Origin of the sequence: Gordonibacter pamelaeae (assembly GCF_003340385.1) — a bacterium.
Taxonomy (GTDB): Bacteria; Actinomycetota; Coriobacteriia; order Coriobacteriales; family Eggerthellaceae; genus Gordonibacter; species Gordonibacter pamelaeae.
On sequence record NZ_PPTS01000005.1, the window covers coordinates 170,138 to 226,921 of the forward strand.

General features: G+C 67.2%; 54 protein-coding genes (2 of these 54 only partly in view). 34 read left to right on the forward strand and 20 right to left on the reverse strand.

The genetic code is table 11. The annotated features are described in order from the left end of the window. Positions 1–165 carry the start of an N-acetyltransferase gene (locus C1877_RS09265; protein WP_015538981.1) on the reverse strand. 495 nt of this gene lie to the left of the window's left edge, so 165 of the gene's 660 nt are visible here — the first part of the coding sequence; it begins with the start codon at positions 163–165; its stop codon lies off the left edge, out of view. Positions 166–499: 334 nt separating this feature from the next. Here C1877_RS09265 and ptcA point away from each other — a divergent pair, with 334 nt between their 5' ends. The 3 genes from ptcA (at position 500) to aguA (ending at position 4,329) form a co-directional block, all read left to right on the forward strand. Further along, positions 500–1,531 (forward strand): putrescine carbamoyltransferase, encoded by a 1,032-nt coding sequence (ptcA, locus tag C1877_RS09270; protein ID WP_015538980.1) that lies wholly within the window; start codon positions 500–502, stop codon positions 1,529–1,531. Positions 1,532–1,657: 126 nt separating this feature from the next. After that, the gene (locus tag C1877_RS09275; protein ID WP_015538979.1) at positions 1,658–3,160 is read left to right on the forward strand and encodes an APC family permease; all 1,503 of its coding nucleotides are present in this window, start codon (positions 1,658–1,660) and stop codon (positions 3,158–3,160) included. 53 nt (positions 3,161–3,213) lie between these two features. Continuing rightward, the gene (aguA, locus tag C1877_RS09280; protein WP_015538978.1) at positions 3,214–4,329 is read left to right on the forward strand and encodes an agmatine deiminase; all 1,116 of its coding nucleotides are present in this window, start codon (positions 3,214–3,216) and stop codon (positions 4,327–4,329) included. 61 nt (positions 4,330–4,390) lie between these two features. Here the strand turns inward: aguA and C1877_RS09285 are convergent, their stop codons facing one another. Further along, complete coding sequence (locus tag C1877_RS09285; protein WP_244909842.1) at positions 4,391–5,152, reverse strand: C39 family peptidase; 762 nt, start codon at positions 5,150–5,152, stop codon at positions 4,391–4,393. 460 nt (positions 5,153–5,612) lie between these two features. On the opposite strand from C1877_RS09285, the gene C1877_RS09290 reads away from it, so the two are divergent. Then, positions 5,613–6,422 (forward strand): MerR family transcriptional regulator, encoded by an 810-nt coding sequence (locus tag C1877_RS09290; RefSeq protein WP_114569015.1) that lies wholly within the window; start codon positions 5,613–5,615, stop codon positions 6,420–6,422. 46 nt (positions 6,423–6,468) lie between these two features. Here C1877_RS09290 and C1877_RS09295 read toward each other — a convergent pair whose 3' ends face one another. The 6 genes from C1877_RS09295 to C1877_RS09320 all read right to left on the reverse strand — a co-directional run bounded on the left by C1877_RS09295 (position 6,469) and on the right by C1877_RS09320 (position 11,627). After that, positions 6,469–7,383 (reverse strand): GGDEF domain-containing protein, encoded by a 915-nt coding sequence (locus C1877_RS09295; protein ID WP_114569016.1) that lies wholly within the window; start codon positions 7,381–7,383, stop codon positions 6,469–6,471. A 75-nt stretch (positions 7,384–7,458) separates the two neighbouring features. Beyond that, positions 7,459–7,779, reverse strand: a complete 321-nt coding sequence (locus C1877_RS09300; protein ID WP_015538977.1) for a type II toxin-antitoxin system RelE/ParE family toxin — start codon at positions 7,777–7,779, stop codon at positions 7,459–7,461. Next, the gene (locus tag C1877_RS09305) at positions 7,766–8,074 is read right to left on the reverse strand and encodes a type II toxin-antitoxin system Phd/YefM family antitoxin (RefSeq protein ID WP_041238989.1); all 309 of its coding nucleotides are present in this window, start codon (positions 8,072–8,074) and stop codon (positions 7,766–7,768) included. Before C1877_RS09305 ends, C1877_RS09300 begins: the two co-directional genes overlap by 14 nt. A gap of 264 nt (positions 8,075–8,338) precedes the next feature. After that, complete coding sequence (locus tag C1877_RS09310) at positions 8,339–9,751, reverse strand: aldehyde dehydrogenase (RefSeq protein WP_114569017.1); 1,413 nt, start codon at positions 9,749–9,751, stop codon at positions 8,339–8,341. A 9-nt stretch (positions 9,752–9,760) separates the two neighbouring features. Further along, complete coding sequence (locus C1877_RS09315) at positions 9,761–10,948, reverse strand: iron-containing alcohol dehydrogenase (protein ID WP_041238987.1); 1,188 nt, start codon at positions 10,946–10,948, stop codon at positions 9,761–9,763. Positions 10,949–11,108: 160 nt separating this feature from the next. After that, complete coding sequence (locus C1877_RS09320) at positions 11,109–11,627, reverse strand: hypothetical protein (protein WP_041238985.1); 519 nt, start codon at positions 11,625–11,627, stop codon at positions 11,109–11,111. Between the two features lie 256 nt (positions 11,628–11,883). Between C1877_RS09320 and C1877_RS09325 the strand changes: the two genes are divergently transcribed. The 10 genes from C1877_RS09325 to C1877_RS09370 all read left to right on the forward strand — a co-directional run bounded on the left by C1877_RS09325 (position 11,884) and on the right by C1877_RS09370 (position 23,448). After that, positions 11,884–13,338, forward strand: a complete 1,455-nt coding sequence (locus C1877_RS09325) for a S1C family serine protease (RefSeq protein ID WP_015538974.1) — start codon at positions 11,884–11,886, stop codon at positions 13,336–13,338. A 142-nt stretch (positions 13,339–13,480) separates the two neighbouring features. Continuing rightward, on the forward strand, positions 13,481–14,260 hold the full coding sequence (gene pyrH, locus C1877_RS09330) for a UMP kinase (RefSeq protein ID WP_015538973.1): 780 nt from the start codon (positions 13,481–13,483) through the stop codon (positions 14,258–14,260). A gap of 76 nt (positions 14,261–14,336) precedes the next feature. Then, the gene (gene frr, locus C1877_RS09335; protein ID WP_041238983.1) at positions 14,337–14,894 is read left to right on the forward strand and encodes a ribosome recycling factor; all 558 of its coding nucleotides are present in this window, start codon (positions 14,337–14,339) and stop codon (positions 14,892–14,894) included. 220 nt (positions 14,895–15,114) lie between these two features. Next, complete coding sequence (locus C1877_RS09340; protein WP_114569018.1) at positions 15,115–15,894, forward strand: isoprenyl transferase; 780 nt, start codon at positions 15,115–15,117, stop codon at positions 15,892–15,894. 1 nt (position 15,895) lies between these two features. After that, the gene (locus C1877_RS09345) at positions 15,896–16,816 is read left to right on the forward strand and encodes a phosphatidate cytidylyltransferase (protein ID WP_015538971.1); all 921 of its coding nucleotides are present in this window, start codon (positions 15,896–15,898) and stop codon (positions 16,814–16,816) included. A gap of 42 nt (positions 16,817–16,858) precedes the next feature. Beyond that, entirely contained in the window at positions 16,859–18,139 is a 1,281-nt protein-coding gene (gene dxr, locus C1877_RS09350; RefSeq protein WP_114569019.1) for a 1-deoxy-D-xylulose-5-phosphate reductoisomerase, read from the forward strand. A 209-nt stretch (positions 18,140–18,348) separates the two neighbouring features. Then, entirely contained in the window at positions 18,349–19,455 is a 1,107-nt protein-coding gene (locus tag C1877_RS09355) for a site-2 protease family protein (protein ID WP_114569020.1), read from the forward strand. A 518-nt stretch (positions 19,456–19,973) separates the two neighbouring features. Further along, a complete protein-coding gene (gene ispG, locus C1877_RS09360) occupies positions 19,974–21,041 on the forward strand; it encodes a flavodoxin-dependent (E)-4-hydroxy-3-methylbut-2-enyl-diphosphate synthase (RefSeq protein ID WP_114569021.1) in 1,068 nt (355 codons plus the stop codon). Beyond that, positions 21,038–22,795, forward strand: a complete 1,758-nt coding sequence (locus tag C1877_RS09365) for a proline--tRNA ligase (RefSeq protein WP_015538969.1) — start codon at positions 21,038–21,040, stop codon at positions 22,793–22,795. Before ispG ends, C1877_RS09365 begins: the two co-directional genes overlap by 4 nt. After that, the gene (locus C1877_RS09370; RefSeq protein WP_015538968.1) at positions 22,795–23,448 is read left to right on the forward strand and encodes an HAD family hydrolase; all 654 of its coding nucleotides are present in this window, start codon (positions 22,795–22,797) and stop codon (positions 23,446–23,448) included. Before C1877_RS09365 ends, C1877_RS09370 begins: the two co-directional genes overlap by 1 nt. A gap of 76 nt (positions 23,449–23,524) precedes the next feature. Here the strand turns inward: C1877_RS09370 and C1877_RS09375 are convergent, their stop codons facing one another. Further along, positions 23,525–23,821: a helix-turn-helix transcriptional regulator gene (locus C1877_RS09375; RefSeq protein ID WP_015538967.1), complete on the reverse strand. Its 297-nt coding sequence runs from the start codon at positions 23,819–23,821 to the stop codon at positions 23,525–23,527. A 266-nt stretch (positions 23,822–24,087) separates the two neighbouring features. Here C1877_RS09375 and accB point away from each other — a divergent pair, with 266 nt between their 5' ends. The 7 genes from accB (at position 24,088) to C1877_RS09410 (ending at position 31,580) form a co-directional block, all read left to right on the forward strand. Beyond that, on the forward strand, positions 24,088–25,980 hold the full coding sequence (gene accB / locus C1877_RS09380) for an acetyl-CoA carboxylase biotin carboxyl carrier protein (RefSeq protein WP_041238974.1): 1,893 nt from the start codon (positions 24,088–24,090) through the stop codon (positions 25,978–25,980). Then, positions 25,980–27,332, forward strand: coding sequence for an acetyl-CoA carboxylase biotin carboxylase subunit (gene accC, locus C1877_RS09385; protein WP_015538965.1), 1,353 nt, complete (start codon positions 25,980–25,982; stop codon positions 27,330–27,332). Before accB ends, accC begins: the two co-directional genes overlap by 1 nt. Next, on the forward strand, positions 27,329–27,676 hold the full coding sequence (locus C1877_RS09390) for an Asp23/Gls24 family envelope stress response protein (protein WP_015538964.1): 348 nt from the start codon (positions 27,329–27,331) through the stop codon (positions 27,674–27,676). The genes accC and C1877_RS09390 overlap by 4 nt, the downstream gene beginning before the upstream one ends. Before the next feature lie 21 nt (positions 27,677–27,697). After that, positions 27,698–28,180, forward strand: coding sequence for a transcription antitermination factor NusB (gene nusB, locus C1877_RS09395; protein ID WP_114569022.1), 483 nt, complete (start codon positions 27,698–27,700; stop codon positions 28,178–28,180). A gap of 1 nt (position 28,181) precedes the next feature. After that, positions 28,182–28,484: an exodeoxyribonuclease VII small subunit gene (locus tag C1877_RS09400; RefSeq protein WP_114569023.1), complete on the forward strand. Its 303-nt coding sequence runs from the start codon at positions 28,182–28,184 to the stop codon at positions 28,482–28,484. A 14-nt stretch (positions 28,485–28,498) separates the two neighbouring features. Further along, entirely contained in the window at positions 28,499–30,373 is a 1,875-nt protein-coding gene (dxs, locus tag C1877_RS09405; RefSeq protein WP_114569024.1) for a 1-deoxy-D-xylulose-5-phosphate synthase, read from the forward strand. Between the two features lie 154 nt (positions 30,374–30,527). Further along, the gene (locus C1877_RS09410) at positions 30,528–31,580 is read left to right on the forward strand and encodes an inorganic phosphate transporter (protein ID WP_041238972.1); all 1,053 of its coding nucleotides are present in this window, start codon (positions 30,528–30,530) and stop codon (positions 31,578–31,580) included. Between the two features lie 90 nt (positions 31,581–31,670). Here C1877_RS09410 and C1877_RS09415 read toward each other — a convergent pair whose 3' ends face one another. Both C1877_RS09415 and C1877_RS09420 read right to left on the reverse strand, forming a co-directional pair. Beyond that, a complete protein-coding gene (locus C1877_RS09415) occupies positions 31,671–31,844 on the reverse strand; it encodes a YegP family protein (protein WP_114569025.1) in 174 nt (57 codons plus the stop codon). A 98-nt stretch (positions 31,845–31,942) separates the two neighbouring features. Then, on the reverse strand, positions 31,943–32,458 hold the full coding sequence (locus C1877_RS09420) for a GNAT family N-acetyltransferase (protein ID WP_114569026.1): 516 nt from the start codon (positions 32,456–32,458) through the stop codon (positions 31,943–31,945). Between the two features lie 265 nt (positions 32,459–32,723). Between C1877_RS09420 and C1877_RS09425 the strand changes: the two genes are divergently transcribed. The 5 genes from C1877_RS09425 (at position 32,724) to rpsA (ending at position 40,209) form a co-directional block, all read left to right on the forward strand. Further along, positions 32,724–33,998 (forward strand): ammonium transporter, encoded by a 1,275-nt coding sequence (locus C1877_RS09425; protein WP_015538960.1) that lies wholly within the window; start codon positions 32,724–32,726, stop codon positions 33,996–33,998. 184 nt (positions 33,999–34,182) lie between these two features. Beyond that, a complete protein-coding gene (locus C1877_RS09430) occupies positions 34,183–34,521 on the forward strand; it encodes a P-II family nitrogen regulator (protein ID WP_015538959.1) in 339 nt (112 codons plus the stop codon). A gap of 199 nt (positions 34,522–34,720) precedes the next feature. Next, the gene (locus C1877_RS09435; RefSeq protein WP_015538958.1) at positions 34,721–35,137 is read left to right on the forward strand and encodes a Fur family transcriptional regulator; all 417 of its coding nucleotides are present in this window, start codon (positions 34,721–34,723) and stop codon (positions 35,135–35,137) included. 137 nt (positions 35,138–35,274) lie between these two features. Beyond that, on the forward strand, positions 35,275–38,772 hold the full coding sequence (locus tag C1877_RS09440) for a bifunctional diguanylate cyclase/phosphodiesterase (protein ID WP_083808895.1): 3,498 nt from the start codon (positions 35,275–35,277) through the stop codon (positions 38,770–38,772). 213 nt (positions 38,773–38,985) lie between these two features. Next, on the forward strand, positions 38,986–40,209 hold the full coding sequence (gene rpsA, locus C1877_RS09445; RefSeq protein ID WP_114569027.1) for a 30S ribosomal protein S1: 1,224 nt from the start codon (positions 38,986–38,988) through the stop codon (positions 40,207–40,209). Positions 40,210–40,279: 70 nt separating this feature from the next. Here the strand turns inward: rpsA and C1877_RS09450 are convergent, their stop codons facing one another. Continuing rightward, on the reverse strand, positions 40,280–42,253 hold the full coding sequence (locus tag C1877_RS09450) for an acyltransferase family protein (RefSeq protein ID WP_114569028.1): 1,974 nt from the start codon (positions 42,251–42,253) through the stop codon (positions 40,280–40,282). A 199-nt stretch (positions 42,254–42,452) separates the two neighbouring features. Here C1877_RS09450 and mnmA point away from each other — a divergent pair, with 199 nt between their 5' ends. From mnmA to uvrB, 3 genes are all read left to right on the forward strand, one after another. Next, on the forward strand, positions 42,453–43,523 hold the full coding sequence (mnmA, locus tag C1877_RS09455) for a tRNA 2-thiouridine(34) synthase MnmA (RefSeq protein WP_114569029.1): 1,071 nt from the start codon (positions 42,453–42,455) through the stop codon (positions 43,521–43,523). Next, a complete protein-coding gene (coaE, locus tag C1877_RS09460) occupies positions 43,520–44,116 on the forward strand; it encodes a dephospho-CoA kinase (protein ID WP_015538957.1) in 597 nt (198 codons plus the stop codon). The genes mnmA and coaE overlap by 4 nt, the downstream gene beginning before the upstream one ends. A gap of 61 nt (positions 44,117–44,177) precedes the next feature. Continuing rightward, positions 44,178–46,346, forward strand: a complete 2,169-nt coding sequence (gene uvrB / locus C1877_RS09465; protein ID WP_015538956.1) for an excinuclease ABC subunit UvrB — start codon at positions 44,178–44,180, stop codon at positions 46,344–46,346. A 34-nt stretch (positions 46,347–46,380) separates the two neighbouring features. On the opposite strand, the gene C1877_RS09470 is transcribed toward uvrB, so the two are convergent. The 3 genes from C1877_RS09470 to C1877_RS09480 form a co-directional block, all read right to left on the reverse strand. Continuing rightward, positions 46,381–47,682, reverse strand: a complete 1,302-nt coding sequence (locus C1877_RS09470) for an MFS transporter (protein ID WP_114569030.1) — start codon at positions 47,680–47,682, stop codon at positions 46,381–46,383. A 354-nt stretch (positions 47,683–48,036) separates the two neighbouring features. Then, positions 48,037–48,846: a glycoside hydrolase family 25 protein gene (locus C1877_RS09475; protein WP_227155517.1), complete on the reverse strand. Its 810-nt coding sequence runs from the start codon at positions 48,844–48,846 to the stop codon at positions 48,037–48,039. 276 nt (positions 48,847–49,122) lie between these two features. Beyond that, complete coding sequence (locus C1877_RS09480) at positions 49,123–49,869, reverse strand: biosynthetic peptidoglycan transglycosylase (RefSeq protein WP_114569031.1); 747 nt, start codon at positions 49,867–49,869, stop codon at positions 49,123–49,125. 208 nt (positions 49,870–50,077) lie between these two features. Between C1877_RS09480 and C1877_RS09485 the strand changes: the two genes are divergently transcribed. Further along, the gene (locus tag C1877_RS09485; RefSeq protein ID WP_015538954.1) at positions 50,078–50,488 is read left to right on the forward strand and encodes an RrF2 family transcriptional regulator; all 411 of its coding nucleotides are present in this window, start codon (positions 50,078–50,080) and stop codon (positions 50,486–50,488) included. A 123-nt stretch (positions 50,489–50,611) separates the two neighbouring features. Here C1877_RS09485 and C1877_RS09490 read toward each other — a convergent pair whose 3' ends face one another. The 4 genes from C1877_RS09490 to C1877_RS09505 form a co-directional block, all read right to left on the reverse strand. Further along, positions 50,612–51,325, reverse strand: coding sequence for an ABC-2 transporter permease (locus tag C1877_RS09490; protein ID WP_015538953.1), 714 nt, complete (start codon positions 51,323–51,325; stop codon positions 50,612–50,614). Between the two features lie 95 nt (positions 51,326–51,420). Continuing rightward, entirely contained in the window at positions 51,421–52,122 is a 702-nt protein-coding gene (locus C1877_RS09495) for an ABC-2 transporter permease (protein ID WP_096227192.1), read from the reverse strand. Continuing rightward, positions 52,119–53,006: an ABC transporter ATP-binding protein gene (locus C1877_RS09500; protein WP_015538951.1), complete on the reverse strand. Its 888-nt coding sequence runs from the start codon at positions 53,004–53,006 to the stop codon at positions 52,119–52,121. Before C1877_RS09500 ends, C1877_RS09495 begins: the two co-directional genes overlap by 4 nt. Before the next feature lie 64 nt (positions 53,007–53,070). Further along, complete coding sequence (locus tag C1877_RS09505) at positions 53,071–53,442, reverse strand: GntR family transcriptional regulator (protein ID WP_041238960.1); 372 nt, start codon at positions 53,440–53,442, stop codon at positions 53,071–53,073. A 411-nt stretch (positions 53,443–53,853) separates the two neighbouring features. Between C1877_RS09505 and C1877_RS09510 the strand changes: the two genes are divergently transcribed. After that, positions 53,854–54,219, forward strand: coding sequence for an arsenate reductase family protein (locus tag C1877_RS09510; protein ID WP_114569032.1), 366 nt, complete (start codon positions 53,854–53,856; stop codon positions 54,217–54,219). Between the two features lie 318 nt (positions 54,220–54,537). Here the strand turns inward: C1877_RS09510 and dtd are convergent, their stop codons facing one another. Then, positions 54,538–54,984 (reverse strand): D-aminoacyl-tRNA deacylase, encoded by a 447-nt coding sequence (dtd, locus tag C1877_RS09515; RefSeq protein ID WP_041238956.1) that lies wholly within the window; start codon positions 54,982–54,984, stop codon positions 54,538–54,540. Positions 54,985–55,251: 267 nt separating this feature from the next. Between dtd and bilS the strand changes: the two genes are divergently transcribed. The 3 genes from bilS to nrfD form a co-directional block, all read left to right on the forward strand. Beyond that, positions 55,252–55,773 carry a flavodoxin family protein BilS gene (gene bilS, locus C1877_RS09520; protein ID WP_015538947.1) on the forward strand — a complete coding sequence of 174 codons (522 nt, stop codon included), beginning with the start codon at positions 55,252–55,254 and terminating at the stop codon, positions 55,771–55,773. 69 nt (positions 55,774–55,842) lie between these two features. Beyond that, on the forward strand, positions 55,843–56,103 hold the full coding sequence (locus tag C1877_RS09525) for a TfoX/Sxy family protein (protein ID WP_015538946.1): 261 nt from the start codon (positions 55,843–55,845) through the stop codon (positions 56,101–56,103). Between the two features lie 146 nt (positions 56,104–56,249). Beyond that, a protein-coding gene (gene nrfD, locus C1877_RS09530; RefSeq protein WP_157780544.1) for an NrfD/PsrC family molybdoenzyme membrane anchor subunit crosses the window boundary here: on the forward strand, positions 56,250–56,784 show its 5' portion. It continues 392 nt past the right edge of the window; 535 of the gene's 927 nt are visible here — the first part of the coding sequence; the start codon lies at positions 56,250–56,252; the stop codon falls past the right edge of the window.

Consider the following 56,784-nt stretch of genomic DNA (forward strand, 5'->3'; position numbering starts at 1 on the left):
GACGGCCTGCGTGATGGCCAGCTTGCGCCCTTCGGAGATGTTGGGAACGTCGAGCCAGGTGGCGTACCACATCTCCTCGCGAAAGCACGTGCCCACCATGGCTGCGAGGGCGTCCAGCTCGTCGGTTTGATCGGGGTGCACGGTGATGAGGCCGGGCAGGTTCATGGCGAGTTCCTTCGTCGTGGTTCGGTTTCGGTTCGCCGTCGATTCTCGCACGACTCTCCTCCTCTGTCGAGCCGTGTCTCTGGGCGGCTTCCCGCTGACGCCCAAGGCGCGGCCGTGCTGGCAATCCGGCCGTGCCGTTTCTTTCAGGCTGGGTCTGGCACGCTTGGTTTCAGCGACAAGCATGCAAGCCGGCTCGCCATCTGCGCAACGTCTGGTTGATTGCGCGGCAACGGCGGTGTTGCAAACGGGGGAGGCTCCCCGGAGGGCGGTGCGCCGTCCGGCAGAATCGTCCCTGTTCTCAATAGACCATTCGGCTTGAAGGAGGCCCGTCGCGATGACTGCCAAAGATTTTCTCGACACCAACGATTTCACCAAAGACCAGCTGCTCGACATGATCGAGCTTTCCCGCGTGCTCAAGCGCTGCGTGAAGGCCGGCTACTTCCCCGAGCTTTTGAGGCACAAGGCGCTCGGCATGATATTCCAGCAGGTGTCCACCCGCACGCGCCTGTCGTTCGAGGGCGCGATGGCCGACCTCGGCGGCGACGCGCAGTTCTACGCGCCCGGCACCATCCAGCTGGGCGGCCACGAGACCATCGAGGACTCCGCGCGCGTGATGGGGCGCCTCCTGGACGTCATCATGGCACGCGTCGATCGTCATGAGGATATCGTAGAGCTGGCGAAGTACGCGCAGGTGCCCGTGATAAACGGCATGTCCGACTACAACCACCCCACGCAGGAGATGGGCGACCTCCTCACCATGATCGAGCACCTGCCCGAGGGCAAGCGCATCGAGAACTGCAAGATGGTGTTCGTGGGTGACGCCACGCAGGTGTGCGTGTCCGAGATGTTCATCTGCTCGAAGATGGGCATGGACTTCGTGCAGTACGGCCCCGAGGGGCACCAGATCCGCGAGGACCTGCTGGCCATCGGCCGCAAGAACTGCGAGGAGTCCGGCGGCAGCGTCACCGTCACCGACAACCGCGAGGAAGCCATGCGCGATGCCGACTTCGTGTACACCGACGTGTGGTACGGCCTGTACGACAAGGAGCTGTCGAAGGACGAGCGCATGGCCATCTTCTATCCGACGTACCAGGTCACACCCGAGCTCATGGACATGGCCGCCCCGGATGCCAAGTTCATGCACTGCCTGCCCGCGTCCCGCGGCGAGGAGGTCACCGACGCGGTCATCGACGGCCCCCAGTCCATCTGCTGGGACGAGGCCGAGAACCGCAAGCACTCCATCCGCGGTCTGCTCGCGTGGTTCTGCCCGCAGGCCGAGGTTGACGAGCCCGAGGCCGATGACGCCCGCGAGCAGCTGAACTACCTGCTGGAGGGCTTAGGGAAGCAGGGGGTTCCGACGGCCTAACGGCCATCGAGACGGGTCGGCAAGCTGCGCCGCGAAGCAAGTTCCCGAAGAGGGCGGGCACCACGGCCGCCCTCGTAGGCTGACGAGCGCCAATCTGACCTCTGCGCTATCGAAAGAAGGAAACTTATGGCAAAGAACAAGAAATTCCGCCTTATCGACGCCATCCTGTCGGTCATCACGGTCGTGTTCGTGGCGGAGGCGGCGGCACCGGCCGCCGCTATCGGCAACTCGCAGTTCTTCTGGTGGATCTTCCTCATCATCGCGTTTTTGCTGCCGTACGGCCTGGTGGTGAGCGAGCTCGGCACCACCTACGACGACGAGGGCGGTTTGTACGACTGGGTGCGCCGCGCGTTCGGCGACAAGTGGGGCAGCCGCGTGAGCTGGTACTACTGGATCAACTTCCCGTTGTGGATGGCCTCGCTCGCGTTTTTGTTCCCCGAGACCATCGCCATGATCACGGGCATGGAGATAGGGCTGGTGCCGTCGCTCGTCATCGAGCTGGCGTTCATCTGGATCGTCGTGTTCCTAAGCTTCTCGAAGGTGTCGGACTCGGCGTGGATCCTCAACCTGGCGGCTGTGCTCAAGGTGGGCATCGCCGTGGTGGTGGGCGGTCTGGGCATCTGGTACGCCGTGAACTACGGCTTCGCGAACGACATGGCCCCGGCCACGTTCCTGCCGTCGCTCGATTCGAACAGCCTCACGTACCTGTCCATCATCCTGTTCAACTTCATGGGCTTCGAGGTCATCACCACCTACGTGGGCTCCATGGAGAACCCCAGCAAGCAAATTCCGAAGGCCATCATCGCCGGCGGCATCGCCATCGCGGCGCTGTACCTGTTCAGCTCGTTCGGCATCGCGGCGGCCATCCCGGCGCTCGACATCTCGCTGGACTCCGGCATCATGGACGCGGTGGGCATCATGGCCGGCGTGGGCAGCGTGCTGTTCATCGTGGTGGGCATCGTGTTCCTCATCACGCTGTTCGGCAACATGGTCAGCTGGTCGTTCGGCGTGAACTTCGTGGCCGAGCACGCCGCGCGCAAGCAGAACATGCCGCACGTGTTCGCGCACGAGAGCAAGAAGAACCAGATGCCCACCGGCGCCGCCATCGTCAACGGCATCGTGGCCAGCGTGCTCGTGCTGCTGTCGCCCGTGATGGAGCTGGCGGGCTTCGACGGCTTCTTCTGGATCTTCTTCTCCATGAACATCGTGTTCCTGCTGATCAGCTACATTCCCATGTTCCCGGCGTTTTTGAAGCTGCGCTCGGTCGACCCGACGGTGAACCGCGTGTTCAAGGTGCCGGGCGGGCGCGGCGTGCTGCTGGTGGTCACGTGGCTGCCCGTGGTGCTGCTCGTGTTGTCCATCATCGCCACCATCGTGCCGTTGAACGGCTCCGAGGCCGAGATGTCGAAGATCCCCATGCTCATCGGCGTGATAGCGTTCGTCATCCTGGGCGAGATCGTGCGCGTGTGGTCGGCCCGCGGGCGCGACGACCACTACGGCGGCATGGGCACGCACGGCGATCCGTTCGCCTACGATGTGGCGCACGGCTTCGAGGAGGAGCCCCCCTCCGAGGAGGTTGCCATGGAGGAGGAGATGCTCATCGGCCGCGAGCCGCGCGACCTGGTGTAGCGCTTCGTCCCTGCACCTGCTATGTTGTAACGACGTTCGAAAGGACCTGACCTATGGAAACCATTTACGAAGAGCAGTCAACCCCGAGGCAGGACGGCTACCGCATGCCCGGCGAGTTCGAGCCGCAGGAGCGCATCTGGATGCTCTGGCCGCACCGCCCCGACAACTGGCGTGACGGAGCGAAGCCTGCGCAGAAGGCGTTCGCGGAGGTGGCGCGCGCCATCGCACGCTTCGAGCCGGTCGTCATCGGCGCGAAGCCGGAGGACTACGAGGCCGCCCGCTTCGAGATGTCCGAGGACGAGAATGTCATGGTCATCGAGATGACCTCGGACGACTCGTGGATCCGCGACTGCGGCCCCACGTTCGTGAAGAACGACGACGGCGACGTGCGCGCGGTGCACTGGCACTTCAACGCCTGGGGCGGCCTGTACGACGGCCTGTACTTCCCCTGGGACCAGGACGCGCTCGTGGGCGTGAAGGTGGCCGACCTGGCGCGCGCCGTGCGCTACCGCCCCGACACGTTCGTGCTGGAGGGCGGTTCCATCCACGTGGACGGCGAGGGCACCGTCATCACCACCGAGATGTGCCTGCTGTCGCCGGGCCGCAACCCGGAGCTCTCGAAGGAGGACATCGAAGGCTACCTGCGCGAGTACCTGAACGTGGAAAAGGTCATCTGGATCAAGGACGGCATCGATCCCGACGAGACGAACGGCCACATCGACGACGTGGCGTGCTTCATCCGCCCCGGCGAGGTGGCCTGCATCTGGACCGATGACGAGGACAACCCGTTCTACGAGGCCGCCCACGCCGCCTACGACACGCTGTCGCAGGCCACCGACGCGAAGGGGCGCCAGCTGAAGGTGCACAAGCTCACCATGCCGAAGGTTCCCACCTACATGTCGCAGGAGGAGGTGGACGCCATCGACGTGGTGGAGGGCACGCTGCCGCGCACGACCGACGACTACGCCATCGCCTCGTACATGAACTTCCTCATCGTGAACGACGCCATCATCTTCCCGCAGTACGGCGACGAGTACGACGACCTGGCTTGCGAGCAGGTGCAGGCCATGTTCCCCGACCGCGAGATCGTGGGCGTCCCCACCCGCGAGATAGCCTACGGCGGCGGCAACATCCACTGCATCACCCAGCAGGAGCCCGCCCGCAGGTAGGTACCGCAGCCTGAAACGCCCGGCCGGCCCCGTCTGCCTCGTGCAGGCGGGGCCGGCGCCTTCAGCGCAGCACCACGGCCTGCGCGCCCAGGGCGTAGTAGCGGGCGGCGAACGTGGCCAGGGGGTAGGACACCTGGCCGGCCAGGGAGTCGCTGACCAGCACGGTGCCGGCGTCCAGGTCAAAGCCGCGCACCACCACGCAATGGCTGTTCGTGATCAGGTTGTACGTGCGGCCGCCTTCCTGGGCGGTGCGGTAGCACGCGCCGGGCTCGTCCAGGCCGATGGTGCACCATACGACGACGGGGTTGCCGGCAGCTGCTTGGGCGAGCACGTCGCGGAACGGCGCGCCCGTCAGGTCGGCCGCCTCGAGGTCGGACCCGTGGGCGGCCAGGTAGGCTGCCGCCGTGTCCGCGATGGCAGGGGCCATGCAGGAGTGCCCGTCGGGCGAGGTGGGGTCGCCCATGAAGGCGTGCACGAAGTCGTCGGCGCCCGTGGGCAGCCACTCCTGGGCTATCTCGGTCTTCTGCAGGTCGAACCCGCAGGCCAGAAGCGCGTTGGTGAGCGCTACCGACTCGCAGCCGGTGGGGAGCTCGGGGTACTGCTGCAGGGCCGGCACGTCGAGGGACGCGCTGCGCGGGAGCTCGGCGGCGACCTGCAGCTGGGCGGCCTCGGCAGCGGCCCGTGCCTCGAGGTCCACGTCGGCCGCCGCCGAAGGCGAGGCCGCGAGCGGCAGGGCGAGCGCAAGGGCCAGCACGAGTGCCGCAGCGCCGAAGCAGGCGAGGGCCGCCTTGCAACGTGCCAGGACGTTTCCCGCCCGCGCCACGCGGCTCCGCGCGAACAGTGGTCGCGCGCGGCGGGCGCCTTCAACGCTTGGGCGGCGCCGGTACGGTGTGGCGCCGGGGAGGGTGTTTTGGCGACGTGTCGGTAGGTACGGCATAGGGGCCCCTTCGCGCGGTTTCCTTTGGTGCCGAGGGTAGCGCCCGAACTTGAAAGCAAGCTGAAAGACGGGCGAACCTGCGTGCGCACTGGTGCGGCCCCGGTTTCCGAACGTTCGAGCCGCTATCAAGAACACGCGCGCCGCCGCCGAACTGTTTCGCCCGCCGCAAAACCTCCGCAATTCCACGTTCGTCCGAGCGGCGTGTCCTGAAGTGCGCTACCCTTGAGGCGCTTTCCGCAGGCGCCGGCCGCACCTTCGGTGCCACACCTTTGGAAAATTTCGAAAACACCCCTTGACCCTCCCCGTGCAGGAGGCTGTTGAATGCGATGAGAAGGAGGTGAGAACCATGTTCTACATAGGAGAGTTCTCGAAGATGGGCAAGACCACCGTCAAGACGCTGCACCACTACGACCGCATCGGGCTTCTGCGCCCGGCCGCCGTGGACGGCGCGACGGGCTACCGCCTGTACACCACGTCCCAGCTCGTCGACCTGCACCGCATCCAGGCGCTGCGGCAGGCGGGCCTGTCGGTGGACGAGGTGGCCGCTATCGAGGGCGGCGCCGACCCGCGCCCCATCCTCGCACGGCGTCGCGAGCTCATCGAACGGGAACTCGCCGCGCGCCAGGAACGCCTCGCGCGCATCGCATTCATGCTCTCAGACGAAGGAAAGGGGTTCTCCATGAACTACCAAGCCACCATCAAGGACCTGCCCAGCTGCATCGTGTACTCCAAGACCATGACCGTGCCCGACTTCTCCGCTTACAACGAGGTCATCCCGGCTATCGGCCGCGCCGTGAAGGCGGCGAACCCGAACCTCAAGTGCGCCGCGCCCGAGTACTGCTTCATCACCTACCTCGACGGCGAGTACAAGGAGCGCGACATCACCATCAAGTACAGCGAGGCCGTGGAGGAGTACGGCGTGGAGACCGACGGCATCGTGTTCGAGGAGGCGCCGGCCGTCACCGTCGCGTCCGTCATGCACCGCGGCCCCTACGCCGACCTGCCGCGCGCCTACGCGTTCGCGATGGACTGGATCGAGCAGAATGGTTACCGCGCGTCCGGCCTCGCCCGCGAGAGCTACATCGACGGCATCTGGAACTGCACCGACGAGTCCCAGTGGCTCACCGAGATCCAGGTCCCGGTGGAGAAGAGGTAGGGGTCGCAAGCTCCGGGCGCGCCGCCGCGCGCCCGGCATCGGCCGCTCAGCGCCGCGCCTGCTTGGCGGCGTACATCGCGCGGTCGGCCTCGGCGAAGAGGTCGCGCCACGAGCCGTGGCGGGCGTCCAGGCGCGCGGCGCCGTGGCTGACAGTCACCGAGAACGGCTCGGTGCCCTGGAACTTGCAGGCGGCTATGCCGGCCTCGAGCGCTTCGGTCAGCGTATCGGCCTTGTCTTTGGGCAAGCTGGGAAGCACGAGCATGAACTCGTCTCCGCCGATGCGGCTGGCCCAGCCGCCCCCGTGCTCGGCGCTTTCCAGCAAAAGCTGCGAGACGCGCGCCAGCACCTCGTCGCCTACAAGATGGCCATGTTCGTCGTTGACCTGCTTGAACCGGTCGATGTCGAGGATGCAGAGCGTGGTCGGCGAGGTGCCATCCCACTGCGCGACCAGCTTGCCCAGCTCGCGCTCCGCGTATTCCTTGCGCAGAAGGCCCGTGGACGGATGGCGCACGGTGAGCTCGTTGATCCGGTCCACCAGGTCGACGGCCGTTACGTTCCCATCTGTCTCTATGTCGGCGACCATCAGGTCGTCCGTGACGTTCTTGATGAACTCAAGCGCGAACTTGCGATCGCTCCCCCCGAACGGGATCGTAACGATGAGAAAGATGCTCCGCCCCAGCGTCTCCAGCTTGACCACCTGCCGGTTCTCGCGCACGGCGATGCGCGAGACGCAGTTGGTGCAGGGCCGACCATGGTTCCAACAGCGGTAGCATGTGTCGTCATGGGACAGGAATCGGCCGTCCCGATAGTCGTATACAAGGTACGTCTCGGTATCCACCAGCCGGTAGTGCTCGAAGAACGCGCCAGGGGACAGGCGCCCTTCGATAGAAGGGTCGATGTGTTGGATGGGGAAGATGGCGTCCTCCTCGCGACGTCTCTGAACGGAGCCGCCATTGTACACCCTCCGCCGACGCGCGTCAGCCCGTCTGCGGAGGGTTTCAAGCGCTATTTCATGAAGCTCATGAATGCGCAAGCGTCAGTCATCCAGGATCTCGAACCCGTAGCAGTCGGTGTCCTGCGTCATATGGAAGATGCGGCGCACGGTGAGCGTGTCGTCCGTGTACGTGTAGTACACCCAGTATCGCTTCACGAGCTTGCGCCGGTAGGTCGGATGCTCGAGGTCCTCGTCGAAGAACGGCTGGCCGAGCTCCGGAATCTCGGCCGCGCGCTCGATGGCGGCGAAGATTGCGTCGGCGGTGTCACGTGCAGCCTGCGGCGACTTCAAGGTGAGCGCGATAGAGGCGAGTATGCCGTCGAGGTCGGCGCTTGCGCGCGGCCTGAACTCAATCGCGCGCATGGAGCTGCTCCGCCGCATCGATGAGCTGTTCCACGCGCGCCTTCACCTCGTCAAAGGGGATGGCGGCGGGGCGGTACTTCTCCTCGATTTCGGCTTCGCGCAGTTTTCGCACGGCACGCTCATGGCGCAGGTGCTCGTCGTAGGCCTTGCTGTCGATGACGACGAGCGAGGCCGCGCCGTTCTTCGTCATGATGATAGGCTCGCGCGTCTCGCGCGCAAGCGCCTCGATGTCGTTCAAACGTGTTCGCAAGTCACTGATAGGCCGTATCTGTGGCAACGCCGCCTGCATAGCCATAACGCCTCCTGTGTTATAAATAAGTAACTTATTTATAACACAATAAAGGACTGTCAGCAAGCACACGCGCTCTCGCAGGTGGATTCCTCTCACCCGAACAGCCCGCAACCCGCTCCCAGCGACGAAAAGCTCGCAGCTTAGCCTCCTGCGAAAGAGTCCGCCGTCCCATTGGCCGGGGCACCGCCCGTGCGGCGCGCCGAGCTTTCGCGAAGTGTGCGAGAGGCGCTGCACGGGCGGTGCCCCGGCCAACGGGACGTCCACACCCTATTTCATTAGCATCTTCAAAAGCCTCATCTTCGTATCGTCAAAGGGTGGGTTGCGGATGGGCATCTCCAGCCAGGTGCCCTTCTTGAGCGTGGACTTGTAGTGGGTGAAGCAGTCGAAGCCCACCTTGCCGTGATACGCCCCCATGCCCGAGTTCCCCACGCCGCCGAAGCCCATGTGGTTGTTCGCCAGGTGGATCACCACGTCGTTCACCGTGGCGCCGCCGAACGGCAGGCGCGTGAGCACGCGGTGCTGCACCTGCTTGTCGTCGGAGAACACGTAGCAGGCCAGCGGCTTCTCGAACGTGCGCACGATGTCGAAGGCCTGGTCAAGCGAGCGGTACGTGAGCACCGGCAGCACGGGCCCGAATATCTCCTCGCCCATGACCGGGTCGTCCAGCGTCACGCCCCGCAGGCACGTGGGCTCGATGCGCAGCGTCTCGGGGTCGCCGTGGCCGCCGAACGCCACCGTCGCGTCCGGGTTGCGGTTCTCGATGAGCCCCATCACGCGCTCGAAGTGGCGCTGCGAGATCATGTGCGGCCACTGCTCGCACGCCAGGATGTTCTCGCCGTAGTACTGTTGAAAGCTTGCGTCCAGCTGCGCCACGAAGTCGTCCGCCACGTTCTCGTGCACGAGGAAGTAGTCGGGCGCCACGCAGGTCTGCCCGCAGTTGATGCCCTTGCCCCAGGCCACGCGCTGCGCCGCGCGCTTCACGTTGGCCGTTTCGTCCACGATGCAGGGGCTCTTGCCGCCCAGCTCCAGCACCACGGGCGTGAGGTGCTTGGCCGCTGCCTCCATGATGGTGTGCCCCACGTTCGGGCTGCCGGTGAAGAAGATCTGGTCCCAGCGCACTTCCAGCAGCCAGTCGTTCATCGCGCCCGATCCGGGAAAGCCGCACACGAACTCGGGCGGGAACACGTTCGCCAGCATCTCGATCAGAAGCTCGCTCGTGGCCTTCGAGGTGCGCGAGGGCTTGAGCGCCACGCAGTTGCCGGCCGCGATGGCGTCCACCAGCGGCACGAGCGCCAGCTGCACGGGGTAGTTCCACGGCGACAACACCAGCACCACGCCCAGCGGGCTCGGGTACACCTTCGACGTGGAGTGGAAGTGCACGAGCGGCGTGGGCACCCGGCGCGGGCGCGCCCACTTGGACAGATGCCTCACGCACGTGTTGATCTCGTCATAGACGAGGCCGAGCTCGGTGGCGTAGCCCTCGAACGCGGCCTTCCCCAGGTCGGCGTGCAGCGCGTCCAGGATGCGCTCCTCGTTGGCCTTGAGGTAGGCCTTCAGCTTCAAAAGCGCTTCGCGACGGTACTCGACCTGCAGCGTGGCGCCTGTCAGATGGAAGGCGCGCATCCGCTGCGCCTGGGCCTCGACGTCGGCGACGCCTTCGAAGATGGGTGCGGTGGTCATGGGCGCTCCTTAGTACGTTGCTTCCAGGATCTCGAGGGCGTCGTCCAGCGTGATCTCCGCCTCGTTGTACAGGGCGGCGCCGTCGTAGCGGGCCTGCTTCGCCACGGCGGGGAGCTGGTCGTGCGCCACGCCCAGCTCCGACAGCTTGAGCGGCACGCCGTACTGCTCGTGGCAGTGCTCGTTCATGGCGAACAGCTCATCGCAGAAGGCCAGGTCGCGCTCGGCGGGCATCGCGCCCGGTCCCAGCTCGGCTGCGCGCGCGGGTGCCAGGTGGGGCAGCAGCTCGCCGTAAAGCCCGGCATGTACGCCATGGTAGAGGTTGAAGCGCACGCAGTGGGGAAGGAGCATCATCATGGCCTGGCCGTGCGGGATGTGGCAGAGCCCGCCGAGCGAGTGGCCGAGCGCATGCACGATGCCCACCATGGCGTTGCTGAACGCCGCTCCCGCCATGAGCGACCCCAGCGCCAGGCTCGCTCTCGCGTCGACGTTCGCGCCGTCGCGGCAGGCCACCGGCAGGTTGGCCGCGATAAGCTCGATGGCCTTCACCGCGAAGGCGTCGCTCACGGGGTTCTTCTGGATGGACGTGTACGCCTCGATGGCATGCGTGAGCGCGTCCATGCCGGTGGTGGCCGTGAGCTTCGGCGGCAGCGACGCGGTGAGCGCCGGGTCGAGGATGGCCGCGTGCGGCACCAGCTTGTAGGAGGTGAACGACAGTTTCGCGTGCTTCTGCGTGTCGGCCACCACGGCCACGAGCGTCACCTCGCTGCCGGTGCCGGCCGTGGTGGGCACGGCGATGAACGGCGGCAGGTCGGCGTGGAGGATCTCCGAGCCCTGCAGCGTGGCGAAGTCCACCCCCTCGCAGGCAAGCGAGGCGGCCGCGCCCTTCGTAGTGTCGATGACCGAGCCGCCGCCGATGGCCACGAACCCGTCGCAGCCGCGTGCGGCGTAGAGGCGCGCCACCTCGTTCACCACGTCCATCGACGAGTCGGGCGGCACCTGATCGAACACGTCGTAAGCGACGCCGGCCGCGTCCAGCACGTCCGTGAGCTTGGCGGCCACGCCCAGCTTCACCAGGCCCGCGTCCGTCATGACCAGCGGGTGCGCCACGCCGCGGTCGGCCAGCTCGCCGGGCAGCTTGTCCAGCGCGTGCGCCCCCGCGATGATCTTGGTGGGGCAGCAGAATTCGAATGCTTTCACGGCTTCTCCTTCGCTTTCTCGGGGAAAACTCTGCCACAGCCTCTGTTTTCGTCCAGCGCTATGATCAGGTATTATGCTACATAGGCGCAGGTCGAACGCTTGCGGAGGTGCGGCCGAAATCGGAGGCTGTGGCACGTTCCGGGCACCGTTTCCCTTTCTCCTACGGCATCGCCGCCGCCGGCCTGCGATATGCGCGCCGCCAGCCGAAGAACATCTTCAGCAGCGCCGTGAACAGGTAAGTGAGGGCCACGCCCGTATCGTTGGGGCCGCGTGTGGAGAACGCGCGCTGCGCGAGGGCGTCCTTGAGCGTCAGGCCGCCCGAAAAGCAGCCGAACGCATAGGCCAGCGAGCGGAAGTCGATGACGTAGTCCACGGTCACCGCATCCGCGTCGGCGCTGGCCAGCCCGCTTCCCGGCTCAACGTCGCGGGCGACGCGCGCGGGCGGGATACGCTCGAACGAGCCTCGGTCGGTGCGGCGGCATGTGCAGGTCAGGTCGGTGCCGCGCACCGACAACCTGAACGTGTAGCCCGGCGCCAGGTAGGCCACCTCGGCGCGGATCCTCGGAGACACGTGCCGGAGCAGCGTAATCAGGTGCGGCAGCAGGCGCAGCAGCGCGCGCACGTACAGCGCTTGGAGGCGTTGGGCGGCGGTTCGCCGCGGAGGCGTTTGGTCGGACATAGGCGCTCCTTGCACATCCTCGATGACGATGCACCTCATGATAGCACGCCTATCCTCGCATCCCCGGCGCGGCACGTTCCTCGGCCTGCGTCGGCCGGTGTACGTCCTGTACACCAAACGGTGTAATTCCATGACGCGAAGATGACAATTGCGTTGAAGGAAACCTGATCAGGAACCACGCGTGATATGGTAGGCCCATCACCTACCTAAGCGAAGCGATCATCGACCACAACGATACCCAAGGAGCGTGAACCACATGACCGATACGCACGGCAACACCCCCGGCGGCCCCGTCCCGCCGACTTCGGGCGACGAGCATGCCCAGCATGCCGCCCAAACGGGGCAGCAGCCTTACTACCAGCAGTCCTACCAGCAACCGTACCAGGCGCAGCACACGCCCGGCCAGGTGACGGTGGAGAAGAAGTCGCACGGCCTGCGCACGTTCCTGCTCGCGTTCGCGGGCGCGGCGCTCGCCTGCGTCATCGGGCTGGGCGGCTTCGGCATCTGGCAGGCCGCTACCGGCGCCGACAAGGGCGGCGGCTCCGACTCCGGCTCGTCCACGCAGCTGGGTTCGCAGAACTCCGGCAGCATCAACGCCACCGATGCCGAGTCCGACCAGACGCTGGCCGAGGCCGTGGCGCAGAAGGCGCTGCCCTCCGTGGCCGCCATCGACGTGTACGCGAACCAATCCAACATGGGCGGCATGTACGGCTTCGGCGGCGGCTCCAACTCCGGCTCCGGCAGCACGCTCACGCAGGCCTCGCTCGGCAGCGGCGTCGTGCTCACCGACGACGGCTACATCATCACGAACTACCACGTCATCGCAGGCGGCGACGCCTACAAGGTCACCATCGAGGGCGAGACCTACGACGCCGAGGTCGTGGGCAGCGATCCCAGCTCCGACATCGCGGTCATCAAGGCCAAGGACGCCAGCGGCCTCAAGGCCATCGAGATCGGCAACTCCGACGACCTCATCATCGGCGAGTGGGTCATGACCATCGGCAGCCCGTTCGGCCTCGAGCAGTCCGTTGCCACCGGCATCGTGTCGGCCACGAGCCGTTCGCAGATCATGGATTCCAGCACCGACCAGTACGGCCAGAGCTCCGGTGAGACCACCATCTACCCGAACATGATCCAGACTGACGCGGCCATCAACCCCGGCAACTCCGGCGGCGCGCTCGTTGACGCCGACGGCAAGCTCATCGGCATCAACACGCTGATCACGTCCTACTCGGGCAACTACTCCGGCGTCGGCTTCGCCATCCCGGTGAACTACGCGGTGAACCTCGCGCAGCAGATCATCGACGGCAAGACCCCGACCCACGCGCAGCTCGGCGTGTCCCTGTCCACGGTGAACGCCCAGAACGCCCAGCGCTACGGCCTGTCGGTCGACGAGGGCGCCTACGTGGCCGCCGTCAGCGCGGGCTCCGGTGCCGCCGAGGCCGGCCTGCAGGAGGGCGACATCATCACGAAGTTCGACGGCCAGAAGGTAGAGTCCGCGAGCGACCTCATGCTGGACGTCCGCTCCAAGAACCCTGGCGACAAGGTGAAGCTGGAGGTCAACCGCAACGGCGAGACGAAGGAGGTCGAGGTCACGCTCGGCTCCGACGAGAGCTCGCAAAGCGCCTCCACCCAGCAGAACAGCGCGCAGGAATCCCTGCTCGAGCGCCTGCTCGGCGGCGGCAGCGGGTCCAGCGAGAACGCGGCGTAAGGGCTGCGGGCGGCTACCTGCCGCCCGTCTGCTCATTGCGTGAACTGCCTGGAAAAGGCCGCGCGAACTGCGCGGCCTTTTCCATTTTCGGGTAAGATTGAGGCAACGTATGCACATATGACGGTCATCGAAGGGGTTGGTCATGGCTGAGGATAGGGCGAAGGCGGAGGAGAACGTCGAGGAGCTTGAGAAGTGGGCGCGCGTGCGCGAGCGCGGGTATGCGTACCCGCGCGTGCTGCTGAAGCTCTCGGGCGAAGCGCTGGCGGGCGATGTGGGGTACGGCATCGACCCGAAGGTGGTCGACGCGCTGGCCGACGAGATTGCCGACATCGTCGAGGACGAGGTGGAGGTGGCCGTGGTCGTGGGCGGCGGCAACATCTTCCGCGGCCTGGCGGGAAGCGCCGAGGGCATGGACCGCGCCCAGGCCGACTACATCGGCATGCTGGCCACCGTCATGAACGCGCTGGCCCTGCAGGACGCCTTCGAGCGCCACGGCATCTTCTCGCGTGTGCAGAGCGCCATCACCATGCAGGAGGTCTCCGAGCCCTACATCCGCCGCCGCGCCGTGCGCCACCTGGAGAAGGGCCGCGTGGTCATCTTGGCCGCCGGCACGGGCAACCCCTACTTCACCACCGACACCACGGCCGCGCTTCGCGCCTGCGAGCTCAACGTGGACTGCCTCATGAAGGCCACGAAGGTGGACGGCGTCTACGACAGCGACCCGACCAAGAACCCGGACGCCAAGCGCTTCGACCGCATCAGCTACATGGACGTGCTGTCGAAGGGCCTCAACGTCATGGACTCCACGGCCACGTCGCTGTGCATGGACAACCACATGCCCATGATCGTGTTCGATCTGATGGTCGAGGGCAACATTTCGCGCGCTTTGAAGGGCGAAAACGTCGGAACCACGGTAGAATAGAGGCACGTCCGCGCTCCGGCGCGGGCGATCGGTGCGCGCCGCCGCACCGCAGGGAGTTGGGTGAAAGGAGCCGATCATGGTTGATGATATTATGTTGCAGGCCGAGGAGCGCATGGAGCGTGCGCTCGCATCGCTGGGCGAGGCGTTCGGCTCCGTGCGCACGGGGCGGGCGAGCGCCCTGCTGCTCGACCGCATCAAGGTGGATTACTACGGCGTGCCCACGCCGGTGAACCAGATGGCCGGCATCAAGACGCCCGACGCGCACATGCTGGTCATCGAGCCGTGGGACAAGGGCGTGCTGGGCGCCATCGAGCATGCCATCATGGAGAGCGACTTGGGCGTCACGCCGTCGAACGACGGCTCGTGCATCCGCCTGCCGTTCCCCTCGCTCACCGAGGAGCGCCGCCGCGAACTGGTGAAGCAGTGCAAGAACTATGCCGAGGAGGCCCGCGTGGCGGTGCGCAAGGCGCGCCAGGACGCCAACGCCGCCCTCGATCGCTGCGTGAAGGACGACAACCTCCCCGAGGACGACGAGCGCCGCGCCCAGGCCGAGGTGCAAAAGCTCACCGACAAGTACGTGGCCCAGGTGGACGAGGCCTTCAAGAAGAAGGAAGCCGAAGTGATGGAAATCTAACGTTCCGGCGGCCTGCCGGCCGCCGGAACTGCTCGACGCTGCGAAGCGTTGGGGCACCCCATCTCGCGGCGATGCCGATGACTCGCGTACTGAAGTACGCTTCATCATCGCCATCCCCACGATCTGGGGCACCGCAACGCTTCTCGCTGACTTACTAAGCCAACCGGGGAGTTCGAGATCAACCTGTGCGGCTGGCGTACGACTTGAAAGCAGTGCTTCCTTGAACAAACCGCTCGACTACATATTCCCGAACCCTCCCGCCGACCTCGATCCCACACGGCTCGACCCTGCGGCGGTGCCCGAGCACGTGGCCGTCATCATGGACGGCAACGGCCGGTGGGCCAAGGAGCGCGGCAAGAACCGCCTGTTCGGCCACAAGGCCGGCATCGATGCGGTGCGCGAGATCATCCGCTGCGCGTCGGACGTGGGCGTGCGCTACCTCACCATCTACTCGTTCTCCTCCGAGAACTGGAAACGGCCGCAGGAAGAGGTCATCGGCCTCATGAACCTGTTCGCCACCACGATGCTCGCCGAGGTGGACGGCCTGCACGAGGAGCACGTGCGCGTGATGACCATCGGGCGCACCGACGAGCTGCCGAAGAAGACGCGCGACGCGTTCGCGAAGGCGTGGGAGAAGACGAAGGACAACGACGGCATGACGCTCGTGGTGGCCGTGAACTACGGCGGCCGCGTGGAGATGCTGGACGCCATGCGCTCGCTCATGGACGAGGCCCACGCCGCGGTGCGCGCCGGACGCGCGCCCGAGGAGCTTACCGAGGAGTCGTTCGCCCGGCACCTGTACACGGCGGACATCCCCGACCCCGACCTGCTCATCCGCACGAGCGGCGAGATGCGCGTGTCGAACTTCCTGCTGTGGCAGATCGCCTATTCTGAGTTCGTGTGCACCGACGTGCTGTGGCCCGACTTCGACCGCTACGAGCTCCTGCGGGCGCTCTTGGAGTTCCAGGGGCGCGACCGCCGGTTCGGGGCGGTGAAGTAGGATGGAGCCGCGGCGGGCCGACGAGGCGGTTCCGGAAGAGGACGACCGCACGCGCAAGGAGCGGCTCAAGAACTTCGCACAGGACAAGACCCCGAAGAAGCTGAAGAACCCCACGAACTTCCAGGTGCGCTTCCGCACCGGGTTCGTCTACATCGTCGTGTCCGTGGTGTGCGTGCTGGCCAGCGAATGGACCACGCTCGCGCTGCTCGTGGCCATGGCCGGCATCACGGCCGGCGAGTTCTACTACATGCTGCGCCAGGACGCGAAGCTGCCGAACGAGATGCTGGGCATCATCGCCGCCATGCTGTATCCCGTGAGCGTGTTCTTCCTCGGGTTGAACGGGGCGCTGTACGTGAGCCTGGCGCTGCTCTTGGCGCTCATCGTGTGGTACGTGTTCTGGATGCGGGCGCGCGTGCCCGACGTGGGCGTGAGCTTCTTCGGCGCCGCGTACTGCGGCATGCTGCTGTCGGGCATCATCGTGGTGCGCGAGGCGCTGCCGGCGCCCTGGGGCGGCGTGCTGGTGCTGGGCATCCTCTTGAGCGTATGGGCCAACGACTCGTTCGCCTACCTGGTGGGAAGCAAGTTCGGCAAGCACAAGCTGGCTCCGCGCACGTCGCCGAAGAAGAGCTGGGAGGGCTTCTTCGCCGGGCTCGCGGGCTCGGCGGTGTTCTGGTGCCTGATGACGCTCGTGCCCGGCGTGACCATGTCCATCCCGCAGGCCATCCTGTTCGGCCTGGCGAGCGGCCTCATGGGCGTGCTCGGCGACCTGGCCGAGAGCCGCATCAAGCGCAACTCCGGCTTCAAGGACTCCGGCACCATCATGCCGGGGCACGGCGGCCTGCTCGACCGTTGCGACTCGCTGTTCCTGGTGGCCGTGACCTCCGCCATCCTGCTGGTGGCCGGGGGCTGCATACCTTATTAGGCATCGCGCCTGCGTGAACGCGCGGAGCGCAAGGAGGCACGTATGAAACGCATCGTCGTACTGGGGTCGACCGGCTCCATCGGCACGCAGACGCTCGACGTGGCACGCCGCCATGCCGACAAGCTAGAGGTGGTGGCGCTCGCCGCGGGCACGCGTGCGGAGGAGCTGCTGGCCCAGGCGCGGGAGTTCGGCGTGCACCACCTGGCCGTGGGCGACGGGCGCCTGGCGGGCGAGCCGGTGGCCGACGAGCTGGCCGCGCAGGCGCGCGGCGGCGCGCAGCCGGCGACGGATGCGCCGTCGTCGCTGGCCGAGGCCGTGGCGCGCCGCAGCGCGGCCGGCGAGGGCTCGCTCGGGTTCGGCGCGCAGGCCGTGGCCGACCTCGTGCGGCTGCCGGAGGCCGACATCGTGGTGAACGCGCTCGTGGGCGCGGCCGGGCTGCGTGCCAGCTACGAGACGCTGCGCGCGGGCAAGGTGCTCGCGCTGGCCAACAAGGAGTCGCTCGTGGTGGGCGGCGACCTCATCATGCCGCTGGCCGCGCAGGTGGACGCGCAGCGCCGCGCGGCCGGCACGGCGCCCGCCGCCGGGCCCGCCGGGGCGCTCATGCCCATCGACTCGGAGCACGGCGCCATCTACCAGTGCCTCCTGGGCGAGGATGCGCGCGAGGTCGCCCGCCTGTGGGTGACGGCGTCGGGCGGCCCGTTCCGCGGCCGCACGCGCGGCGAGCTTGCGCACATCACGCCCGCCCAGGCGCTCGCGCACCCCACGTGGAACATGGGCGCGAAGATATCCATCGACTCGTCCACGCTCATGAACAAGGGGCTCGAGGTCATCGAGGCGCACCACCTGTTCGCCATGCCCTACGACCGCATCAGCGTGGTGGTGCAGCCGCAGAGCGCCATCCATTCCATGGTGGAGTACTCCGACGGCAGCGTGAAGGCGCACCTCGGCACCACCGACATGCGCATCCCCATCCAGTTCGCGCTGTCGTATCCCGAGCGCTGGGACGCGCCGGTGGAGCCGCTCGACTTCACGAAGCTGGGCTCGCTCGAGTTCGCTGCGCCCGACACCGACACGTTCCGCTGCCTGGCGCTCGCGCGCGCGGCCGGCGAGCGCGGTGGCACGCTGCCCTGCGCCATGAACGCCGCGAACGAGGTGGCCGTGGCGGCGTTCCTCGCCGAGGAGGGCACGTACCTGGGCATCGCCGCCTGCGTGGAGGCCGTCATGGACGCCCATGACGTACAGCCCGTGGAGAGCCTGGAGCAGCTGGAGGCCGTGGACGCCTGGGCCCGCATGAAGGCCCGGGAGTGGATCGCGGGACGGTAGGCGGCAAGCGGGACTTTTAGGCGGCCCCCTTTGCAAGAAAGGGTCGGCTGCGCACACTGCCGCCGTCGGCTTCCCATGTGCATTTTCCACAGGGCTTGTAGGTTTTTCCCGCACATCGGTTCGGGCGGGCTCCCCGTTTCCTATAATGGGCGCAGGCGCGGGAAACCGCGTTGGTTTTCCCAACCTCGCGCTCGAAAGGATTCGAGTTCATGGATATAGTTCTGATGATAATATACGCCACGATCCTGCTCGGGTTCCTCGTGTTCATCCACGAGGGCGGGCACTATCTGGCGGCGCGCGCGTTCGGCGTGCGGGTGACGGAGTTCATGTTGGGCCTGCCGGGGCCGAGCATCGGCTTCACGCGGGGCGGCACGCGATTCGGCGTGACGGCCGTGCCGCTCGGCGGGTACGCGAAGGTGTGCGGCATGGAGGCGGGCGAGATGAGCCCGCACCTCGAGGCCGTGCTCGCCGCGCTCTACCGCCGCGGCACCGCCAACATGGAGGACATCGCGCGCGACTGCGGCATCTCCGACGATGAGGCGTACGATGCGCTCGAGGAGCTGGTGGAGTGGGGCAGCATCAAGGGCCCCACGAAGAAGGACCAGTACAACACGTACCGCGCCGTCGCGACGGCGCCCACGAAGAAGCAGCTCAAGGCCGCGGCGGCGGGGGAGCCGGCGCCGGCGTCCTATGCGCTCGGGCAGGCGCGCCCGGTGGACGACGCGCATGCGTTGTATCAGGGCGAGTACCGCCAGCAGTACCGTGCGCTGCCGTTCTGGAAGCGCTCCGTCATCCTCGTGGCCGGCGTGTTCGTGAACCTGCTGTTCGCCATGCTGCTGTTCGTGCTCATGTACTCGGTGATCGGTTTCGAGGCCCAGAGCCCGAACACCGGCGTGTTCTACCACGCCGCGCTCACGCCGCTGCAGTCCTTGCAGGCCGGCTTCGCCTACATCGGCCAGGTCATCGCCCTGGTGGCCAGCCTGTTCAATCCCGCGACCGCCGCGGACACCGTGTCGAACACCACCTCCATCATCGGCATCGCCGTCATGTCGAAGGACGCGGTGGACATGGGGCTCATGGGCATCTTGAGCTTCACGGCCATGATCTCGGTGTCGCTCGGCATCATGAACCTGCTGCCCATCCCGCCACTCGACGGCGGGCGCTTCGTGGTGGAGGTGTTCCAGAAGGTGTCACGGCGCGTGGTGTCCACGCGGGCGCTCAACTACCTCTCCGCGGCGGGCATGCTGCTGTTCCTAGGATTCTTCCTGATCATGGCGAACCAGGACATCCAGCGGTTCGTGCTCGGGAACTGGTGAGCGGCGACCTCGGGGCCGCCGGAACCCGCTGATCGCCCGGCCGCTTTTGGAATCCGGCCTTCGGGTCCCGGCTTGCCCCGTCGCGCCGGAGGCGCCCTCCGTGCATCCTTGGGATGGGGCCGCAAAGGCACAGTAATCACAGGTTTTCGACGGGCTGTTCCTCTCCCGGGATTACGCCGCTTTCATCATCACCTCGCGAGCAGGGAAAACGTCCGAAGTCCCGGACGAAGCGCGTTCGCGCAGGCGGTTCCTGCCTCGAATCGGTAGAAAATCGGTGATTACTGTGCAACGGGGCCTCGGTCTTGGCTCTCGCTTCGAGCGGCCCGCGCAAGGCCCAGATCGGTACGGCGCACCTTGAATCCCTTCGGGGCACCTGTCGGTTGCTTGCCGGCCGCTTCCGCCGGCCGCTTCCGGTCGGTTTTTGCGGCAGACTTCGTGAAGGGACCTCGGGCGGGCCGCTTTCGGCGGTACAATAGCCCGACATGCGGTTTGAGGCGCTTGAGGAAACGGAGGGGCGGATGCCCGGCACAGCGAAGCCGAACAAGGGGACCCGGCGGGTCATGGTGGGCAGCGTGCCGCTCGGCGGCGGCGCGCCCGTCGTCGTGCAGTCCATGCTGAACGCCCCGGCCGGCGACGTGGCGGCGAACCTCGCGCAGATCGAGGCGCTGGCGGCGGCCGGCTGCGAGGTCGTGCGCATGGCCATCCCGCACAAGGCCGACCTCGACGCGTTCGAGGCCGTGTGCGCCGCCTCGCCGCTGCCCGTGGTGGCCGATATCCACTTCTCGGCCGATATCGCGGTTGAGGCCGCGCGCCGCGGCGCGGCGAAGCTGCGCATCAACCCCGGCAACATCGGGGGCCTCGCCAAGACGGACGCCGTGCTCGACGCGGCGGGGGAGGCCGGTATCCCTATCCGCATCGGGGTGAACGCCGGCTCGCTCGACGTCGAGCTGGCCGCGCGCACCGACCTCACGCTCGCGCAGAAGCTCGCGCGCTCGGCCGCCGACTACGTGCGCTACTGCGAGGGCCGCGGCTTCCGCGACCTGGTGGTCAGCGCGAAGGCCCACGACGTCATGGCCACGGTGGCCACGTACCGCCAGCTCGCCCGCGAGCTGCCGACGTGCCCGCTGCACATCGGCGTGACGGAGGCCGGCACCCTGTTCCAGGGCGTCATCAAGAGCGCCTGTGGCCTGGGTATCTTGCTGGAAGAGGGCATCGGCGACACGCTGCGCATCTCGCTCACCGACGACCCCGTGCAGGAGGTCCGTGCCTGCTGGACGCTGCTCGCGGCGCTCGATTTGCGCCGCCGCGCGCCGGAGCTCGTGAGCTGCCCCACGTGCGGGCGCTGCCAGGTGGACCTCATCGGGCTGGCGCAGCAGGTGGAGGAGCGCATCGCGAACCTGGGCAAGCCGCTCAAGGTGGCCGTCATGGGCTGCGTGGTGAACGGCCCGGGCGAGGCTGCCGACGCCGACATCGGCGTGGCGTGCGGAGCAGGGATGGGCGTGGTGTTTTCCAAGGGAGACGTCGTCCGCAAGGTGGAGGAGAAGGCCATCGTGGACGCTTTGATGGAGGAGATAGGAAAGCTATGACGAACGCGAATATCATGCGCATGAGCGAGCTGTGCGTGCCCACGCTCAAGGAGGACCCGACCGATGCGGAGATCGCCAGCCACAAGCTGCTTCTGCGCGCCGGCATGATCCGCAAGACGGCCTCGGGCGTGTATACGTTCCTGCCGCTCGGCAAGCGGGTGCTGGCGAAGGTGGAGCGCATCGTGCGCGAGGAGATGGACGCCATCGGCTCCCAGGAGATCATGATGCCGGCGCTGCAGCCCGGAGAGCTTTGGCACGAGAGCGGCCGTTGGAACGACTACGGCCCCGAGCTCATGCGCCTGGTGGACCGCCACGACCGCGAGTTCTGCCTCGGGCCCACCCACGAGGAGCTTATCACGGCCCTCGTGCGCAACGAGCTGCGCTCCTACAAGGAGCTGCCGCTCACGCTGTACCAGATCCAGGTGAAGTTCCGCGACGAGATCCGCCCGCGCTTCGGCCTTCTGCGCAGCCGCGAGTTCATCATGAAGGACGCTTACAGCTTCCACGCGAGCCAGGAGTCGCTGCAGAAGACCTACGACGACATGAGCGCCGCCTACGGGCGCATCTGCGAGCGCATGGACATGGACTACCGTCCCGTGGAGGCGGATTCCGGCCAGATCGGCGGCAGCGTGACCTGCGAGTTCATGGCGCTCGCCGAAGCGGGCGAGGCCGAGCTCGTGCACTGCGCGTGCGGCTGGGCGGCCAACGCCGAGGCGGGCGACTGCCTGGCGCGCCCGACCGTCTACGACGTGCCGGCCATGGAGAAGGTGGCCACGCCGGGCGTGCACACCATCGCCGAGCTGGCGGCGTTCCTGGACATCCCCGAGTCCTCCACCGTGAAGGCGCTGTCGGGCAAGAACGACGCGGGCGACCTGGTGGTGCTGTTCATCCCCGGCGACCACGAGCTGAACGAGCTGAAGGCCGAGCGTGTGGCCGGCGGCTTCACGCTGCTCACCGACGAGGACATGGAGGCCTTCGGCCTGCACAAGGGCTCCATGGGCCCGGTCGGCCTGCCCGAGGCCGCACGCGTCATCGCGGCGCGCAGCCTGCAGGCCGTGCCGAAGTGGGTCGTGGGCGCGAACGAGGACGGCTACCACTACGTGGGCGCCCAGCTGGGCGTGGACTTCAAGGTGGACGAGTGGGCCGACCTCTGCATCGTGCAGCCCGGCGACAGCTGCCCGAAGTGCGGCCTGCCGCTGGAGGGCGCGCGCGGCATCGAGGTGTCGCAGGTGTTCCAGCTGGGCGACAAGTACTCGAAGGCCATGGGCGCCACGTTCATGGCGGAAGACGGTTCCGAGCAGCCGTTCCTCATGGGCTGCTACGGCGTGGGCGTGTCGCGCACCATGGCGGCCATCGTGGAGCAGCACAACGACGAGAACGGCATCGCGTGGCCTTTCTCGGTGGCGCCGGCGCACGTGTGCGTGCTGCCGCTCACCGTGGGCGACGACGAGGTGCAGCCGGCGGCCGAGAAGCTGGCCGGCGACCTGGCGAAGCTCGGCCTGGAAGTGGTCATCGACGACCGCAAGGAGCGCGCCGGCGTGAAGTTCGCCGATGCCGACCTCGTGGGCTGGCCGCTGCAGGTCGTGGTGGGCAAGCGCGGCCTCGCCGAGGGCAAGGTGGAGATCAAGCACCGCAAGACGGGCGCGCGCCGCGACATCTCGCTCATGGCGCTCACCGACGCGGTGGCGTTCGCGCAGCGCAACACGAAGGTGTGGGGCTCCGAGGTCGACCTGTTCGGCGGATTGTTCGCCTGATGAGCTCCTTCCCGGACGTGCGCGGGGTGCTGTTCGACCTGGACGGCACCCTGCTCGATACCCAGCGCCTGATTTTGGTTTCGTTCCGCCATGCCGTGGAGACGGTGCTGGGGAAGAGCATGCCCGACGAGCTGCTCATGGCCAAGGTGGGCCAGCCGCTCACGGTGCAGATGTGGGACTTCACGGACGACCAGGAGGTGCACGACGAGCTGCTCGCCGTCTACCGCGACTACAACGCCCGCGTGCACGACGACCTCATCCGCATCTTCCCCGGCGTGCCCGAGCTGCTGGCTGACCTGCGGGAGACGGGGCTGCCCTTCGGCGTGGTGACCTCGAAGCGCCACGAGGCTGCCGTGCGCGGCCTGGCCACGTTCGGCTTGGACGGCGCGTTCGACCTGCTCATAGGCTCCGACGACTGCGCTGCCCACAAGCCCGATCCCGGCCCGGTCCTCCAGGGCTGCCGCCAGCTGGGCCTGCGCCCCGAGGAGTGCGCGTACGTGGGCGACAGTCCCTTCGACCTCCAGGCCGGGCGCGGCGCCGGCTGCCCCACCGCCGCGGTCCTGTGGGGCATGTTCCCCGAAGAGGTGCTGCTGGCGGAAAAGCCGGAGGTCGCATGCCGCAACGTGGAAGAGCTCCGCGGGTGCCTGCTCTAGGGGCTCCTAGCCTGTTCCAGCCGGTCAGGCGTCCAAAACGCCATCCGGGTCGGGCGGGCCAGGCTGGGCTGCGGGGCTAGCCCCTCTCGTTCTCGCCCAGGGAATGGAGGGCTCCTCCGGGGGCCAAAAGGGCGTCGAGGGGGCGCTCGAAAGCCCGTGCGAACTTCACGACCTTCGAGAAGTCGGCGTCTATCAAGCCGTCCTCGATGTCGGTGATGTGGCTTCGGCTGGACCCTACCATGTCCGCCAGCTCCTTTTTCGTCAGGTGCTGGCTTTCGCGCAGGACGCGCACGTTCTCGCCGAACGTGCGCGCGAGGAGTTGGACAAGGGGGTCCTTGCCCAGCATCTTGGCCTGTCGTGACTTCTCCGGCATGATCGAAATCGTAGGCGAGCCTCCAAAGTTGAAAGTATTCAGCTGAATACACTTTGTCTGCGCCGGACGACAAAGCCGCTCATTTCGGGATGCGTGCGGTTGGCCCGCCACCCGCCTGCGCGAAGCACGGCCGTTTGCGCCCCTCGTCCCCCTATTCTGTTGCTTAGCAGTGAATTTCACCCGGCATCTACGCCGCGACCTCAACCTTCCTCTATAATCGGATATTCGATCTTTGACTAACTGCAAATCGAAGGGGGTGTGAGTTCATGCCGAGACTTCAAATCATGGATACCACGATCCGCGACGGCCAGCAGAGCCTCTGGGCCACGCGCATGCAGATCGGGGACATGCTGCCGATCCTGCCGAAGATGGACCGGGTCGGGTACTGGGCTATCGAGGCTTGGGGCGGCGCGACGTTCGACACGTGCCTGCGCTTTCTCGACGAGAACCCGTGGGAGCGTCTGCGATCTATCAAGGCGAACACGCCGAACACGCCGCTCGCCATGCTGTCCCGCGGTCAGAACCTCGTGGGGTACAAGCATTACTCGCGCGAGATCTGCAACCGTTTCATCAAGGCTTCCAAGCGCAACGGCATCCACGTGTTCCGCGTGTTCGACGCCCTCAACGATATCCGCAACGTCGTGGACAACGCCGAGGCCATCAAGGAATGCGGCGGCCACTTCGAGGGCGCCATCTCCTACACCATGTCGCCCGTCCACACGCTTGACAGCTACCTGGAGTACGGCCAGAAGATGAAGGATCTGGGCGCCGACTCCATCGCCATCAAGGACATGGCCGGCATGCTCACGCCCTACCGCACCGAGCGCATGGTGAAGGCGTTCAACGCCGAGATCGGCCTGCCGCTGCACATCCACTGCCATTACGTGGGCGGCATGGCGCCCGCCAACATCATCAAGGCCGCCGAGGCCGGCGCCGCCATCGCGGACACGGCCCACGCGCCGCTCGCCTTCGGCAACTCGCACCCTGCGGTGGAGATGATCGTGGCCGCCCTCCAGGAGAGCCGCTACGACACGGGCCTGAACCTGGACCTGCTGTTCGAGATCGCCGAGTACTGGGAGGAGGTGCGCAAGCGCGGCCACTACAAGCGCGGCGTGTCCTCGCTCACGCACATGAAGGTGTACTCGCACCAGGTGCCCGGCGGCATGATGTCGAACCTGGTGTCGCAGCTGGAGATCCAGAACGCCGGCGACCGCCTGCCCGAGGTCATGCAGGAGATCCCGAAGGTGCGCGCCGAGGTGGGCTACCCGCCGCTCGTCACGCCCCTGTCGCAGATCGTGGGCACGCAGGCCGTGTTCAACGTGCTCACCGGCAAGCGCTGGAGCGTCGTGTCCAAGGAGATGAAGGACTACATCTGCGGCTACTACGGCAAGGCGCCGGGCCGCATGGACAAGGACATCGTGGCCAAGGTCGTGGGCAACTCCGAGATGCTGCCGCCCGATGTGGCCCCCGGCTCGCTCGTGACCACCACGTACTCCCAGGTGGAGGACGAGATCGGCGACCTCGCGAAGAGCGAGGAGGACGTGCTCATGTACGCCCTGTTCCCGAACGAGGCGCGCACGTACCTGAGCAAGCACCGCACATCGGAGAAGGTCGACTTCCTCATGGAGCAGGAGTCGAGCCATACCAAGGAGGACGATTACGTGGACATCAATCAGATTCGCGAGCTGGTTCGCGTCGCCGAGGAGAGCGGCGTCGGCGAGATCGTAGTCGAGGAGGAGGGCACGCGCATCGCCGTGCGCATGCCGGGCACGCTGTCCTCCGACGCCGTGGCGGCTGCAGCCGCCACGGCGTCGGTGGCCGCCGTCGCCCCCGCTCCTGCGGCCGAGGCTTCCGCTTCCGCCGGCGACGGTATCGAGCGCCCCTCCAACTGGTACTGCGTGACGGCTCCCATGGTGGGCACGTTCTACACGTCCCCCGCGCCCGGCGAGCCGCCGTTCGTGCAGGTGGGCGACGAGGTCGCTGCCAACCAGACGCTCTGCATCGTGGAGGCCATGAAGCTCATGAACGAGATCACGGCCGAGGAGATGGGCACGGTGCGCGAGGTGTGCCTCGAGGATGCCTCGCCCGTGGAGTTCGGCACGCCGCTGTTCTACGTCGAGCCCCACGGCGCCCCGGCCCCGGCCCCGGAGACGGCGTAATGTTTAGCAAGATACTGGTAGCGAACCGCGGCGAGGTGGCGCTGCGCATCATGCGCGCCGCCAAGGAGCTGGGCGTGAAGACGGTGGCGGTGTACTCCACGGAGGACGCGGACACCTATCCCGTGCAGTACGCCGACGAGGCCGTGTGCATCGGCCCCGCCCAGGCGAACAAGAGCTACCTCGTCATGCCCAGCATCATCGCCGCCGCCAAGAACGCCGGCGCCGAGGCCATCCACCCCGGCTACGGCTTCCTGGCCGAGAACGCCGACTTCGCCCGCGCCTGCGTGGACAACGACCTGGTGTTCATAGGCCCCGCGGCCGACTGCATCGAGCGCATGGGCGACAAGAGCATGGCGCGCGAGACCATGAAGTCCTGCGGCGTGCCCACGGTGCCCGGCTCCGACGGCTGCATCGACACGGCTGCCGAGGCCAAGGCGTTCGCGGACAGCGTGGGCTATCCCGTGCTCATCAAGGCCACGGCGGGCGGCGGCGGCAAGGGCATGCGCGAGGTGCACGACCCGGCCGACCTCGAGGCCCAGTACCAGGCTGCCCGCACCGAGGCCGGCGCCGCGTTCGGCAACGACGGCGTGTACCTGGAGAAGCTCGTGCTGCGCCCGCGCCATGTGGAGGTGCAGGTGCTGGCCGACGACTTCGGCAACAACCTGGCGCTCTGCGAGCGCGACTGCTCCGTGCAGCGCCGCCATCAGAAGCTCATCGAGGAGGCGCCCTCGCCGGCGCTCACCGAGGACCTGCGCCGTGCCATGGGCGTGGCGGCCATCAAGGCCGTGCGCGCCGTGAACTACAAGAACGCCGGCACGATCGAGTTTCTGCTCGACGAGCGCGGCAACTTCTACTTCATGGAGATGAACACGCGCGTGCAGGTGGAGCATCCCGTGACCGAGCAGATCACCGGCACCGACATCATCAAGGAGCAGCTGCGCATCGCCTCCGGCGAGCCCATCAGCTGCGCCTCCCGCGCTCCGTTCGTCCCGTTCGGCCATGCGATGGAGTTCCGCATCAACGCGGAGGACCCCGCGCACGGCTTCCGCCCGTGCCCGGGCACCATCACCAAGTTCGAGCCTCCGGCGGGCCCCGGCGTTCGGGTGGAGAGCTACGTGCGCACGGGCTCGCGCATCTCGCCCTACTACGACTCGCTCGTGGCGAAGCTCGTGGTGTACGGACAGGATCGCGAGGAGGCCCTTGCGCGTGGCCGCCGCGCCCTCGACGAGTTCGTCATCGAGGGCATCGAGACCACCATCTCGTTCCACCGCCGTGTGCTGGACAACGCCGTGTTCTGCGCGGGCGATGCGACGACCGACTTTATTGAAACCCAGATGGGAGACGTGTTATGAACGAGCTGAACCTTGACGGCATGGCGCTTGCGCCGGGTGTCGTCGAGACGATCGTGTCCATTGCGGCCAACGAGGTAGAGGGCGTGGCCTCCGTGGGCTCCGCCGCCGCAGGCGGCCTGCGCTCCGTGTTCGGCGCCAAGCCGTCCACGCAGGGCATCGACATCGCCGTGGACGAGGACGACAAGCTGGTCATCTCGGTGCGCGTGGACGTGTACTACGGCTACGTGCTGCCCGACCTGGCCGCCAACCTGCGCCAGGCCGTGGCCGATGCCGTGGCGAGCCAGGTGGGGGCGCAGGTCTCCTCGGTCGACGTGTACATCGACGGCATCCAGTTTGCCGGTTAGCCGGAGGTTTGCTGAGCTTCTATGGCTGCTAAACGACATGAACGAACGCGTGCGCGCCGCTCGGCGCTCGCGCTGCTCTACACGAGCGAGATCACGGACGAGGGCGCTACCAAGATCGCCGAGGAAGGCCGCTACCTGGCCGAGGACGGCCCGCTGCCCGACTACGCCACGGCGCTCGTGCGCGGCGTGGAGGCGCACCGCATGGCCATCGACAAGCATCTGGCGGCCACGTCGGAGAACTGGGCGCTTGCGCGCATGCCCATCGTCGACCGCTCCATCCTGCGCCTGGCCACCTACGAGATGATGTACGTGGACGACGTGCCCACCTCGGTCACGATCAACGAGGCCGTGGAGCTGGCGAAGGACTTCGGCGGCGAGGACGAGTCGCCGCGCTTCGTGAACGGCGTGCTGGGCCGCATCGCCAAGATCCTGGACGAGGAGAAGGCGGCGCCGAAGAGCGCCCCGGTGGACGGCGCAGCAGAAGAAACGCCGAAGGAGGCGTGACGTGGCGGGCGAGTCGTATGCGAGCTTCGACCAGGTGAAGGCCCGCCTTGACGAGATCGTCGACGCCGTGGGCTCGAGCGAGATGCCCCTCGACGAGGCGCTCTCCCTGTACGAGGAGGCCGTGGGCCTGGGCCTGCGCGCCAGCGAGCTGCTCGAGGAGAACATCGAGGCCCGGGACGCCGAGGACGGGGCGGAAGACGAGGCGGACGCGACCGGCCGCGAGGCCGGGGCGGGAGCCGCGGGTGAAACCGAGGCCGCAGGCCCGGACGCCGAGGCGTCCGCGACGGCTGCGGCCCAGGCGTGACGGGAGGCGTGACCATGGACCATCGCATTCTCGACGTGATCTCGTCGCCGGCCGACCTCAAGCTGCTGGACAACGAGGAGCTTTCCATCCTCGCCCGCGAGATACGCGAGGAGATCGTGGCCGTGACGTCGGAGACGGGCGGGCACGTGGGCTCGTCGCTCGGCGCCGTGGAAATTATCCTGGCCGTGCACAGCATGCTGGACTGCCCGCGCGACCGGTTCATCTTCGACGTGGGGCACCAGGCCTATGCGCACAAGCTGGTCACGGGGCGCCTCGACGAGTTCAAGTCGCTGCGCACCTACGGCGGCCTCTCGGGCTTCCCGAAGCCTGGCGAGAGCCCCTACGACGTGCACCCCTCGGGCCATGCCTCCGACTCGCTGTCGGTGGCGCTCGGCCTGGCGAAGGCGCGCGACCTCTCGGGCGGCGACAACAGGGTGGTGGCGCTGATAGGCGACGCGGCGCTCTCGGGCGGCATGGCGTTCGAGGCGCTCAACCATATCGGGCAGGCGCAAACCCCGATGGTGGTCATCCTCAACGACAACGAGATGTCCATCTCGCGCAACGTGGGCGCGCTCATGAAGCACCTCGGCTACATGCGCGCCTCCTCGCAGTACCGCCAGACGCGCGACTCCGTCCAGGAGAGGCTGGAGAGCAGCGGCCCCTTCGGCGAGGCGCTCGCGAACTTCGGGCGCAACATGAAGGAGTCCATGAAGCAGTTCGTGCTTCCGCGCACCATGATCTTCGAGCAGCTGGGCATCCTGTGCACGGCGCCCATCGACGGCCACGACATCGGCGCGCTCAAGGAGACGCTCGCCATGGTGCTGGCCACCGATGCCCCCGTGCTCATGCACGTGGTGACGAAGAAGGGCGCCGGCTACGATCCGGCCGTGCGCAACCCCGAGAAGTTCCACGGCATCGCTCCGTACGACGTGGCCACCGGCGCCGTGAGGAAGAAGCCGGCCGCCGCCCCCTCGTACACGAGCGTGTTCGGCGAGGCGCTTGCGGCCGAGGCGCGCAAGGACGAGCGCATCGTGGCCATCACGGCCGCCATGAAGGACGGCACGGGCCTGGCGGGCTTCGCCGAGGAGTTCCCGAGCCGCTTCGTGGACTCGGGCATCGCCGAGGAGCACGCCGTGGGCCTGGCCTCGGGCCTGGCCATCGGCGGCAAGAAGCCGGTCGTGGCCATCTACTCGACGTTCCTCCAGCGCGCGGTGGACCAGCTGATCATCAACAACGCGCTGCCGAACCTGGACGTGGTGTTCGCCATCGACCGCGCCGGCGTGGTGGGGGAGGACGGCCCCACGCACCACGGCATGTTCGACCTCGCGTACACGCGCATGGTGCCGCATATGCGGGTGCTCGCCCCGTCGAACGAGGCCGAGCTCGTGCACGCGCTGCACACGGCGCTGGCGCTGGGAGGCCCGTTCGCCATACGCTACCCGCGCGGGGCGGCCGAGGGCGTGCCGCTGCCTGAGGAGCCCCAGGTGCTGGAAGTGGGGAAGGCGCAGGTGGTGCGCGAGGGCGCCGACGTGGCCATCCTTGCGTTCGGCCGCATGGTGGGCCGTGCGCTGGGCGCCGCGGAGCTGCTGGCGGCGCGCGGCATCGATGCGCGCGTCGTGGACATGCGCTGGGCGAAGCCGCTCGACTCCGACGCCATCGAGCGCGCGGCGCAGACGCGCCTCGTGGTCACGGTGGAGGGCGGTATCGTGTCCGGCGGCGCGGGCGAGGGCGTGCTGGGCGAGCTCGCGCGCTTGGGGCGGGCCGTGCCCGCGCTCACGCTGGGCATCCCCGATACGTTCGTGCCGCAGGGAAAGGCCGATCTGCTGCTTGCCGACCTGGGCCTCGACCCCGAGGGCATCGCCCGCTCCATCGAGGAGCGCATGCAATAGGAGCGACTTTACCTAAACTTGATCTTTCCGTTGCCTTGACTTGACAAAGCACCGCTATCATAAAATTCCGTGTGCTTTGTCACCGAAGCCGTGAAAGGGATCCCAGGTTGAATACTCTTGCCGATCGGCGTCCTTCGTTTGAGGGGGAGTCCGCGTGAGCTACGATTTCGCCTCGTTCGCTGCAGCGTTCGTCAGCGACCCCATACTCGCCCTCATCGTCATCCTGACGCTGGGCGCCACCGTGGTGAACGGGGCGACCGACGCCCCCAACGCCATCGCCACCGTCGTGGGCACGAAGGCCATGAAACCCACGCCGGCCATCGCCATGGCGGCGATATGCAACTTCGTCGGCCTTGCCGGCATCACCATGGTCTCGTCGGCCGTGGCCGCCACCATCTTCAAGATGGTGGACTTCGGCGGCGACAACCACGCCGCCCTCGTCGCGCTGGCGGCGGCCATGGTGGCCATCATCGTATGGGGCGTGGCGGCCTGGTACTTCGGCATACCCACGTCGCAGAGCCACTCGCTCATCGCCGGCATCACCGGCGCGGCCATCGCCCTGCAGGGGGGCCTGGGCGGCGTGAACGGCGGCGAGTGGATGAAGGTGGTATACGGCCTGGTCATCTCCACGGTGCTCGGGTTCGGCACGGGGTGGCTGTTCACGCGCCTCATAAAGAAGGCGTGTCGGCGCGCCGAGCGCTCGAAGGCGAACTCGTTCTTCAAGTGGGCGCAGATCGTGTCCGGCGCCGGCGTGGCCGTGCTGCATGGCGCGCAAGACGGCCAGAAGTTCCTGTCGCTGTGCATGCTGGGCATCATGCTGGCCATGAGCGGCCAGTCGGGGGGCGACGTGTCGTTCCCGTTCTGGCTCATCATCATGGTGTCGGCCGTGATGGCGCTCGGCACGGCCGTGGGCGGCAAGAAGATCATCAAGTCCGTAGGCATGAACATGGTGAAGATGGAGCAGTACCAGGGCTTCGCCGCCTGCCTTTCCGCCTGCTTCTGCATCGGGCTGGCCACGTTCACGGGCCTGCCGGTGTCCACCACGCACACGAAGACCACCGCCATCATGGGCGTGGGCGCCGAGAAGAGCCTGCGCAACGTGAAATGGGGCCTTGCCGGCCGCATGGTGGGCACCTGGGTGCTCACGTTCCCCGGCTGCGGCCTGCTGGCGTTCGCGTTCACGCATCTGTTCCTGGTGTTCTTCTAGGGGGATTGGGCGGGGCGTCCAACCAGGTTGTAGACGGGAGCCCTTCGCAGCGTCGATCGGTTCCGCTGGCCGTGAGGCCAGCGGAACGAGCTAATCCTCTTCCACGACTTCCGCTTCGGGGGCGTTCTTCCTCACGCTCTCGATGCCCTTCTTGCAGGATTCCTTGGACTTGTAGTGCTGCGACGTGGCAATGACCTCGCCGTTGTCGGCTTTCATCACGAAATGGCATCCCGTGTCGGACGTTTTGATGACGAACTTGCCCATTGGACCGCTCCTTCTCCTCGACGATACCGGAATCATATACCCCGTTTCACCGGAAGGAGCGGCGCGGCGGGCGGTTTCACCGAAGGTTGAACGACATCCTATGCGCCGATGCGCTTCTCCATGATGAAGTCGTCCATGATGAAGCCCTGCCCGATGTCGGTTTCCACGGAGTCGATGGTCTCGAACCCTTTGCCCCGGTACGCGCGCACGCCCAGGTCGTTGTGCTTGTTCACCGTCAGGTACAGGGCCGCGAGGCCGCGTGCGCGGCACAGGTCCTCGTAGAAGCGGATGGTCTGGCTGGCGAACCTGTGCCCGCGCTCCTCGGCCCGCAGGTAGATTTTCGAGATGAAGAAGCGGTTCGTCTCGGGCTCGACGCGCCCTCCCGTGTAGCCCACCGTGCGGCCGTCCTCGGCGGCGCGCAGGAACCAGTACTCGTAGGCGTGCTCGGCCAGGTCGCGCTCGATGGCTTCGAGGCTCTGGAACTGCTCCACCATGTAATCGGTCTGGGCCTCGCCGATGAGGGCGGGCCAGTACTCGTGCCAGATCTCGCTGGCAAGCGCCGCCAGGGCGGCGCGGTCCTCGGGCGTTTCGACGGGGACGAACTCGATGGTCATGCGACGGTCCTTTCTCTCGCGTGTCCCCTCCACTATACCGCAACGGAGCGTACCGCCATCGTCCCCGCAGGCCGATTCCCCGAGCTTGCAGCCCGGTGCCGCGGAGGCGCGTGTTTCCGTTCGGTAACGGGGATGCTTCCCGTCTGTTAAAAGGCGTTTTTGAACGCGTTAACAGTTGGGGGTCTCGCTTGGGACGATGGCGGGGCGGTGGGATCATCGGACGCGTAACCGGAAAAGCGTTCGCATGAGAAGGAGGTAGAGGCACATGTTCGACACAGGATCGACGGGTTTCATGCTGGTATGCGCGATGCTCGTCTTGCTGATGACGCCGGGGTTGGCGTTCTTCTACGGAGGTTTGAGCCGTCGCAAGAACGTTGTGAACACGATGCTCATGTCGTTTGCGGTGCTCGGCATCGTGGGCGTCACCTGGACGGTGTGCGGGTGGTCGTTCGCATACGGTGGGGACGGGTCGCTTCCGTTCTTCGGAGGCTTCGACCAGATCGGCCTCACGGGGTTGGTGGCCGGCATCACGGGCGAAGCCCCCGAAGCACTGAGCCACGACGCGTACCCCGCGATGGCCGACGTGGTGTTCCAGCTGGCGTTCTGCATGATCACCACGGCCATCATCACGGGCGCGGTGGCCGGGCGCGTGAAGTTCGGCGCGGTGTGCGCGTTCGTGGCGGTGTGGACCGTCGTGGTGTACCCGCCGCTCGCCCACATGGTGTGGGGCGGCGAGGGCAGCCTCGTGGGCGAGGTCATCGGCGCGCTCGACTTCGCGGGCGGCGACGTGGTGCATATCTCGTCGGGCCTCACGGGCCTGATCCTCTGCGTTATCGCGGGTAGGCGGCGCGGGTTCGGCATGATCAGCTACCGTCCCCACAACGTGCCGTTCGTGGCGCTGGGCGCGACGCTTCTGTGGTTCGGATGGTTCGGCTTCAACGCGGGCTCCGAGTTCGCCCCCGACGGCGTGGCCGCGCTCGCGCTCGTGAACACCGTGGTGGCCTCGGGCGCGGCGCTCGTGTCGTGGCTGGTCGTCGAGCGCGTGCGGGTCGGCAAGCCCACGCTCGTGGGCGCGGCGACGGGTTTGGTGGCCGGACTCGTGGTCATCACGCCGGCAGCGGGCTTCGTGGAGCCGTGGGCAGCGGCGGCGATGGGCGTCGTCGTGTCGCCCGTGTGCTACGCCGCCGTCTCGCTCCTCAAGCGCAGGCTCGGCTACGACGACGCGCTCGACGCCTTCGGCATCCACGCGGTCGGCGGCATCACCGGCGGCCTTCTGACCGGGCTGTTCTGCGTGCCCGAGCTGTCATGGACCGACTTCGGCGGCCTGCTCTACACCGGCGACCCCACGCTCTTGGGCGCGCAGGCGCTCGGCATCCTGGTGACGGTCGTGTTCGTGGGCGTGCTCGACGTGGTGCTCGGCTTCATCGTGAAGGCGTGCTTCAAGGGCAGCCTGCGCGTGAGCGAGGCCGAGGAGGCGCAGGGCCTCGACGTGGCCGCGCACGGCGAGAGCGCGTACCCGGCGTACGTAGGTCTGGACTGAGGTTCCGCCGTTCTGCCGAACGGCGGAACGGGCCGACGCTGCGGGACCCCGTGTCGCACCGCCTCGCCGCTTTTGCGCTTTCCCTCACGTGCGAAGCACGCTCGGCCGCGCAACACGGCGATTCGGCACACCACGAGGCCCCTCGCTGACTTTGACGAACCGGTGATTGCAAAGGAGTTGTTACATGAAGAAGATCACGGCCATCGTGCGGCCCGAGAAGCTCGAGCCGCTCAAGGAGGCGCTGTTCGCCGCGCAGGTGGGCGGCATGACCATCAGCCAGGTGCAGGGCTGCGGCAGCCAGCACGGCTGGAAGGAGTACTACCGCGGCACCGAGGTCCTGCTGAACATGATTCCCAAGGTGAAGTTCGAGCTCGTGGCAGCCGACGACCAGGTGCAGTCCCTCGTCGGCCTCATCCGCGCCACGGCGCGCACCGGCGAGGTGGGGGACGGCAAGATATTCATCTTCCCGGTGGAGGAGGTGGTGCGCATCCGCACCGGCGAGACGGGGGAGGCGGCCGTGTAGGCGCCCTCCTCGCGCGGCCCTTCCAGTGCACGCGAGCCGCGGCGCGTACGTGGGAGGGCCGCAGGGGCGCAGGGCCCCGGTTGTGGATGTTCTCGGGAGGCACGGCGCGGTTCGGCGCGGCGCCTTGCCATTTCCTACTAATGATATATAATCCTAATTAATCAATAGTACGGTTAGATACGCGAACGACAGGACCATCATGGCAACGCAGACCGCAGAGCGCGCGACGACGCGCAACACCATCCAGCGAGCGCTCGTCTTGGAGGCGGTGCGATCGCTGCACAACCATCCGACTTCCGCCGACGTGTACGAGGTGGTGCGCGAGAAGCACCCGAACATCTCGCGCGCAACGGTGTACCGCAACCTCGGCGTGCTCGCGAACCGCGGCGAGGTGCTGCGCGTGGAGGTGCCCAACGGCGCCGACCGCTACGACTTCCTCAACCGGCCGCACTACCACGCGAAGTGCCGCGTGTGCGGCGGCGTGTTCGACGTGGACATGCCGTACCAAAGCGACATCCTGGCGAAGGTCTCCGACGCGCACGGGTTCGCCATCGAGGAACACGAGATCATCTTCAACGGCGTGTGCTCGGAGTGCCGGAAAGCCGAAGGCCGCTGACCTTCGGATCTGCTGCAGGTTCCTCGCATGCCGTCGTCCATCCCCGGTTTTCCCAGTGGCGCACCCTGCGGAAAAGGTCTAGTATGGCTCGACAACGGTTACGCCTCGGCGGGCGTTGACGACTAAGGGCGGCGCGCGTGTTCGAATACATGGATGACATCTCCGAGGTCGTGTACGTGGCGGATATCGAGACGCACGAGCTGCTCTACCTGAACGATTCGGGGAAGCGCCTGTCAGACGTCGATGCCATCGAGGGCAAGACATGCCACGCCGTGCTGCAGCGCCGCGACGCGCCGTGCGACTTCTGCACCAACGACCGTCTCTCCTTCGACGAGAACTACACGTGGGAGCACGTCAACCCCATCACCGGGCATCGCTACCTGCTGAAAGACCGCCTCATCGACTGGGAGGGACGTCCGGCCCGCCTCGAGGTGGCGCTCGACATGACGGCGAGCCAGACGGGCGAGGAGGACCTGCGCCGTGCGCTCGACGCCGAGGGCATGGTGCTTCAGTGCGCGCACGACCTGTACGGCGCGAGCGACGTCGAGACGGCGGCCCGTGGAATGCTCGACCGCGTGGGAGCCTACCTCATGGCCGAGCGCATCCGCTTCTTCCGCCTGGACGGCAACCTGCTCTCGGCCACGTTCGAATGGCGCGCCGACGGCAGCCCCCGGGTCGTCGACGACCTGCGCGGCTTGGACGCCTCGCTCATCGAACGTTGGCGCCGCCGCTTCGACGAGGGCGGCTGCCTCATCATCGAGAGCGTGGAGGGCCTGCCCACCTCCTGCGCGGCCGAGCGCGCCTTTTTGCAGGAGCAGGGCGTCTCCTCCCTCGTGGCGGTTCCCTTGGAGCGGCAGGGCCGCGTCGTGGGCTTCCTGGCCATCGAGAACCCGTCCGCATCGCTCGTTCGCAACATCGCCTCGCCGCTCAAGACGCTCGGCTACTTCTTCATGACCACGGTCTCGCGCATCGGAAACGAGCACCGCCTCACCTCGCTGAGCTTCCGCGATGACCTGACCGGGTTGTATAACCGCAACCGCTACCTAGGCGACGTTGAGCGCCTCGGCGGCGGCACCGGCCCGCTGGGCATCCTCTTCCTCGATGTGAACGACCTCAAGGTGGTGAACGACCGCTACGGCCACGAGTGCGGCGACCGCCTGCTACGCTTCTGCGCGGAGATGATGCGCGGTGCGTTCGAGGGTGCGAGCCTGTACCGCATCGGCGGCGACGAGTTCGTGGCCCTGGCGCCCGGGGTGGACGAGGCGGCCTTCGGGCGCATGGTGGAGAATCTGAACAGGGCGTTCGCCAACGAGTGCGACCGAGTGGGACTCGAGGAGGGGACGGCCGAGCGCTTCGTGTCGCTGGGGACGCAATGGGCCGAGAACCCCTCCGACGTGCGGGCCATGCTCCTGGCGGCCGATGCCCAGATGTACGAGCGCAAGCGGATGTTCCATCTTGGGAAGGCGCTGGTCGGCATGACGCCGGAGGTCCGCGATGCCGCAGCCGGCGCCTCGCCGCTGATCCCCTTCGACGACAACGCGCTTCTGCGCGAGTACAACATGCTCATGAGCGCGATGCACGTGAGCGTGAGCAAGCACCTGTTCACCGAGAAGTTCGAGGTGGTGTGGGCGAACGACTTCTACTACGAGATGACGGGCTACACGCGCGAGGAGTACGTCGCGCTGTTCAACAACAACTGCGCCGACTACTTCGCCGATTTCCCCGAGGTGTTCGAGGAGCTGAGCGCCGCGGTCATGGGGGCCGTCGCCGCGGGCAAGCCCGGCTACGAGTGCCTGCTCCAGATGCCGCAGAAGAACGGCAGCCGCCTGTGGATCCGGGTCGTGGGCCTGTTCACCAGCGAGAAGGTGGACGGCGTTCCCGTCATCTACGCCACGTTCACCGGCGTGAACGACGTGGTGCAGATGGAGCAGGAACGCTCCATCACCTACGACAACCTGCCCGGTTTCGTCGCGCGCTACCGGGTGGCCGAGGACGGCCTGCGCCTTCTGTGGGGCAACGAGCGCTTCGAGGAGTTCTTCGGCGCGGTGGGCGAGGGCGGGGCCGAGAGCCTGTTCCACCTCAACATCGAGGCCAACGCACACGCCATCGGGTCGCGGTTCGCCAGCTTCCGACGGGGCGAGCCCGCCTCGTTCGAGATCGAGGCAATCGGGCGCTCCGGGCAGCGGGCGTACTTCACCGTGGTGGGGAACTGCATCGACTGGCTGGAGGGCGACCCGGTCTACCTCGTGCTGTACCTCGACACGACCGAGATCACCGAGCAGAGACGCCTGGTGGAGGAGGCGAACAGGAAGCTGGAGCGCCTGGCCTTCGTCGATCCCGTCACCCAGGGGCGCAACCGCACGAGCTTCGAATTGGACGCGGCCGCCTCCCTGGCCGCCGCGCCGGCCGGCTCCTTCGCGCTCGTGTCCATGGACATCCAGAAGTTCAAAGTAGTGAACGACCAGTTCGGCGTGGAAAGCGGCAACCGGGTGCTCTCCTACGTCCACGACCGCCTCCTGTCGTGCCTCGAGGAGGGGGAGTACGTGGCCCGCATCTCGGCGGACCAGTTCAACCTGCTGCTCAAGGCGGGTACCGAAGAGGCGCTCGAGGCGCGCATCGAGCGCATGGCCCGCGTCGTGAACGACGGCCTCGCTTTCGACGAGGGACGCACCTACCTGCTCACCATGACGGCCGGCGTGTGCATGGTCGACGACCCCGCGCTGCCCCTCATGCAGATACGCGACCGGGCGAACGTGGCCCGCAAGAAGGTGGGCGAGGGCGCCGGGGGCGGCCGTCTGTGCGCATGCCGGTTCTACAGCAGCGAGGACAGCCTGCAGCTTTCCGCCGAGAAGGAGATCGAGAACCGCATGCGAGCGGCGCTCGATGCCGGGGAGTTCGCGATCTACCTGCAGCCGAAGCTCGACCTGCGCACGGATGCGGTCGTGGGCGCCGAGGCGCTCGTGCGGTGGATCGACCCGGTGCGGGGCCTCGTGCCGCCGAGCGACTTCATCCCGCTGTTCGAGCGCAACGGCTTCGTGGTCGACCTCGACCTGTGCGTGTTCGAGCAGGTGTGCGCCCTGCTGCGCGCCTGGATCGACGGGGGCCGACGCCCGGTCGTCCTGTCGGTGAACATGTCGCGCGCCCACCTTGCCGACCCCTGCTTCCTCGGGCGCTACGAGGAGATCCGCCGGCGCCACGACGTGCCCGCCTCGCTCATCGAGATCGAGCTGACGGAGACGCTCGTGTTCGAGGACCCCGTCGGGCTCGGGCGCGTCATCGACGAGCTCCACGCCGCCGGTTACAGCTGCTCCATGGACGACTTCGGCAGCGGCTACTCCTCGCTCAACGTGCTGAAGGACATCGATGTTGACGTGCTGAAGCTGGACCGGGTGTTCTTCGATGCCGTTGATGCGGACACCGGGCGGGGCGCGGCCATCGTGGACATCGTCATCGAGCTGGCGCGCCGCCTGCGCATGCGGACGGTGGCCGAAGGCGTGGAGACGCGGGAGCAGGCGGCGTTCCTCAAGCGCGCGGGGTGCGACATGATCCAGGGCTACCTGTTCTCGCGCCCGGTCCCGCCCGTCGAGTTCGAGCGGCTTGCCTTCGGCGACTCCTTCGGCAACGGCGAGAAATAATCGTGGGGCCTTTCGAATAGTGCTGCAGGGGTTGTTTCCCGTGTGCTATACTAATACGGCTTATCGGGAATAAGCCCGTAAGCGCAGGTAACTGTAGGCCCCCGAGACATGTTTTTGTTGCACAGCTGAGCGAGCAAGCTTTTGCAGAGCGAACATGGTGTAAGCAATCAATCATGACGAAGGGTCCCCGAGAAAGTTTGAAAGGGGTCCGTTTTGACCGACATCAAGAACACGTCCGTCATCGACTTCAGCGACATCTCCGACGAGCAGATGAACGAGATGATCGACGGCACGCTGACCGAGTTCGACGAGGGCGACCTGGTCGACGGCACGGTCGTCAAGATCGAGCACGACGAGGTGCTCGTGGACATCGGCTTCAAGAGCGAGGGCGTCATCCCCTCCCGCGAGCTGTCCATCCGCAAGGACGCCGACCCGTCCGACATCGTGGAGCTGGGCGAGAAGATCGAAGCCCTCGTGCTCCAGAAGGAGGACAAGGACGGCCGCCTGATCCTCTCCAAGAAGCGCGCCGAGTACGAGCGTGCGTGGATCCGCGTCGAAGAGAAGTTCAAGGCCGGCGAAGTGGTCACGGGCGAGGTCATCGAAGTCGTCAAGGGCGGCCTGATCCTCGACATCGGCCTGCGCGGCTTCCTGCCGGCGTCGCTGGTCGACCTCCGTCGCGTCAAGGACCTCGACATGTACCTCAACACCGAGATCGAGGCCCGCGTCATCGAGATGGACCGCAACCGCAACAACGTCGTGCTGTCCCGCCGCGTGCTGCTGGAGGAGGGCCGCAAGAACGAGCGCGCCGAGATCCTGGCGAAGCTCTCGAAGGGCATGCGCCTCAAGGGCACCGTCTCCTCGATCGTCGACTTCGGCGCCTTCGTCGACCTCGGCGGCATCGATGGCCTGGTGCACATCTCCGAGCTGTCCTGGAACCACGTCAACCACCCCTCCGAGGTCGTCAAGGTGGGCGACGAGGTGGAGGTCGAGGTGCTCGACGTCGACCTGCAGCGCGAGCGTATCTCGCTCGGCCTCAAGCAGACGACGGAGGATCCGTGGATCAAGCTCGTCGAGAGCTACCCGGTGGGCACCATCGTCGACGGCAAGGTGACGAAGATCGTGCCGTTCGGCGCGTTCATCGAGCTGGGCCAGTCCATCGAGGGCCTGGTGCACATCTCCGAGATGTCGCAGCGCCACATCGACACCCCCGCCCAGGTCGTTAAGGCCGGCGACGAGGTGAAGGTCAAGGTCATGGAGATCAACCCCGAGCGTCGCCGCATCTCCCTGTCCATGAAGGCCGCCGCCGAGGAGCTGGGCTTCGAGATCGAGGTGGATGAGTCCATCCAGGCTGAGGAGAAGCCGGCCAAGAAGAAGGCCGAGAAGAAGGAAGAGGCCGCCCCGGCCGAGGCTCCTGCCGAGGAGCCGGCTGCGGAGTAGGGTTTCCCGCTGCAAGCACGAGGGCCTCTCGCATCGCGCGAGGGGCCCTCGCTTTTTTGTGGCGACCCGCCTAGCGCCGGATGGGGCTGAGGAGGTTGCGGGATGCCGCATCCAGGGCGGAGCGGTAGGCTCCCGTGATTTCGGCGAGGGCCAGGTCGGCGGAGGTTTGCACGGTAGGCTGCGCGGCGTCATCGGCATGCTGCGGCAGGTAGTCGGCCACGGCGTCGTACACGAGGTCGACATAGACGTGCGCGCCCTCCTCGGTCAGATGGGTGCCGTCGCCGTCGAAGAGCTCGTCGCGCCCCGAGCTCGCACCGAACCAATCGATGAGGTGCACGTTGCCGTAGCGTTCGGCGGCGCTTGCCAGCACGTCGTTCGTGGAGGATACCCAGTCTTGGGGGCTGCGGGTGTTCACGAGCCAGAGCTGCTTGTCGGCTCCCACGTCGGCGACGATCTCGTCCAGCTGACCATCGGTGGCCGGGCCGTTCGTGCCCAGCGCCAGCACGACGATGCCGCCTACGAGGCCCTGGTCGCGATACGAGTCGTACACTTCTTGTCCCACGTAGATCTGGCGGTTCACGGCGGCGTCGATGGCGCCGTGGGGGAAGCGCTCTTGGAAGTAGGGAATGGAGCGCACCGATACCGAGTCGCCGATCATGAGCACGTCGAGCTTCGGCTGCTCGTCGGCGACCGGTGCGGAGCCGCTGGACGCCTGCGAGGGCCCTTCCTCCTGCGGCTGCCCCGAGGGCTCCGCCTGTGCCTGGCCCGAGGGGGCGGCCTGGCCCTGCTCGGCCTGTTTCAGCAGGTCGCCTCCCTCCAAGGCCGAGGTGGGCGGTACGAGCGCCAGCCCGCCTGCGGCCACGACCACGAGCGCGCCGGCGCCCACGGCGCCCACGGCGTGCGTGCGCAGCCAGTCCGGCAGCGACGCCTCGCCCGAGCGAATCTTCTTCACCAGGCGGCCGAAGGCCCCGTGGCGGAAGGGGTTCTCCACGAAGCGGTACGACAGCGCAGCGCAGCCGAACACGGCCGCCAGCTGCAGCAGGTAGAGCCACCAGGGCGTGTCGCCGATGCCGCCCGGGTCCATGAGCAGCAGCAACGGGTAGTGCCACAGGTATATGCCGTAGCTGCGCTTGCCTATCCACACGAGCGGCCTCGCGCCCGCGACGCGCCCGATGACGCTGGCCGGATGCACCATGACCGCGATGACCACGGCGGTGAGCACCGAGCACAGCACGAGCCCGCCCCGGTACAGGAAGGGCGAGAACCCGTTCGAGAACACCACCAGCAGCAGCAAGCCCGCGAGCGCCGCGGCCCCCACGCCGTCGAGCACGGAGCGCTCGCGCTTCGTCAGGCGCACGCCGCTTTTGGCGCCCAACAGGTGCGACGGCCACACGAACGCCAGCCATGCACCGATGAGCAGCGAGAATGCGCGGGTGTCGGTGCCGTAGTACACGCGGCTCGGGTCGGCGGCGGGGTTGAACAGCAGCGCCATCTCCAGCGCGGAGAGCGCGGCCAGCACGAGCACGGCATTGCGCACGGTGCCCTTCTTCGCCCCCAGCTTCAACGCGGCGAACAGCGCCACGGGCCACACGAGGTAGAACTGCTCCTCGATGGCCAGCGACCAGAAGTGCGCAAGCGGCGACGGAGCGCCGAGCGCTTCGAAGTAGGACACGTCGTGGAATATCTGCCACCAGTTGTTGAAGAAGAGCAGGGACGGCAGGACGTCGGGGCGCATCTTCGTGAGCAGGGCGTGGTTGAACAGGGTGCAGAGCACGGCCGTGCAAACGATGACGAGCACGATGGCGGGCACGAGCCGCCGGATGCGGCGCAGCCAGAAGTGCGGCAGGTCGATCTTGCCGGTATCGTCGTACTCGATGAGCAGCAAGCTGGTTATAAGGTAACCCGACAGCACGAAGAAGACGGTGACGCCCAGCAGGCCGCCGGGCGCCCAGGGCATGCGCATATGGTAGGCGATGACGGCGAGTACGGCGAAAGCCCGCAGGCCGTCGAGCGCCGGTATATAGCGAGACTTCGAGCCTGACACGTGCGATCCCCCTTGCTGTGTTTGCGGTCGATGCGCGGGATGCGCAGGATCCAGTATAGCGCTCCGCCGAGCGCCGAGAGCGTATCATACCGCGCTGCGGCTGTTCTGCGTAGGCTCTTCACGTATAGTTGAAGCGCTGCGCTGCACGGGCATCGCTTCCTTTATACTGGCGACGAAAGAAGATGCAAAAGGAGGGAAGATGGCAACGGGTGAGAACGGCGCACGGCGCGTTGCGCTGGGCATGAGCGGCGGGGTGGACAGCGCGGTATCCGCCGCACTGCTTATGCGCGCAGGCTACGAAGTGGTAGGCGTCACCTGCCGCTTCACCGACGATGCGGCGGCCGACCGCGCCGTCGGCGACGCGGCGGCGGTGTGCGCCCGGCTGGGCCTGCGCCATGTGGAGTGGGACTGCGCCGCCCTGTTCGAGAGCGCGGTGGTCCAGCCGTTCGTGGATGCCTACGCGGCGGGCCTCACGCCGAGCCCTTGCGTGGGCTGCAACGCCTGCTGCAAGCTGCCCTCCCTGCTGGCTGCCGCCGACGAGCTGGGCTGCGAGTCGGTGGCCACCGGCCACTACGCCCGCATCGCGCAGCTTGCGGACAGCGGGCGCTACGTGGTGAAGTGCGCGCTCGACGCGCGCAAGGACCAGAGCTACATGCTGGCGCTGCTCTCCCAGGAGCAGCTGGCGCGCCTTGTGCTGCCGCTGGGCGGCACCACGAAGGCGGAGGTGCGCGTGCTGGCTGCCGACCTGGGGCTTCCCGTTGCCGAGAAACCCGAGAGCCAGGATGTGTGCTTTATCGAGGGTGATTATCGCGCGTTCCTGCGCGCGCGGGGCGTCGATGATCGGCCGGGCACCATCGTGGATTGCGCGGGTGCTGTGCTCGGCCGGCACGACGGGCTGGCCAACTACACGGTGGGGCAGCGCAAGGGCATCGGCGTAGCCGCGCCCGAGCCGTACTACGTGGTGGCCAAGCGGCCCGAGACGTGCGAGCTGGTGGTGGGATTCGCCGACGAGGCCCGCATCTCGAGCGTGCTGACGGGCCCGGTGAGGTGGCAGGCCCTCGCGTGCCTGGACGGGCCGCGTGCCGCCAGCGTGAAACTGCGGTACCGAAGCCGGGCCGTTCCGTGTATCATAGAGCCCGAACCCGAAGGGCGCGTTCGTGCAGTGCTGCGCGAGCCGCAGCCGACCACGGCGCCGGGACAGTTCGCCGTCTTCTCCGTGGGCGACACCGTGCTCGGAGGCGGCATGATCGAGGAGGTAGCATCGGTATGAAGAAGCTGTTCATCATCGGCGGCATGGGCGCCGGCAAGTCGACGGCCCGCAAGGCCCTTGTGGACGCAGGCCTGCCGTACATCGACCTCGACAAGGTGGGCCACGACGTGCTCGCTTGGGACACGGTGAGGGAAGAGCTGGTGGACACGTTCGGCGCCGACATCATGGACGGCGACGAGGTGAACCGCAAGGCGCTCGCCCACAAGGCGTTCGTGAGCCCTGCCGAGACGCGCAAGCTCAACCGCATCACCGTCCCGCGCATCGAGGACGCCTATCGCGACAAGGTGGCCGAGCTGGAGGCCGCGGGCCATCCGGCCGTGGTGGTGGAGCACTCCGTGTTCAAGAACCGCACGTCCTCGCTCGCCTACGATGCCGACGTGGTCATCGCCGTGCTGGCGCCGCTGGACGTGCGTATCGAGCGCGCCGTGGCGTCGGGCTTCGACGAGGCCGACGTGCGCCGCCGCATCGCCCGCCAGATCACCGATGCCGACCGCATCGAGGCCGCCGACGTGGTGTTCAACAACGACGGCACCCCCGAGGAACTGCACAACCAGGTGATAGCCTGGTGGGGGGAGTACCGCAAGGATCTGTAACAACTCAATAACGAACATCTGTTCATAATCGATGCGCTGTGCTACACTGGTTCCCTGACGTATGCGGGAAGGAGCTTACGTGGCGCATCTTTCGAATATCGAGGGCCTTGAGATGGAGGGCAAGCTGCCGGAGGTGCGGCTGGCAACGACGCCTCTCAAGGTGGTGTCGCCCTACGAGCCGTCGGGCGACCAGCCGCAGGCCATCGAGAAGCTGGCCCGCGGGGTCGAGGAGGGCCTGCGCTACCAGACGCTCCTGGGCGTGACGGGCTCGGGCAAGACGTTCACCATGGCCAAGACCATCGAGGCCGTGCAGAAACCCACGCTGGTCATGGCGCCGAACAAGACGCTCGCGGCCCAGCTGGCCAGCGAGCTGAAGGAGTTCTTCCCGAACAACTCCGTGGTGTACTTCGTGTCGTACTACGACTACTACCAGCCCGAGGCCTACGTGCCCTCGTCCGACACGTTCATCGAGAAGGACGCTTCCATCAACGAGGAGGTGGAGAAGCTGCGCCACGCGGCCACGTCGGCCTTGCTCTCGCGGCGCGACTGCATCGTGGTGGCCTCGGTGTCGTGCATCTACGGCATCGGCTCGCCCATGGACTATGCCGGCATGGCGGTGTTCGTGGACAAGCAGAAGGAGATGGACCGCGACGACGTCATCCACGAGCTCATCGACATCCAGTACGACCGCAACGACTACGAGCTGAAACGCGGCACGTTCCGCGTGCGCGGCGACAACCTGGACGTGTTCCCTCCCTATGCGGACAACCCGTTGCGCATCGAGTTCTGGGGCGACGAGATAGAGCGCATCGCGGAGGTGGACAACGTCACAGGCGAGGTGGTGAACGAGTTCGAGGCGCTGCCCATCTGGCCCGCGTCGCACTACGTGGCCACGCGCCCGAAGATGGACCGCGCGCTCGGCACCATCCGCGACGAGCTGCGCGAGCGCCTGCAGCAGTTCAAGGAGGAGGGCAAGCTGCTCGAGGCGCAGCGTTTGGAGATGCGCACGAACTACGACCTGGAGATGATGGAGACGATGGGCTTCTGCTCCGGCATCGAGAACTACTCGCGCCACATCGACGGGCGCTCGCCGGGCGAGCCGCCCTACACGCTCATCGACTACTTCCCGAAGGACTTCCTCTGCATCATCGACGAGAGCCACGTGACGGTGCCGCAGATCCGCGGCATGCACGAGGGCGACCGCTCGCGCAAGATCACGCTGGCCGAGCACGGGTTCCGCCTGCCCAGCTGCCTGGACAACCGCCCGCTGCGCTTCGACGAGTTCGAGGAGCGCATTCCGCAGTTCGTGTACGTCTCGGCCACGCCGGGCGACTACGAGCAGAAGGTGTCGCAGCAGCAGGTGGAGCAGATCATCCGCCCGACCGGCCTCTTGGACCCCGAGATCATCGTGCGCGGGAGCGCCTCGCAGATCGACGACATCATCGACGAGTCGAAGGACCGCGCCGCCCGTGACGAGCGCGTGCTCATCACCACGCTCACGAAGAAGATGGCGGAGGACCTGACCGACCACCTGCTGGACCAGGGCGTGAAGGCGCGTTACATGCATTCGGACATCGCCACGCTCGAGCGTGTGGAGATCCTGCGCGAGCTGCGCCAGGGCAAGTTCGACGTGCTTGTGGGCATCAACCTGCTGCGCGAGGGCCTGGACTTGCCCGAGGTGTCGCTCGTGGCCATCCTCGATGCCGACAAGGAGGGGTTCCTGCGCAACCACCGCTCGCTCATCCAGACCATCGGCCGCGCCGCCCGCAACGTGTCGGGCCAGGTGATCATGTACGCCGACAAGATAACCGACTCCATGGCCCTGGCCATCGACGAGACGAAGCGCCGCCGAACCATACAGATGCAGTACAACGAGGACCACGGCATTGAGCCGCAGACCATCCGCAAGGCCATCAACGACATCATGGACTACGTGACCGACGAGGTGGGCAACACCACAGCCGAGCAGGTGAACGCCGAGCTGGCCGCGCTCTCGCGCGAGGAGGTGCTGCGCATCATCGCCTCCATGGAGGACGAGATGGCCTCGGCATCCCAGAGCATGGACTACGAGGAGGCGGCCCGCCTGCGCGACCAGGTGGTCAAGCTGCGCGCGAGCGTGGAGGGCGCAAGCGAGGAGGACGTGCTGAAAGACTTGAAGAAGGGCGCCCGCAAGGGCAGCGCCTTCGGCAACCGCAAGAACGCCGCCTACGGATCGAGCCGCCGGTCGTAGCTGCTGGACGTGCGAGGTGCGGGCGCCCGTCGCGCTAGGCCTCGGCTTCCGCCGCCTGCCCGCTGGGCGCCTCCGGCTGGTCGGCCGGCGCGTGGTCGAGGGCGCGCACGCTCTTCGGAAGGTAGACGACCAGGCCCAGCACCAGGCAGATAGCGCCGTCCACCACGAAGAACGGGGCCACGCCGATGCTCTCGGCCAGCATGCCGCCGAGCGCGATGCCCACGGGGGAGGCAAGGCCCATGCCCGCCATGGCCAGGCCGAGCGCCCGCCCCGTCTTCTCCTCGGGCACGTTGCGCTGGATGAGCGTGATCAGCGGGCCGTTGAACCAGGCGCACGCCATGGCCATCACGGCGCACAGCGCGGCGAATGCCCAGAACATGTCCGGCGAGAGGAAGCCGCAGGCCATGGTCGTGGCACCCACGATGGCGGCGGCCACCGCGATGAGCCCGGCCAGGCGCTTGCCGCCGCCCCACGCCATGAGGACGACCGACCCCACCACCATACCCGCGCCGAACGCGGCCTCGATGAGCGACGCGGCGTAGCCGTCGCCGCCGAAGTGGTCGAAGGTCATGAGGGGGAAGATGGCGCCCAGCGGCGCGAACGCCACCATGCCGACGGTCACGCCCACGATGAGGATGACGAGGCCCCGGCTGGTCGACAGCGCGCGCCAGCCGTCGCGCAGGTTGGCCAGCACGTGCTGGTCCTCGGCCGTCTTGTCGATGACGGTGGGAATCTTCGCCAAGGCGAGCCCCGCCACGGCCGCGAGCGCGCCGAAGAAGTCCAGGAACATGACGGTGTGGAAGCCCAGCGTGGTGTACAGGAAGATGCCGAACGCCGGCGCGCCGATGGACGCCACGCTCATGAGCAGCTGGTCGAGCGTGTTGATGCGCAGCAGGTGCCGTTCCGGCACGAGGAGCGGCATGGCGGCCATCATGGCCGGCCCGTGGAACGCCTGGCCGATGCTGCGCACGATAACCAGTATCATGAGCAGGGCGAACGACACCTGCCCCAGCAAGATGGCCACGCCCAGGCCGAGCGACACCAAGCCGACGCCCAGGTCGGCCACGATCATGACGGTCTTGCGGTTGTGCTCGTCGGCGATGACGCCGCCGAAGGGCGAGAGCAGTCCCTGCGGCAGGTAGGCGCAGATGGCGGCGGCGGACAGCATGAGGGCGCTGCCGGTGGTCTCGGTGATGTACCACACCACCGCGTAGCCGGCGGCGTAGCTGGTTATCATGGACACGGCCTGGCCGATCCAGATGGTGGCGATGACGGCGAGCCAGCGTTTGGGAAGCGGATGGCCCGCGGCGCTCAGGGTCATGGCAGATTCGGTCATGGGAGGGAGCTCCTTCAAGGTCGATGTACTTGTCGGCCGCGCAACAAGTGTTGGGCGGTGTGCATTTCAGTGTGGGGTTGCGAACGCGGCCGCGCCAGCCATTTCGGTTGGCAATGAGGATGCAACGGGAAGTTGCGAGGGAATTCGGCGCGCGTGGGCGTGCCGACTACTGAAATACGTGATACATCGAAACAGAGCTCCTTGGTTGGTTCCAGTCCGCACAGTCTACTGGCGCGTTGGGGGCCTGTCAAGTACGAATGTGCGGTTTTTAGGATCAGGGCACCTCGCTCGGCGAGGGTTGCAACCGATTGTTGCGGTTAAGAACGCGGGCAGCCGGCTTCGGGCGACGCCGCGTCAGCCCACGGCATCAAAACGTATGTTCAGGTCCACGCGGGTGGATATGCCGGCCACCGTGCCGGTGCTCGTGTACTGCCACATGACGAAGTCGAACTGCCCGGTGGGCACGGCCACGTCGTACTCGGCGAACCACACCGGGCGGCCGTCGGGCACATCGCCGCCGAACCGGGCGATGTCGCGTTTGTTGCCGTACACGAGCGTGTCGTAGCCCGCCTGCTCGATGCGCTCGCAGAACGCGCGGGCGCAGGCGGCCAGCTCGGTGCCCGCGAGATGGTTCGCGCGGCCGGTTTCGTCTGAGACGGGCTCGTGGTCGAAGGCGACGGGCAGGTCGAGGGGGCGCCCGGCCAAGAGCCCGAGCACGAAGTCGGCCTCCTCGCGGGCCTCGTCGGGCGTGACGGCTTGCGAGAAGAAGTAGACGCCCGTGGCCAGGCCGGCTGCCTCGGCGCCGTCGACGTTCTCGGAGAAGCGCTCGTCGGCGTAGAGCGCGCCCTCGGTGTAGCCGCGGTTGCCTGCGCGCACGATGGCGAAGTCCACGCCATCGGCTGCCACGGCCGGCCAGTCGATGGCGCCCTGGTGGCTGGACACGTCAACGCCCAGATCGGAGCGCAGCTCGCCGTTCTCGTAGTAGGCGAGCCGGTCGCCGGTGCGTTCAAGGCCCTCCCAGTCGTAGGGGCTCGTGTACGCGGCCGGTGCCGCGGTGTGTGGGGTGCCGGCGCACCGCCCGGCCGTCAAGCCCGCTGCGAGGGCGAGCAGCGCCAGGGCGAACAGCCCGACGATGGCGCGCCGTGACGACGCACGTCTCTGCACCGGCCGTCGCCGGGGTGCAGGGGCTCCGGCTACATTGCGCCGCGGTGGCTTGGGCGGGAGGGTTCCTTTCGTGTTCATGCCCTCCATCCTAGCAAACCGCCGCGCGTCTCCGCCGACGCCCTCGCGCTGCCCATGCGAATATCAGAAGTTCCCGCCCCCTACACTGCCGCGCAGCGCCGTGCGCCCGCCTGCGCCGCGGGGCGGAGCGGGGAGAAGGCGCGAAGTTGGAGGAGAAGGGGGGGGGCAGGCGGCGGGCGGCAGGGGCGCAGGGCGCCCCTACGCCCCTGCGCCCTGTGCGCCGATGCGGCGGGCATCGGCTTCGTCGAGGTAGTCGTAGGCCACGAGCTTCTTCAGCACCTGGCACTGCCGCTGGCGGGCGAGGTCGGGGTTCTCGGAGAGCGCGTAGGCGCTCGGCGCGTTGGGGATGCCGGCCAGGAGCGTGCACTCGCCTGCGTCGAGCGCGCCCGGCTCCTTGCCGAAGTAGCCGACGCTGGCATTGCCGATGCCCTCGTAGCCGTCGCCGAAGTAGATGGAGTTCACGTACAGCTCCAGTATCTCCCGCTTCGTGAAGCGCTGCTCCATGGTCAGCGCCATGAACACCTCGGCCACCTTGCGCTCGACGGTCTGCTCCTGCGTGAAGTACTGGTTCTTCGCCAGCTGCTGCGTGATGGTGCTGCCGCCCTCCACGATCGCCCCGGCCTTGAGGTCGTCCACGAGGGCTCGTCCGGTGGCGATGACGTCGAAGCCCGGGTGGGCGTAGAACCGGTGGTCCTCTACGGCCACGACTGCCTGCAGGTACAGGTCGGGCAGCTCCTGGATGGGCGTGAAGCCGGATGCGCTCTCGATGCGCTGCTCCATCTCGTCCAGCGGGAGCGCGGCCAGGGCCTCGCGGTACTGGTTGAAGCCGCGTGCCACGAAGAACGTGGCGGCGAGCGCCACCAGGACGATGACGAATATCAGCAGGTTTCCGACAAGCCGTGCGACCGGCCGGTCCGGGGTGGTGCGCTGCATGCTCGGTGCCATGGCGGTGCCTTTCCCTTGCCTTGTTTCCCTACGCTTTCCGTTATACCAAGCCTTCCTTAACGCAACCTTACCGACCGCTTGCCCGGGCCTTACATTCCTGAAAGGAAGATCGGCGCGGATATGCTACCGATGCGCTATACTTACGGCGGTTGAACGGCTGCCCGCAGGTGGAGACGGGTGCGACGAAGCGGTGAGGACGGTGGCGGACATGATGATTTCGACGAAGGGGCGCTACGCCCTGCGGCTCATGATCGACATTGCCAGCCGCGAGCAGGACGGCTCACCCGTGACCATGCGCCAGGCGGCCGCGCGCGAGGACTTGTCCGTGAAGTACCTCGAGCAGCTGGGCGGTGCCTTGGTGAAGGCCGGCATCCTGAAGAGCATCCGAGGCGTGAGCGGCGGCTACCTGCTTGCCAAGCCCGCCGAGGACATCACCGCCGGCGATGTCTTGCGCGCCACCGAGGGCGGCTGCGCCCCCGTGGCCTGCCTCGAGGACGGCGCCGAAGCCTGCCCGCGCCGCAGCGAGTGCGTGGCCGTGAATTTCTGGCGAGGCCTGGACCGCACCATCGAGGGCTACGTGGACGGCGTCACCCTGGCCGACCTCGTGAAGATGGGCTAGCGCGGCCCCGGGCGCCCGCTTGACGCGCAATCCGACGGAGGCGGCGGCCGAGTCGCGCAGACCGCCTTGCCCTGCATGGGCGCCCCTTCCCCGGTGCGGGGCCCTGGGAACCGGTGGCTTCGGCTAGAAATCGCGCCGGCGGTAGGCGGCAAGGCATGCGGCGCAGGATGCAACGTAGAGCGCGAGCGCGCTCGCCGCCAAGGCGCCCGCCACCGCGAGGAACGTCTCGGACGACGTGGCGAGCGAGACGAGCCCGCCGAGGAACGCGGGTGCCGCCTCCGGCCTGGCCCAGACGTTGACGATCGGGCCGATGGCAAGCACGGAAACCATCATGACCAGCGCCATCGCGTAGCGCGGGCCGTTTCCCATGCCGAAGCTGAAGAACGTGGGCAGCATGATTCCCCCGACCACGAATGCGAGCGCAAGCGACGCGGCAGCGGACCAGGCGAGCCCGATCGCGTCGAAGCCGCCCGGGCGGAGCACGAGCGCCGCATAGGCCGGCACCCCCTGCACGGCCAGCGTGGCAGCCAGGTAGACCGCCACGCCCATCAGCGTGCCCGCCGCGGCGACGGCCGCGAGGAACGCGTAGCGGCCGAGCACGACGCCCGTGCGGGTGAGCGGCATGGTCAGGCGGAACCGGCTCCAATCGCGCCGGTCGTCGTAGAGCGCGAGCGCCTGCGCGACCGAGACTACGGAAATCATGCCGAAATACGGGATGATGCCCGGATGGCTGCCCATCATGAGGGCGGCCGCGCCTCCCATGCCCAAAAGCAGCAGCAGGTAGCGCCGCAGCAGCTTCTTCACGGTGATGAAATCCATCAGGAACATCGCTTTCATGGGCTGGGCTTCCTTTCCCTTGGTCGGTGCGCTCCGGCGCCCGGCAGAAGCGCCGCCTGCTTGCCGGGGCGGTGCAGGCGGCGCGGGGGTGCTGCTTAGAACTCCCGCCTCTCGTACAGCTTCACGGAAAGCATGCACGAGAGCACGGTGAGCACGGCCATGACGGCCAGCACCGCGGCGACCAAGGCGACGGTGCCCGTCGGCGTGCTCGCCCAAGCGGCCAGGTCGAGGACGAATGCGGGCGGCGGGCCGGCTTTCTGCACGAGCACCGTCCCGATGGGCAGCAGGATGATGAACGCCAGCGGAAGGTAGCGCACGGCCTTCGTCATGCCGAAGCGCGCGACGAGCGGCAGGGCGACGAGCCAGAGGGCGAGCGAGAACGCGATGGAGGCTGCAACCATGCCCAGCACTATCTGCCAGTCCATGCCCTCGAAGAGGCCGGCGAACAGCTCGGTTTGCGGAAGAGCGAGCGACAATCCGTACACGATGGCGGTGACCGCCACGCCCAGCACGAGCCCGACCAGCGTCATGACGACGAACGTGGCGTAGCGGCCCTGCACGACGTTCGCACGCGAGAGGGGCAGCGTGAGGCGGAAGCGCTCCCAGTCGTTGCGCTCGTCGAAGGCCACCAGCGTGAAGCCCACCGAGTAGGCCAGCATGAGCGCCATGATGGGCATGATGCACAGGGCGGAGCCGGTGGATACCGTGAGGACCAGGGCCACCACCACGCCCAGCAGCAGCTGCGACCGTGCGAGCTTCTTGGCCGTCAACAGGTCGAACATGAGCATGGTCTTCATCGGGCCTCTCCTTTCAGCATGAGCGACATGTACGTTTCGATGTCGGCCCGCTCCAATACGATGTGGGGGAACCTCGCTGCGAACGCCTGGCGGTCGGGAACGAGGACGGTGGTGCCGTAGGTGCTGCGCTCGTAGCGCATCCCGCCGCGGGGGAAGAAGCCGCTGTCCACGATGGCGTCGAACTCGGCCGCGCGGCACTGCGCCACGCCGGCCACATCGGTGATGACGTCCTTCTCCACCGAGAACACGATGCGGCCCGCATCGATGCACACGATGTAGTCCGCGATCTTCTCCAGGTCGCTGGTGATGTGGCTGGACATGAGGATGCCGCGGCCCTCGTGGCCCATGTACAGGCGCAGCGTGTCGAGCGCCTCCTCGCGGGCCATAGGGTCGAGGCCGGCCGTGGCCTCGTCGAGCACGAGCAGGTCGGGGTTGTGGGCCAGCGCGCACGCCAGCGACAGCTTCATGCCCATGCCGCGCGACAGTTCCTTCACCGTCTTGTCCTGGGGCAGCTGGAACGCGTGGGCGAACGTGCGGAACGCGCCGGGGTTCCAGTCCTTGTAGCTTTGGGCCATGAGCTTGCTCACCGTGTCCACCGTGAGCTCCTCGGGGAACGAGCACGTGTCGAACACCACGCCGATGCGTTGCTTGAGTTGGGCGAGGCGCTTCTCGGGCGCGCCGGTGACCTCCTCGCCGAAGAGCGAGATGGAGCCGCCGTCGGGGCGGATGAGCCCGAGTATCGCCTTGATGGTGGTGGTCTTGCCGGCGCCGTTGGAGCCGATGAAGCCCACGACGCTGCCGGCCAGCACGCTTAGGGAGATGCCTTCCAGATCGAAGTCGTCGTAGCGCTTTTCCAGATTCTGTATGCGCAAAAGGTCGCTCATCAGTCGTCACTTTCTTCCGTGGTCGAACGGTTTGGGGATGGTGCCCGGCGGGCGCCTTCCCCGGTCAGTCCTCCATGAGGAGGTCGAGCATGTCGTGGAGCTCGCCCGGCGCGACGCCCGCGCTGCGGGCCTCCTCCACCGCGCGCGCCATCAGGTCCTCGATGTGCTTCAAGCGCTCCTCGCGCAGAAGCTCCATGTTGCCGCCGGCGACGAAGCTGCCCTTGCCCTGCACCGTCTCGATGAACCCTTGGGCCTCGAGGTCGGCGTAGGCGCGCTTGGTGGTGATGACGCTGATGCGCAGGTCGTTCGCCAACGCGCGCATCGAGGGAAGCTGGGCGCCCTCCGCGAGCGTGCCGTTCAGGATGAGGTTCTTCATCTGGGCGGTGATCTGCTCGTAGATGGGCTTGTCGCTTGCGTTCGAGATGATGATGTCCAACGGTGCTCCTCGTCTTGTCCCTTGAGGGGGCGCCCGGCGTCCCAAGCGCTCCCGGCGGCGGAGCCGCGACGTCTCGCCGCTTCGCCTGACGGCCGGGAAACACGTTCTTCCCCGCCGCCCCGAGGGTTCCCCGCCTTGCACCCCGCCTCGCGACAGTGTGCAAGGTGTATATACCCTCTATGCACACTATAAACACCATGCATGCACACTGTCAAGGGATGGCAGGGAGATTTCACGGGTATTGAAAGTACGGCTGCATTACGTTATAACGAGGTGTCGGAGCGGCCTTGTCTGCTTGCGCATGCCGCCCCTGTCCCTAGATGAGTCCTCCAGCTGTTTGGAAAAGGACAGCGGACTCGTTTACGGCATTGCCTATCTTGTGGAAATCCGGTAAGGGAAAGAGGTTCTTATATGGCTAGCGTGCTGTTCTTGGAGTACCCGAAGTGCTCCACCTGCAAGAAGGCGAAGGCATGGCTCGACGCGCACGGCGTGGCGTATGCCGACCGGCACATCGTGGAGGACAACCCGACGGCCGACGAGCTGGCGGCGTGGCATGCGGCCAGCGGGTTGCCGCTGCGGCGCTTCTTCAACACGAGCGGCATGGTGTACCGCGAGCGCAACGTGAAGGCGCTCCTCGATGCGGGCATGGGCGACGAGGAGGCGTACGCGCTGCTTGCGGAGGACGGCATGCTGGTGAAGCGGCCGCTCGTGGTGGGCGAGGACTTCGTGCTCGTGGGCTTCAAGGAAGCGGAATGGGAGCAGGCGCTGCTGGGCTAGCAGGCAGTCTGGCGGCGCCGGCGCTTGCGGCGCCGGGCCGGATATATCATGGGACGGCAAGGCGCGCGCCGGAAAGCTACCTTTTTGGCAGATTTCGAAGGTTATTCGTCATCGACGGCCGCCCGGCTAGCCCCTGTGTCGCGTTCCGACGGCGACAGGCTGCGTTTCCCCAGTTCAAATGAGGTTCGTCTGCGATGTGTTCCCGGAGCCTGTCCAAGCTACGACGAATAACTTCGATTTCTGCCACGAACGATGGCTTTCCTCGCCCAACGAGTTTTCTTGCTCGCGGCTCGGCGATGCACGACGGGCTTGTGCGCATCAGAGCTCGTCGGTGTCGAGCCAGAGCGTGAAGGGTCCGTCGTTCACCAGGGACACGTCCATGTACGCGCCGAAGCGGCCCGTTTCCACGCGGGCCACGTCGCGTCGGGCGCGCTCGGCGAACCACTCGTAGAGGCGGTTCGCCTCGCCGGGTGCGCCCGCTGCGGTGAACGAGGGGCGGTTGCCCTTCCTGCAGCTGGCGTACAGCGTGAACTGCGACACCACCAGCACCTCGCCCCCGACGTCGGCCAGCGACAGGTTCGTCTTGCCGTCGTCGTCCTCGAAGATGCGCAGGCGCGCGATCTTTCTCCAGAGGCGCTCGGCCTGCTCCTCGCCGTCGCCGTGGCCCACGCCCAGCAGGATGAGCAGGCCGTGCCCGATGCTGCCAACCGTCTCGCCGTCGATGTCCACCTGCGCGCTGCTCACACGCTGAATGACTGCCCGCATGGATGCTCCCTTTCCTAAGCCTGCTTCTTTGCCGCGGCGCAGGGGCGCGCTTGGCGCGTTGCCGCGAGGTGCGCTGCCATCGCAGGATCCGGCGCCGCTGCGCCTGCTTCGCCCTGCCGCCGCTTTCGCTCGGTGCCTGCGATGCTGTTGTTTTGCCGTTCGGTTCAGTATAGCGGGGTTTACATGGATGCCGGGCGGGCGTATAACGATCTGCATCCGAACAGCGGCGGCCCTTGCGCCGCCGCCCCGAAGTAAGGAGCGAAGCCCATGACGTACGCGATCGTCTACGACAGCAGGACCGGCAACACCGAGGAGCTCGCGCGCGCCGTGGCCGAGGCACTGCCCGCCCAAGGGCGCCTGGCGTTCGGGCGCGTGGGCGAGGTGGACGCCGCCTCCGTGGCGCAGGCCGACCGCGTGTACGCGGGCTTCTGGACGAACCGGGGCGACTGCACCGACGAGATGGGGGAGCTGCTGGCCGGCTTGGCGGGCAAGGAGGTGTTCCTGTTCGGCACGTGCGGGTTCGGTGCCGACGAGACGTACTTCGCCGGCGTGGCGGCCCGCGCGGCCGCGCATCTGCCAGAGTCGGCGCAGCTCATAGGCACGTTCATGTGCCAGGGCCGCATGCCTTCGAGTGTGCGCCGCCGCTACGAGCGCACGGCCGAGGCGAATCCCGTGCAAGCCGCCCGCATGGCGCAGCTCATCGCGAACTTCGACGAGGCGGCCGCGCACCCGAACGACGCCGATCTTGCGCGCCTGCGCGCCAGGGTGCAGGCTGCGCCTTCGGCCTAAGGCTCGGGGGCCGCCGGCCCTCGAGCGCGTGCGAACCGCTGCTTCCGCAGCGAGAAACGGAGGACTCCCATGGCGAATCTCACCGATCTGCCGAACATCGGCCCCCATGCAGCCGAGCAGCTTGCCCAGGTGGGCATCGCGACGCCCGATGACCTGATGGCCGCAGGGGCCGAGCAGGCGTGGCTCAAAGTGCAGGCCATCGACCCCGGCGTGTGCCTGCACATGCTCTACGGCTTGGAGGGCGCGGTGCAGGGCATCCCGAAGAAGGAGCTCGACCCCGCCCGCAAGCAGGAGCTCAAGGCGTTCATGGACGCGAACAGGCCGGCGTAGGGGACGCGGCGCGGGAAGGAGCGCGGCAGGCGCGGCGGGGCGCCGGTGGAAACGTCGTGCTGATTGTCGCACGACAAAATGGTATGCTGTGCAGGAACGCGTCCCGGCGGGCGCGGCGGACGGCGGAGACGGCGAGAGGGGGAGCGGTGGTCTTCGGCGAGCTCATCGTGTGGTACCTGTTCCTCGGCGGCACCGCTGCCGGGAGCTTCGCGGTGCTCTCCGCCATCGACCTGTACACGGCCTTCTCGCATGCGAACGACCCGCACCTCGCCCGCACGCCCCGCGGGTACCGCGGCCGTCGCGCGCGCTCGATGACGCAGCGGCGCATCGCGAGGACGGGCTACGCCGCCGCCTTCGTCCTGCTGGTGGCGGGCATGCTGTGCCTGCTGGCGGATCTCGGCCGGCCGGAGGCGTTCTACCTGCTGTTCCTCTATCCCACCGGCAGCTTCGTGTCCGTGGGGACGTTCGCCCTCACGCTGTTCGGGGCCTGCCTCGTCGTGGCGCTCGCTGAATCCGTGCTCACGCTGGGCCCTGCGTGGGAGAGGGCCGCGCTCGTCGCGAAAGCGCTCGGGGCGGTGCTGGCCGTCGTCGTGATGGTGTACACGGGGCTGCTCCTGAAGAGCGTCGTTGCCGTGGACCTGTGGCAGTCGGCGTGGCTGCCCGTGCTGTTCCTGTTCTCGG

Coding starts and splice junctions, on each gene's coding strand:
- ptcA (WP_015538980.1), top strand. CDS start 500: ATGACTGCCAAAGATTTTCTCGACACCAACGATTTCACCAAAGACCAG.
- C1877_RS09275 (WP_015538979.1), top strand. CDS start 1,658: ATGGCAAAGAACAAGAAATTCCGCCTTATCGACGCCATCCTGTCGGTC.
- aguA (WP_015538978.1), top strand. CDS start 3,214: ATGGAAACCATTTACGAAGAGCAGTCAACCCCGAGGCAGGACGGCTAC.
- C1877_RS09290 (WP_114569015.1), top strand. CDS start 5,613: ATGTTCTACATAGGAGAGTTCTCGAAGATGGGCAAGACCACCGTCAAG.
- C1877_RS09300 (WP_015538977.1), bottom strand. CDS start 7,779: ATGCGCGCGATTGAGTTCAGGCCGCGCGCAAGCGCCGACCTCGACGGC.
- C1877_RS09305 (WP_041238989.1), bottom strand. CDS start 8,074: ATGGCTATGCAGGCGGCGTTGCCACAGATACGGCCTATCAGTGACTTG.
- C1877_RS09310 (WP_114569017.1), bottom strand. CDS start 9,751: ATGACCACCGCACCCATCTTCGAAGGCGTCGCCGACGTCGAGGCCCAG.
- C1877_RS09320 (WP_041238985.1), bottom strand. CDS start 11,627: ATGTCCGACCAAACGCCTCCGCGGCGAACCGCCGCCCAACGCCTCCAA.
- C1877_RS09325 (WP_015538974.1), top strand. CDS start 11,884: ATGACCGATACGCACGGCAACACCCCCGGCGGCCCCGTCCCGCCGACT.
- pyrH (WP_015538973.1), top strand. CDS start 13,481: ATGGCTGAGGATAGGGCGAAGGCGGAGGAGAACGTCGAGGAGCTTGAG.
- frr (WP_041238983.1), top strand. CDS start 14,337: ATGGTTGATGATATTATGTTGCAGGCCGAGGAGCGCATGGAGCGTGCG.
- C1877_RS09345 (WP_015538971.1), top strand. CDS start 15,896: ATGGAGCCGCGGCGGGCCGACGAGGCGGTTCCGGAAGAGGACGACCGC.
- dxr (WP_114569019.1), top strand. CDS start 16,859: ATGAAACGCATCGTCGTACTGGGGTCGACCGGCTCCATCGGCACGCAG.
- C1877_RS09355 (WP_114569020.1), top strand. CDS start 18,349: ATGGATATAGTTCTGATGATAATATACGCCACGATCCTGCTCGGGTTC.
- ispG (WP_114569021.1), top strand. CDS start 19,974: ATGCCCGGCACAGCGAAGCCGAACAAGGGGACCCGGCGGGTCATGGTG.
- C1877_RS09365 (WP_015538969.1), top strand. CDS start 21,038: ATGACGAACGCGAATATCATGCGCATGAGCGAGCTGTGCGTGCCCACG.
- C1877_RS09370 (WP_015538968.1), top strand. CDS start 22,795: ATGAGCTCCTTCCCGGACGTGCGCGGGGTGCTGTTCGACCTGGACGGC.
- C1877_RS09375 (WP_015538967.1), bottom strand. CDS start 23,821: ATGCCGGAGAAGTCACGACAGGCCAAGATGCTGGGCAAGGACCCCCTT.
- accB (WP_041238974.1), top strand. CDS start 24,088: ATGCCGAGACTTCAAATCATGGATACCACGATCCGCGACGGCCAGCAG.
- accC (WP_015538965.1), top strand. CDS start 25,980: ATGTTTAGCAAGATACTGGTAGCGAACCGCGGCGAGGTGGCGCTGCGC.
- C1877_RS09390 (WP_015538964.1), top strand. CDS start 27,329: ATGAACGAGCTGAACCTTGACGGCATGGCGCTTGCGCCGGGTGTCGTC.
- nusB (WP_114569022.1), top strand. CDS start 27,698: ATGGCTGCTAAACGACATGAACGAACGCGTGCGCGCCGCTCGGCGCTC.
- dxs (WP_114569024.1), top strand. CDS start 28,499: ATGGACCATCGCATTCTCGACGTGATCTCGTCGCCGGCCGACCTCAAG.
- C1877_RS09415 (WP_114569025.1), bottom strand. CDS start 31,844: ATGGGCAAGTTCGTCATCAAAACGTCCGACACGGGATGCCATTTCGTG.
- C1877_RS09420 (WP_114569026.1), bottom strand. CDS start 32,458: ATGACCATCGAGTTCGTCCCCGTCGAAACGCCCGAGGACCGCGCCGCC.
- C1877_RS09425 (WP_015538960.1), top strand. CDS start 32,724: ATGTTCGACACAGGATCGACGGGTTTCATGCTGGTATGCGCGATGCTC.
- C1877_RS09430 (WP_015538959.1), top strand. CDS start 34,183: ATGAAGAAGATCACGGCCATCGTGCGGCCCGAGAAGCTCGAGCCGCTC.
- C1877_RS09435 (WP_015538958.1), top strand. CDS start 34,721: ATGGCAACGCAGACCGCAGAGCGCGCGACGACGCGCAACACCATCCAG.
- mnmA (WP_114569029.1), top strand. CDS start 42,453: ATGGCAACGGGTGAGAACGGCGCACGGCGCGTTGCGCTGGGCATGAGC.
- coaE (WP_015538957.1), top strand. CDS start 43,520: ATGAAGAAGCTGTTCATCATCGGCGGCATGGGCGCCGGCAAGTCGACG.
- uvrB (WP_015538956.1), top strand. CDS start 44,178: ATGCGGGAAGGAGCTTACGTGGCGCATCTTTCGAATATCGAGGGCCTT.
- C1877_RS09470 (WP_114569030.1), bottom strand. CDS start 47,682: ATGACCGAATCTGCCATGACCCTGAGCGCCGCGGGCCATCCGCTTCCC.
- C1877_RS09480 (WP_114569031.1), bottom strand. CDS start 49,869: ATGGCACCGAGCATGCAGCGCACCACCCCGGACCGGCCGGTCGCACGG.
- C1877_RS09485 (WP_015538954.1), top strand. CDS start 50,078: ATGATGATTTCGACGAAGGGGCGCTACGCCCTGCGGCTCATGATCGAC.
- C1877_RS09490 (WP_015538953.1), bottom strand. CDS start 51,325: ATGAAAGCGATGTTCCTGATGGATTTCATCACCGTGAAGAAGCTGCTG.
- C1877_RS09495 (WP_096227192.1), bottom strand. CDS start 52,122: ATGAAGACCATGCTCATGTTCGACCTGTTGACGGCCAAGAAGCTCGCA.
- C1877_RS09500 (WP_015538951.1), bottom strand. CDS start 53,006: ATGAGCGACCTTTTGCGCATACAGAATCTGGAAAAGCGCTACGACGAC.
- C1877_RS09510 (WP_114569032.1), top strand. CDS start 53,854: ATGGCTAGCGTGCTGTTCTTGGAGTACCCGAAGTGCTCCACCTGCAAG.
- dtd (WP_041238956.1), bottom strand. CDS start 54,984: ATGCGGGCAGTCATTCAGCGTGTGAGCAGCGCGCAGGTGGACATCGAC.
- bilS (WP_015538947.1), top strand. CDS start 55,252: ATGACGTACGCGATCGTCTACGACAGCAGGACCGGCAACACCGAGGAG.
- C1877_RS09525 (WP_015538946.1), top strand. CDS start 55,843: ATGGCGAATCTCACCGATCTGCCGAACATCGGCCCCCATGCAGCCGAG.